Origin of the sequence: Vibrio sp. 1457, from assembly GCF_033340195.1 — a bacterium.
GTDB classification, from domain to species: domain Bacteria; phylum Pseudomonadota; class Gammaproteobacteria; order Enterobacterales; family Vibrionaceae; genus Vibrio; species Vibrio alginolyticus.
The window spans coordinates 164,218-221,888 of record NZ_JAWOWA010000005.1; the positions used below are offsets into that span (position 1 = coordinate 164,218).

The following is a 57,671-nucleotide window of genomic DNA, read 5'->3' on the forward strand; positions in this document are numbered from 1 at the left end:
CTCGCTTCTCGCTTCTCGCTTCTCGCTTCTCGCTTCTCGCTTCTCGCTTCTCGCTTCTCGCTTCTCGCTTCTCGCTTCTCGCTTAACCCGCTGCAGAAATATCGTATTTCTTCATCTTATGGTTGAGAGTGCTCATTGGCAGCGCCAATTGCTCAGCGGCTTTCTTGGTGTGCCAATTGCAGGCATTTAAGCAATCGATGATCACTGTACGCTCGTATTGGCTAACGACGTCCTTAAGGCTCTTTGAAACGTCTTCTAAATCCGCCTGTGCTTGCTGCTCGTAAGCAGGTTGCTCTGGGGTAGGTGAAGCTGCTTTCATGTCGATACTTTGTACATCTTCTGGGATTTGTTCGCCAAACTCAATGTGAGTAATGGTTTCAAAATCGGACAGTAGCACCGAGCGCTCAATGATGTTCTTAAGCTCACGCACGTTACCTGGGTATTGATAGGCAAGGAGCTGTTTACGAACGTTGGCACTTAACCCTGGCGCTTGCGGCAAACCTAGCGTGTTGGTGGTGTGTTGCACGAAATGTTCAGCAAGGGGAATAATGTCCGACTTACGGGCTCTCAGGGGCGGCAATGTAATAGGGAACACATTCAAGCGATAGAACAAGTCGGCACGGAATCCGCCATCTTTGATTTGCTGCATAAGATTACAGTGGGTTGCAGCGATTACGCGAACGTCGACTTCAATCTCTTTGCTGGTACCGATAGGGCGAACTTTACGTTCTTGCAGTACACGCAGTAACTTCGCTTGCAGTAGCATTGGCATATCGCCAATTTCATCTAGGAAAAGCGTGCCGCCGTTGGCTGCTTCAAACAAACCGACTTTGTCTTTGTCCGCGCCAGTGAATGAGCCTTTCTTATGGCCAAAGAGTTCTGACTCTAATAACTGCTCTGGGATGGCGGCACAGTTCTGTACGATCAAAGGTTGTTCTGAACGATTAGAGTTTTCGTGAATGTATTTCGCGATCACCTCTTTACCAGCGCCCGTTTCACCACGCAACAAAACGTCGACAGGAAGAGATAGCACCTTATCAAGACGATTCAAGACATTGAGCATTTCTTCGCTCTCTGCAATAGGACCTTGATAGGCTTTCTGGGTACGCTTTTTGAGTTGAGTGTTCTCACGCATTAGGGCGTGATTGTCGGCATTGAGATTTTTAATCACTTGCCCGTATTGCTCTAACCACACAGCTTGGCGAATATTACTCGCGGCCATACGACAAAACTCAGTCAATGCAGCTTCATTGTCGATAACACTTAAATCGAGTAAGACTAACAGTCCAATGGTTTTGCTTTCGCTATCAATCAAAGGCCAAGCCAATAAGTTCTCGCTTTTTAATCCCAGTGTCTGCTCAGTTTGATAGATGCTTTCGCAGTCATAGCCGTTGTACTTATACAACTCGTTAATCAACACCACTTCACCATTACGAATGGCAAAGTTGAATGGATCGTTCTCACTGGCTGAGTCTAACTGTAATGCTTCCCAAGGGTGGGAAACGATAGTTTTATCGTTATGGTGAGCGGTACTTGGAATCAACGCCTGCCCAGTCTGGTCCAAAACATAAATGATGCCGTGCTTTGCGAGGGTCATTTGTCTCGCAGCGGTCAACACGGCATCCAAGGTTTGGGTAAGCTGGCTGCGATCAGCCAAAGACTGACTGATCGCAAGTAGGGCGTTACTAAGTTCGCTATGGTTAGCTGAACGCATAGGTTAGTGTTCCTTGCTCATCGACAGACACTTCGATTTGCGTATGTGAATCATCCTTGTCATGCACTAATAGCTGAGTCGATAGTTGCGGCAGCAACTGACGGTTGATGACCGCGTCGATGTTACGCGCGCCCGTTTCAGCAAGGCGACAGTTACCTAGTACGAACTCAACCAAGCTGTCTTCGTAGCTTAGCGACAACTTGTGATGGCTCTGTAGACGCTGAGAAACTTTGTTCAGCTTGTGGTGAATAATTTCTGTCATTGCTTCATCAGACAGCGGAACAAATGGTAGTACTGACATACGTGCCAACAGCGCCGGCTTGAAGTGTTGGTTCAAAGTAGGGCGAATAGCTTCTGCGATGATGTTCGCATCGATGTCTTTGGATTGATGAACCAAAGATTCAATCTCGTGCGTCGCAAGGTTACTGGTCATGATGATCAGCGTGTTCTTGAAGTCGATTGTGCGGCCTTCGCCGTCGTTCAGCGTGCCTTTGTCGAACACTTGGTAGAACAGGTTCAACACTTCAGGGTCGGCTTTTTCCACTTCATCAAGAAGAACAACAGAATATGGACGTTGACGAACCGCTTCTGTCAGCATGCCGCCTTCGCCGTAACCTACGTAACCCGGAGGTGAACCGATTAGGCGAGATACCGTGTGCTTCTCTTGGAACTCAGACATGTTGATGGTTGTCATAAAGCGCTCACCACCAAACATTTGATCTGCGATCGCTCGGGCCGTTTCGGTTTTACCCACACCACTTGGGCCAACGAGCAGGAATACGCCGGTCGGTGCGTCTGGGTTACCAAGACCAGCTTTCGTAGTTTGAATGCCTTCAGACAGGGCATCGATAGCGTATTCTTGGCCTTTGATGCTTTGTGTTAGGCTTTCTTTCAGTTTTAGCGTGGTTTCTGCTTCGTCTTGAAGCATCTTACCCATTGGAATACCAGTCCAGTCCGAGATCACATGGCTGACTTCATCTGGGCCCACTTCAAAGTGAACCAGTGGGTTGCCATTGCGGATTACATCTAGCTGTTCTTGGCAGGCCGAAATGGCAATGCGAACGGCTTCTTCATCCATTTCTGCATATGGAGAAACGTCTTGCTCTTGTTCTGAATCTTCGTCTGCAACAAGCTCTTCTTCATTGGTTTCGCCAAAGACCAATTCATGTAAGCGAGAGCGTAGAGCAATCATCTCTTGGATCTGCTCTTTTTCTTTGTGCCATTGCGCTTCTTGTTCTGCTAGCTCTTCTTTCGTTGTTTCCATTGCCAGTTTTAGGTCTGGAATGTTAGCAAGGCTGTGCTTGTCGCCAGTTTGCTGCAGAGCATCACGCTCAAGTGCTTCAAGCTCGCGCTGTTGAGCTGCAAGTTCTTGCTGCAGAGTCTCAACAGAAGCAGGAATGGCATTAAGGCTGATGTTCACTCGTGCACACGCCGTATCTAGTACATCGATCGCTTTGTCTGGCAGTTGACGGCCAGAGATGTAACGAGCAGAAAGTGCTGCCGCAGCAGTGATAGCATCGTCACGCACGTAAACGTTATGTGACTTCTCGTATGCTGGGCGCAGACCACGAATGATCAATGCTGCTTGCTCAGGAGACGGTTCGTCGAGTTTCACCAATTGGAAACGACGCGCAAGAGCAGGATCTTTCTCGAAGTACTTCTTGTATTCCGACCATGTTGTCGCAGCGATGGTTTTCACTTCACCACGCGCTAGGGCTGGTTTTAGCAAGTTTGCCGCGTCGCTGCCGCCCGCTTGGTTACCACCGCCAACAAGGGTGTGTGCTTCATCGATGAAAAGAATGATAGGGGTTGGCGAGTTTTTCACTTCATCCAATACCGCGTTTAGGCGTTTTTCGAATTCACCTTTTACGCTTGCACCTGCCTGCAAAAGACCCATGTCCAAGCCGTAAAGCTCAACACCTTTGAGGTTGTCTGGTACGTCACCTTGTACAATCTTAAGTGCCAAGCCTTCTACTACTGCGGTTTTACCAACGCCCGGTTCACCAACAGCAATAGGGTTGTTTTTACGGCGACGAGCAAGAATGTCCACGATTTGGCGGATTTCTTGGTCGCGGCAGAAAACAGGATCGATTTCGCCTTTGCGTGCTTTACCAGTGAAGTCGGTCGCGAACTTGCTCAGTGCGGAACCATCTTCACGAGCTTGTGTTTTCTCTGAAGTTGCGACTTGCGCCTCAATAGAGTGGCTTGTTAGTTCTGCAAAGTTACGCTTAAGGCTGTCAGGATTTACCGCCTCAAGGATAGAGGCGTAACCATGTTGGCCGTAACGGAGAGGGTTGCTAACAAGAGTAAGGAGTAGAGCGCCAGAGCGGATTTGTGTTTCGGATAGATCTAAAGAAGAAACCAGCCAGCTTTCTTGCAACCATTCGATTAATAAAGCAGAAAAAACAGGTTTGCTGCCATTCCCTTTGGCGTTGGTGTCGAGTGTGGATCGAACCGATTGTCTTAATAAGTTCTCAGAACAATCAAAATGACTTAATAAGACGTCAAAATCACTATTTGGCCTTTCTAATAGACTCAGTAAATAATGCTCAATTTGAACTTCGTTTGCTTTTTCAGAGACTGCAAGTGCAGCGGCGTCTTCTAATGCTACTTTTGCAATCGGGTGTAGACGCTGAATTAATGAAGAAAGGTTTATATTTATCATAGCCATTTTATTCTTTAGAGGAAAAGAGGTAGCAGCTATTATACTAAAAGTGATTGCGTTCTTTTTTTATCAAGATATTTTGACTATCGTTTGTTGGTTATTTTTAATGATTATTGTGACATTAATGTTTGTGGTTATTTTAATGGCGTTGTTATTCTAAATTAATTGATAGTAAAAGTGTCGGATTTGTTAGTTTTAATGACTTTATTTACACGGTTTTATATGGTTATTTTCACTTTTTAAAGTTAGAACAATTTATTATTATCTTAATCCAACTTTTTGGTTTTTTATCCAATAAATTGTACTCAAGATATTAGTGAATAATGTCTTAATTTGTTTAAGTTGTTGTTTTTATTGTATTTTTAAAGTTGGCACGGACTTTGATTATACCAAGTAGTCGCGGTGATAAGCGATTTGGTGATTTAAACAAAACAGATTTTAGAAAAGGAAATAGCGATGCCAACTCCAGCATATATGTCTATCCAAGGTGAGACTCAAGGCCATATTACTAAAGATACTTACTCTGCAGATTCAGTAGGTAACACATGGCAAGAAGCTCACGTTGATGAGTTCCTAGTACAAGAACTTGATCACGTGCTAACTGTTCCACGTGATCCACAAAGTGGTCAGCCAACTGGTCAACGTGTACACCGTCCACTTGTTGTAACTAAAGTTCAAGATCGCTCATCTCCACTACTATTCAACGCACTAGTATCTGGCGAAAAACTTCCTGAGTGTGTGATCCGCTTCTACCGTACTTCAGTTCAAGGTAAACAAGAGCACTACTACTCAATCAAATTGATTGATGCGCTACTTGTCGATATCCAAACTCGTATGAACCACTGTCAAGACGCAGCAACAGCTGACCGCGTGACAGAAGAAGTGCTTAAGTTCACTTACCGTGCGATCGAAGTAACTCACGAAAACTGTGGTACTGCGGGTAACGACGACTGGCGTGCTCCACGCGAAGCTTAATTGCTCGTCGCGTAAAGATTCAGGGCCAACGATTGTTGGCCCTAATTCGATTATTTGTATCAGGTAAAAGATATGGTGAATGACGTAGAATTTAAATTTGAAGTGCCTGGATGTGGGCATGAATTTCGGGTTGAGAGCTTTCATGTTCATGAAGAGTTATCTAAGCCTTTCCACATCAATCTCTCATTACTTTCACTTGATCCAGATATCTCGTTCGATGAGTTAATACGTAAAGCAGGAACATTGACACTTTACGGACAAGGTGTTGGGGCTGCGCGTGTGTTCAACGGCGTGGTGAATGAAGTTCGTTACTTAGGGACTGGACGTCGTTTTTCTCGTTATCAATTAGTCTTGGTTCCTCAAGCTTGGTTCTTATCTCAGCGCCAAGATTGTCGTATTTTCCAGCAAAAGTCAGCGCAAGACATCATCACAGAAGTACTCGATGATGGGGCAGTCACCGATTACCGATTTGAAGTGTCGGGTACTTATCCTCCAAAAGAATACGTTCTGCAATACCGTGAGTCTGACTTGCACTTCGTGCAGCGTATGATGGCTGAACACGGTATGTGGTATTACTTTGACCATAGCGATTCAAATCATACGATGGTCATTGTCGACAGTAATGACGCGATTGCACCTTTGATAAGCTCGCCACTAAATGCTTCTTACATTGGGCCGATTGTTTATCATGCCGATGGTGGCGGTGTTGCCGATCGCGAACATATCTCTGATCTCGAGTTAGTTAACCGCGTTAGAACAGGACAGGTTACGTACACAGATTACAACTACGAACACCCTAAAATTCCACAAGAGATGACACAGGCTGGCGAGCTAGACCAAGATCTCAAGCAGTTTGATTATCCTGGACGATACGTTGACCCGCTGATGGGTCAGGTGAGAACCACGGAGTGGATGTCGGAACACATAGTCGATAATCAACAAGTGGAAGCAACGAGTGACGTAATGCGCTTAGCATCTGGTTACAGCTTTAACGTCAGTGACCACCCGCGTTCTGAGATTAACCGCGATTACCTTATGTTGTCTGTAATGCACACAGGTCAAGATCCGCAAGTGCATGAAGATGAAGCGAGTGGTATGCCAACCACTTACTACAACCAGTTCTCGTGTATTCCACGTGATGTGGTGTTTAAAGCGCCTAAACTAGCAGCACCAGTAGTGGATGGCCCTCAAACGGCGGCTGTTGTAGGACCAGAAGGTGAAGAGATTTACACCGACAAGCTTGGTCGAGTGAAAGTACAGTTCCATTGGGATCGCTACGGTGATAACAACGAACATTCAAGCTGTTGGATTCGTGTAAGCCAATCCATGGCGGCGCCAACATGGGGCGCAGTTTATTTGCCGCGTATTGGCCATGAAGTCGTAGTGACTTTCCTTGAGGGGGATCCAGATCGTCCGTTAGTTACGGGCGCAGTTTACAACGGTTTGCATTTCCCACCGTACTCTTTGCCAGAAAACAAAACTCGTACCACGTTCCGCACGCAAACGCACAAAGGAACAGGTTACAACGAGTTGAGTTTTGAAGACGAAGCGAACCAAGAAGAAGTCTATATTCACGCTCAAAAAGACATGTCGACCAAGGTGCTCAACAACCGTTACCGTGATATCGGTCAAGATGAATTCTTGAAGGTTGCACGTCACCAAACGAATGAAGTTCATGGTGACCATAAAGAAACCATTCATGGACATAAAACGACACAAGTAAACAGTACGTTTACCGAGACAGTCGAGCAAGACGTTACCGTTACATACAACGCGAACGAAGCCCAGTATGTGAAAAACAATTCTGACTTAGAAATTGGTGATAACCGTACGACTAAGATCGGTAAAAATGATGACTTAGATATTGGCGAAAACAGTAACCTTACTATCGGTGCGTCTAAGAGTTCAGATATTGGTGCGGATGATAACCAGACGGTTGGTGGCAACTTAACGGTATCAGTGAAAGGGAACACCGCTTATAAAGCTGATGGTGCAACGCAAATTATCAGTGGCGACAAGATTGTATTGAAAACGGGTGGTTCCTCTTTAGTGATGAACAGTGATGGTTCAATAAAGTTATCAGGCTCGGCTATTACGATCGAAGGCAGTGACAAAGTCGTCGTGAAAGGTGGCAACGTAGTGGTTAACTAACAATGGAAAAACAACCTCTTACAACAGAAGTAATATCAGAGCAGCAAGCCGAATCAACGGCTTGCTTTTCGCGTTTTGGAAGAATAGTGGCTATCAATGAGTCTACGGGCAGTGTGCGAGTTGATTTTGATGGTAACCCATTTAAGCAGCCACTCACTGCGAGACTAGGACGTGGCTTTCGTCGTTCTGAGCTGCAAATGGCTATCGATAATCGATTAAGTTGTCGAGTTGAATTTTTGAACGACGACTTAAGCTTGCCTCTTGTGACGGACATTTTCTTCTCCATTCTGGATGACTCTGACGAGTTTGTATTGCGAGCGAAGAAGATGGTTATCGAGACAGAACAAGAGTTGGTAGTCAAAAGTGGTGAGACAGAAACTCGCTATAGCGGGCGCGATGGACGAATTACCACTAAAGCGAAGTACGTCACTTCTCAAGCAGAAAAAGCACAAAAAATTCAAGGCGGAACGATCGCAATTAACTAATTACCTAGCATTAGCTAATTTACGTCGAGTTAGCTAATTACTTTGTATTAACTAATTGCAATCGCGTTATGGCACGCTAATAACGGATAACTAGATGCGACAAAGAATCGGTGTCGAGCACCTAAAGGCACCCATAACCAATCAAGAAGTCGAAGGCGCGTTAGCAAAAGCTGATCGCGCTGTGAATGACCTTTCCCAGTTGCCAGTAACATGGCTGGATTTCTGTAATGAAAAGCTGTCCATTGCTTCTGAAAGTATCGGGTTTTTAATCAGGCAGCGAGTTCAAATTCACAAAAGGGGTTATCCAAGTCGTGAGTTGGCGTATCTCAAGCTGATCGAACGCCAAATTGAAGAACTGAAGCAGGTGTACTTGTCGTTTTATCGGCTAGCACCGGGGGTGATTCATCAGTTAAGAGGCCAGGAGCCAGAAATCTACAGCTGGCTGATGCTACAGGGCGAGTTGGGCTCAGAGTTGGATAACCTTTTGTGCGGATTGAGTTTACTCGAAGATATTGACGCTAAAACCGCAATGGTCATTGCCGTACAATCTCCGGTTGAATCTATGGATAGCACGCTTTCGGAGCTTATTGAGGGCAATGCGACATCCAGTGCGTTTTACTTTGAATGCTTACGTGTACGTCAAACATTAAGTGTTTCTCTCATCAAGCGCTGGCACAAAGCCAGCATCATTAGCTCTCAAGTTGCTTTGCCACTGCTCGTTTTACAAGACGTAAAAGAGGGGATTGATTGGCTTAATGACAATGCAGGCAGCGAACAATATCTATTTGAACGTTTGATTACCAAACGTGACAGAGGCACTTGGTTCCGTCAGTGCTTTGGCATCGAACCAAATAGATTACCATCAGCGCAAGTGCTCACTTACGCCAAGTTGCTTGAGTTAAAAGAGTTTGAGGCGTTTGATATCTCTTCTTCATTAGCACCTGTTGATTTTGCGCTGGGTGGTAATTGGAAACTGGTGCCCCAAATCATCGAGCACTTGGAAAGTCTGGAGGAAGCTGAAGGTGAAATTTGGCTTCAAGCCTTGTATGTCGTCTACGGAAAGCTTCTTCCTCTGACTCCGCAAGATGTTGGTGTCGAGTATGAATGGGAAGAGATCGTCGATCTGCTCAATGAGTGGGTGGAAGATGAAAAATACATCCAAAATCTACCAAGCCGCTTGGGTTACGCATTGAGCTTCGAGTCTACGTTAGCTGCGATGCAAGATGCTAACGTTGATGTGCTGTTCCGAGATTGGCTATGGCGTCAACTCTGTATTCAATCCAGAGCCTACGTGCCTTGGGATATGGCAATGCCGATTCATCAACAAGACTGGAACTTCAACAATTTAAAGGCCGCACCTTCTGCGAGCGAACGATTCAACTTAAGGAATAGCAATGCAGTTATGGGATATTGAGGCGCACCCTGAGCTATCACTTAAAGGTCGTTTTCAACGTGACGAAAACGGCGATGAAGTCTGGGTTGTAGTCGCCAAACGCACATGGCAATTCGATGGTGTGGTTTGGCACGAATTAGGTGAAAGTGAAATCTTCGATGATCCCCAATATTTGGGCGAAGAAGGCTTCTCTGCGATGAAAGTTGACCACGAGTTCGCGTATACCAAAAACAACACAGATGTACTTGTTTACGGCAAAGCGCGCAGTTACGCGAAAAAGCCAGTGACATACCAAGAGTGTCGCGTGTTGATTGATGGTCATATCGATAAGATTCTCGCTATTCACGGGGAACGCGTATGGGTTGAGCATGCTGGCAGTATCACGCTGAGCAATCCAGTCCCATTTATTGAAAAAGACATTGATTACACTTGCGCGGTAGGCGGTGATTTACGTAACCGAATAGGTGGTGGGGTTGCCGACTCCAACAAAGAATTGCTTGAACAGAAAGTACCCTCGATTTTTTATCCCCGAGAGGACTGGAGTGCCGCCGCGAAAAAGCTACGCGTTGCGGGGTTCGGGCCTGTGCCTCCGTTCTTTGAGTCGCGCCAGAAGCTGGCCGGCACGTTCGATGACGATTGGATTGAGAATCGCAAGCCAATGTTGCCACTCGATTTTGATAAGCGGTTCTTCCAAAGCGCGCCTATTGATCAACAGTGCAAAGGCTTCCTTCGTGGGGGGGAGCGTTTGATGATGAGTGGTTTTTGTCATGATGACACGCTTTCATTTCGAATTCCTAAAGAAAAATACCGTGCGATCGCGACGTTCAAAGATCAAAGTTATCAAGCTGATATGGCGATGTACACCTTATTCGTTGATGCGGAAAAGAAAACTATATCAATCAGTTACACCGCTGCGTTTCCTTGTCAGGGCAAGGAGCATTTGTTGGTGTCGACATCCATCACTAAGTTGGAAGAGGTAAGCGAGCATGCATAATTCAACAGGCCGTTACGTGCTAGGGATGGAAGTGATGACGCCAACCGGTATGAATTTAGATATTGCTAGTGCAGTTTCGTATGCTGATTTAGGAAGATTCGACCAATGTGTAGGGGATGATGGTATCGAGCGTTTTACTTACGCCAAAATCGAATACACCAAAGAAAGTGAGCAGTTTGAAAAAACGTGTGAGTTAATCACCCACTTGCTTGATTCATTATTAGCACAGTTACCACGTTCATTGAGACCAATACCTTTGCTTATAGCGGTGCCTGTGTCTGTTTCTCTAGTAAAGGTGCAAGAATGGCTTGGTGAAAGTAACTATGCTGAATTTCTCTCTGTGGTGAATGCTGTTCATGCCAGTGGGCCTAGTTTCGTTCTCCAGGCCATGAAATCATTGGATAAATATGATGCTATGATGTGTATCAGTGTCGATTCCTTGGTGAGTTCGATGCAAACACTCATCGACGATGCGATGGTAATTAGTACCAATAATCCATGGGGCGTTATTCCGAGCGAGGGTGGGGCGGGTTTAATTCTTTGTCGAAAAAACACCGTAGAAACATTGAAACTTAAGCCTCAAGCGCAGCTTGGCTACATTGATACGGAATTAAACACTTCAGACCGAAGAGGCATGTTTCGACTTGTTCAACGTGCGAGTAAAAAGCTCGATTCATTTGGTGAAGTGTATTCCGATATGACGAACCTGCGCATGCATTCGGAAGATTACGGCTTTGCTCTGGGGGCGAAAGCAGAACGATTCACGAACCCAGAACAACCGCAGCTTATCAATGAGTTGTGGGGCACAATGGGTAGTTGTTCTTCTCTCGCTTTAATTGCCTTTGCGGTCAGAGAGCACCACTTTAAGCAACCAACTACATTGTTAATGTTCGACTTTCATGGTGACAAAGGAGTTCTCCAATTACTGCAATGTTAGTGGGCACTCATCGATCAAATGGCAATGAAAATATACTCATATTATTAGGTTGAAGTTTGTAACACGAAAAAGCGTATAACTCATGCAGTGAAAGCGTAAGTAAAAAGGTCTAATAAGTTAGTAATAATAACTAAAATAATAGGCTTACTGTTTGTTTTAAATACCAACCTTGATACAAGTACGTTCAAGAAAATATTATTCAACTCTAATAATATTTATTCTATGAAAGAGTACTAAGTGTCTAATAATCAGAGTACAGCCAAAGGATATATCGATCAGTTGGTTGTTAAAGCTATTGAGAAAAAGAAACTGAATGAGCAAAGGCTAGCAGAAAAAAATAAGCCGAAGCTTGAGTACGTGCTTTTTTCACAGTTTGATGTATTAGACAAGCTTCCTTCTAAAAATGGTAAGACAACGGTTTACCATCTTGCAAAAAAAGGGCAGCCAGAGAAGCAAATCTGTTGCAAAGTTATCAATGATGACTCGCCAGAATTTGCGAGCAAAATGTTGATTAACGAAGCGAGCAGGCTGGAGCTTTCTCAACACCCTAGCGTGGCTAACTTTGTAAAAATCGGCAACGAATTCGAACGCCCATATTTGATGTACGAGTGGATCCAAGGTGAATCACTGGCAGAAAAAATGGAGCGTCATTCTTCTAAAGGCTTCCGCCACGACCACATCGCTTGGTTGGTGTATCAACTCGCTGGCGCTCTAGAGTTTATGCATACAAGAGGTATCTGCCATCTTGATATTAAACCATCTAACGTATTAGTGAGTGAAGGCGATTACGTTAAGCTCATTGATTTCGGCGCTGCTCGTTACATTGGAGAGACAGAACCTTACGCAGAAGCAAGCTTGAGCTACGCTTCCCCTCTTTATATAGAAACTGGCATCGCGGAACCGCAAGATGATGTTTACTCTCTCGCTTTGCTCGCTGGACACCTATTTTTAGGATCAATATTTGGTGATGCTTGGAATAAGCAGTTAAAAGATCGAAAGCGTCCGGCTTTGATCCCGGCTCATATTTGGAAATTGCTGAAAGAAGTCATCAACAAACCAAGAGGGCATGGCTATACCGCTATTTCTTTTGCTCAACAGTTAGCGCGAATCGATACGCAATCAATTAGCTCAAATTCTAACGCACCAATTTTCAGTAGCTTGCGTAACGCGGACTTGCTGCTTACACACTGTAAGCCAAATGATAAAACGGCGTATGGTCGCTTTAAAATATTAGAGGCGAGCTTAGTGTTGAGTGTGCTGGCAACAGCAGGAAGTTATTTGTATCAACAGAATAAAGATCAATTGGATGCCATTTTTTCCCGAGGTGTCACTACTGTAACTCACGTTATTACGCCCTCTGAAACGGCTTCTTTTTTGGCTCAGCCTCCATGGAAAATCAAAGAAGAATTGTCTCAAGCTACTCAGAGTATTGATATGACAGTAGCTTATCGAACAGCATATCAAGCTCAGCAGTTAAGCCTCTCGAATTTATATGAAGAAAAACAGGCTCAGTTAACGTCGTATCAATCGTTAGCGGATGGCTTACCAATGGCATTAGTCGAATTACGTAAGGAGCTTGTCACCTTGCGAGAAACCCTTGTTCGTGACGGTGCCCTGTTTCCATATGCGGATGAGGCGTTGACTAAAGTGATGTCTGGATTAAATGTCGCGTCTATCGATTCCATGAAAGTATCTGCCATAGCTGGCAGTCGAGATAAGCAGATTGCTCGCTTAATTTTAGATGGTGAAGCTAAGCTCGCAGAAAATGAAATGAAAGAGGCATGGTTATTAAACCAGTCACAAGCCTATTTCTACAACCAAATCTTACCAAAGGCTGTGATGGAAAATATTAATGACTCCATCGATAAACATGCAGAGGCGCACTTTTACACCAAAGCAATTGAAGAAGCTGAATTAGCCAAAGCCTACTTCGGTAATACGCCAGAACTAGACAAAAAAATAAAGGATTTAATCGTCGCAAGAAGCGAATTTATTTTGTTTAGCACCGTGATGGAGCAATCCGTTTACGACAAACAAAAGCTACATGAATCCCTTGCCGATTTAGAACGGAATGCACCAAGCAAATTTACAGAAATCACGAAAATTCTAGATAGCATGGCGTCGGATGCGATAGAGCAGAGCCATCGGTTATCTAAGCCAGCAAATGGCGCAATTGCGGTAGCGCGTGCGTTGAGAGATTACTTGACTGAAGGAGACGTGAATTTTGTCCAACATTGATATCGATCGTCTGCTTAATCCTATTTCTGATGAATCTCCAGTGGGAAACGATGCCCGTTACGAGTTTTGCTACGAAATGATGGAGTCCGAAGTGAAGAAATTCGGTTCCTTGTTTGGCGAAACAGTAGATTGGAGCGTGGTAAAAACGCACGCGACTGAAGTTCTAGAGCACCACAGTAAAGACTTAAAAGCCATTTGTTACCTCGTTCGCGCGCTAACAGAAGAGTTTGGTCTGCAAGGCTTTGAACAAGGTCTAAAGCTGCTTAGTGAGGCGTTAAGTCGCTTTGGCGTTGAATTGTATCCTTCGCGAAAGCGGGGTCGAGATGGCGCGGTTGAATGGTTGAACCATCAGTTTAAACTGGTCAGCAGCAAGTTAGCGGAAAGCGCTCAGTCATGGGATTTGGTATCAAACTGCATTTCGACTATTGAAGAAGTGCAGCGCCAGTACGACGAGGTTTACCAAGACTCAGAAGCGGATTTCTTTGAGATTCGCACTCAACTCAATGTTTTATCTCAACAAGCGGCGGCTGATGAGCAGAGCGATGATGCAGTCGTTAACGTTGAACAAGCGGCGCCTGCACCAGCTACGCAGTCTGCTGCCGAAGAAACGCCAGCGCAGAATGAAGTGCAAACCGCACCGGTGAAGGCGGTTCCGCCGGCCCCTAAACCTGCGCCAGTTAAGAAAGCGGTAGCAAAAGAAGTCGATGTCGATACGGACTTCTCTTCGCCTACGGCTTCTAAGCGCACCTTGAAGAAGGTTGCGGAAGTCATGCTTCATGCGAACCCAAGTGATCCGCTGGCTTACCGGATTTATCGTCATCTGACTTGGGATGACATTGATGGTCTACCCGACCACCAAAATAATCAAACGCCTTTGAGCTTGGCAGTGTCGTCCGATCAACAAGCGGAATACCGAGATAAAGCTGACCAAGAAAGCGACATCGACACCATTAAGCGTTTGGAGCGCACATTAACGGATGCGCCGTTTTGGCTGACGGGCCATTACTTCGTGTATTCGATGCTTAATAACTTGGGCTTTGATGATGCAGCGCTTGCTGTGAAACAAGAAGTGACGCGTTTTGTTGAATCGCTAGAGGGCATCGAGCACCTCTCATTTAAGAATTCTATACCATTTGCAGATGAAGCGACCTTGAGCTGGTTATCGACTCAAGATACTACTTCTTCGACTTCTCAACCCGTTGTTCAAACGGTTGTGATTTCGCAGGAAGACTCGCTGCCAATGGAGGATATCACTCTAGAAAATCTAGGGGAATGTGCCGCAGAGCTTGCCCACAAACTTGAGCTGGATAGCTCGGGACGAGGGCAGTTCATGCTGTATTTACAATTGATAGCAGCTTACCAGTCTGTTGGATTATACCCGTTGTGTTTGCCGTATCTTGAGAAGGGGTGGGAAGTACAAAAAGCGTTTAATCTCGCGAGCTGGGAACCCCACTTATCGTCACAGTTAGAAGACCTAATTCGAAAAACACTCCATCGGTTATTTGGAAGCAAGGATCTTCTACCTGAGAAGTATGAAGAGTGGAAAGCAATTTACGACTAATTAAAGAGTTAGATAAGGAACGAATTATGTCACGTGACGGCTCGGTGGCTCCTAAAGAGCGAATTAATATCCGTTATGTTCCAGCAACTGGCGATACGCAAGAAGACGTAGAGCTGCCGCTAAGCATGATGGTAGTTGGCGACTTTACTGCGCGTGCAGATGAGACACCAATTGAAGAACGTACTCCAATTAACATCGACAAAGACAACTTTAACGAAGTGCTAGAGGGCATGTCTCCAAACGTTAAAGTCAACGTTGAAAACCGTCTTTCTGATGAAGAAGGCGGCCAGATTGGTGTTGATCTGACCTTCCAAAACATGAAGGACTTCTCTCCTGAAGCGATCGCGAAAAGTGTACCTGAACTAAACAGCCTACTTGAGCTTCGCGAAGCCTTGGTTGCACTTAAAGGTCCTCTAGGAAACGTGCCTGCGTTCCGTAAGAAGATCGCATCGGTTCTTCAAGATGAAGAAGCGAGAAAGAAACTGTTGGATGAACTAAGCATTGGCAACGACCAAGACGCGAAAGAAGAGTAAGGGATATCATGTCTGCAGAAGCACAAGCGCCAGAACAAGAAGCAGCCTTAGTTGAATCAGGCTCACTTCTGGATAGCATTCTTAACGAAACACGTTTAAAGCCAAGTGATGAAGGTTTTGACGTTGCAAAACGCGGCGTAGAAGCATTCATCAGTGAGCTACTAAGCAGTTCGAACACAGAGAAAGTCGACCAATCTCTGGTTGATCTGATGATCTCTGAAATCGACCAAAAATTGTCTAAGCAAGTTGATGCAATTCTTCACAACGAAGAAGTTCAAGCGATTGAATCAACGTGGCGTGGCCTTAAGTACCTGGTTGATCACACTGACTTCCGCGAGAACATTCAAATTGAACTGATCTCTGCGAAGAAAGACGAAGTTCTTGATGACTTCGAAGACGCTCCAGAGGTGGTGAAGTCTGGCCTGTACAAGCAAATCTACACACGTGAATACGGCCAGTTCGGTGGTAAACCTGTTGGCGCCGTCATTTGTGATTACGCTATGTCAGCTTCGTCGCCTGACATCAAATTGATGGAATACATGGCTAACGTAGGTGCAATGTCTCACGCACCATTCATCACGTCGGCATCGGCTAAATTCTTTGGTCTAGACAGCTACGAAGAGCTGCCAAACCTAAAAGATCTGAAGTCTGTATTCGAAGGTCCACAGTACGCGAAATGGCGTGGTCTGCGTGAGCACGAAGATGCGCGCTACCTAGGTCTATGTACGTCTCGCTTTATGCTACGTACACCTTACTCTGTTGAAGATAACCCAATCAAGGCGTTTGACTACGATGAGCAAGTAACAGACAGCCATGATAACTACCTATGGGGCAACTCAGCGTACGCGATGGCGTCTAAGATCAGTGAATCATTTGCTAAGTACCGTTGGTGTCCGAATATTATTGGTCCTCAAAGCGGTGGTACTGTACAAGATCTACCGGTTTACAACTTTGAAGCTATGGGTCAAATCGAGACTAAGATCCCAACCGAGATCCTGGTTTCTGACCGTCGTGAGTATGAGCTAGCAGAAGAAGGTTTCATTGCGCTAACCATGCGTAAAGGTTCTGACAATGCGGCGTTCTTCTCTGCAAACTCTGTTCAAAAACCAAAAGTGTTTGCGAACACGCCGGAAGGCAAACAAGCCGAGATGAACTACAAGCTAGGTACTCAGCTTCCTTACATGTTCATTATCAACCGTTTAGCGCACTACATAAAAGTGCTACAGCGTGAGCAAATTGGTTCTTGGAAAGAGCGTTCTGACCTAGAAATCGAACTGAACAAGTGGATTCGTCAATACGTTTCTGACCAAGAGAACCCGCCAGCGGAAGTTCGTGGTCGCCGCCCACTTCGCGCTGCGAAGGTTGAAGTATCAGACGTAGAAGGCGATCCAGGCTGGTACAAAGTATCGATGTCTGTACGTCCTCACTTCAAGTACATGGGCGCAAGCTTCGACTTGTCTCTAGTTGGTAAGCTAGACCAATAACCCATTACTGAAACCATCAAGCAGCCAGTGAAGACTGGCTGCTTTTTTCGTAGGATCGCATATGGAAAAAGGTTACCGTCTTTTAGAGCGGATCGAGCTAGGAGAACCCAAAAACTGCTACGAGAAAGTGGTGTCTCATAAGCATTTGATTGAATCCATTCACTCGCATCTCGCTGACTTGTTGAATACGCATTCCGGCAACGCAATGATCGACAATGAGTATGGTCTGCCAGATTTTAACGACGTACTTTCTAACAACACAAACCTCGTTCGCCATATTCAAAAAAACATCACGTCAACCATAGAACGCTTTGAGCCCCGACTGTTTAATGTCGAGGTTCATTACCGTGAAGACCACCATAATCCATTACAACTCGGCTTTGGTATTCGCGGCGAAGTTTCCCATAACGGCGGTAAAGTCCCAATGTCGATCGATGTCTACATGGGAACCGACGGCCAATTTAACGTTTAGTAGGTGCCACTTGAGTAACAGTAAATACTTTCAAGATGAACTCACGTATTTACGCGAGTCGGGTAGTGAGTTTGCCAAATATCATCCGAAGTTAACTCACTTTCTCTCTGAAGGAACTTTTGATCCAGATGTCGAACGACTGCTGGAAGGTTTTGCTTTTTTGACCGGACGCATCCGCGAAAAGATTGACGATGAACTTCCTGAGCTAACGCAATCTCTGATGACTTTGCTGTGGCCACATTACATGCGTTCGATTCCGTCTTTGTGTATTAGCGAACTAAAACCGCATACCGGAAGTGTTACTGAGAAAACCGTGGTGAAACGTGGTGCGGAAATGGCCAGCGAGCAGGTAGAAGGCACGCAGTGTTTGTTCCGTACTTGTTATGACGTCAATCTATACCCAATTACGATTACTAACATCGAACAAACTAACAGCCGCACCAGCTCGATGATTGATGTGACGTTATCGACGGAGCATGGCCTTGAGCTGTCTCGGATAGGTTTAGACACGCTGCGATTGCACCTGCATGGTGAGATTCATATTACTCGCACTGTCTTCTTATGGCTGTTCCGCTATCTAGATCACGTCGAGTTGGATGTTGGTGGCGGCTACAAACATCGTTTAGGGCCAGAATACGTTAAGCCAGTCGGGCATGAAGAGGACGAGGCGCTGTTGCCTTACAGCAAAAATTCCTTTGCAGGCTACCGTTTGCTGCAAGAATTCTTCTCTTTGCCAGATAAGTTCATGTTCTTCGACATTAAAGGCTTAGAGTGGCTAAAAGGCATTCCACAGCGCAGTACGGTCAAAATCAAATTCCACTTTAAGCGTGCTTTGCCTTCAGAGGTGGTGCTTAAAGATAAACACTTAAGGTTGCACTGCACACCTGCCGTTAACTTGTTTGAAAAAGACGGCGATCCAATCCGTTTAGAGCATCGACGAAACGAGTACAAGGTGCGTCCACAAAGTAACACTCAAGAGCATTACGAGGTTTATTCCATTGAGCAAGTGGAGAGCTGGAGTAAAGACGAGCGTCGCCGAAAACCACTGATTGAATTTGAATCGTTTGAGCACCAAATCAACCAGCGTGATAAGCGAGAGTTCTACAAATCCAAAGTGGGCGAGCGAGTAAGCGGAAGAGGGTTAGAGCGCTATATCTCATTCCATACTCACAATGGCGACATCGCGGATTTAGGGACTGAAACAGTATTGATGAAACTGCAATGCAGTAACGCGGACTTAGCGGAGCGCCTGTCAGTAGGAGATATCACGTACGCGACGCACAAGTCGCCAACGTATGCGACGTTTAAAAACATTACTAAGCCAACACAGTCAGTAAGTCCTCAGGTTAATGGTGAACTTCAATGGCAGCTGATTGCCAATATGTCGCTTAACTACTTGTCTTTAGCGAATATCGATGTGTTGAAAGTGTTGCTCTCGACTTACGACTTCCATTCTCGTGTTGATAGACAAGCCCACCGCGCGTCGATTCATCGACTTGATGGCATTATTTCTTCAGAGATGAAACCAATCGATCGCGTATTTCGTGGTGTATCTGTGCGTGGTAACCAATTCAAGCTCGTGACGGACTCTAAGTTCTTCGTAAATGAAGGCGATATGTTCCTTATGGCCACGGTATTGAATGAATTTATCCGTTTGTATTCGAGTGTGAACTCCTTTACCGAACTAGAGGTGTTCGATGAAGCGACGGGCGAGGTTTACAACTGGGCAAGCCTAATCGGGCAGCAGACGATACTATGATTAACACACTTTCTGATAAGTCGAATGAGTTTAGTTTCTACCAAGCGGTGTTGCTGTTAGAGAAACACTACCAGCTGGAGCCAAACTCAAATTTTGTTGCCGTGGGCGAGAACAAATACTTCCATCAAGAGCGAATTGAGTTCAGCGTGTCGCCAAACCTGTGCTTTCCAAAGAGTGATATGGACTTTATTACTCATATGGAAAGAAACGGAAAGCAATATTCACGTATTGAGACGAACTTTCTTGGCTTGCATGGTTCAAGCTCGCCCCTGCCAGCGTCTTACACTGAGAAACTCGTCGGTCGTGATCCCGATGATAACCCAGTGAAGGATTTCTTCGACTTTTTCCACAACCGCTATACAAGCTTACTGTATCGTGTTTGGAAGAAATACCGATATCACGTGCAGTACAAAAGCGGGGCGAGCGATGCGTTTTCTGGGCGCATACTGCATTTGGCTGGTCTGTCAAGCGTTATGCAAGATTGTGAAGTAGCGGAGTTAGATCGAGCGAAAGTTCTGTCTTACGTGAACCAGTTATCTACGCGTACGCGCTCACCCAAGCTTATTTCCGGTATTGTTTCGCACTACTTTTCACTGCCGAATGTGCGAATCGAAGAATGGGTTTATCGGCGGGTCGAGATTGCAGAAAGCCAACGTAACAAACTCAACCGCTCCAATTGTGTATTGGGGCAAAGCTTACACTTGGGACAAAGCATTGCGGATTTGAACGGCAAGTTTAACTTGTGTATCGACAACATTGATTTTGAAACGTTTAAGCAGTTTTCCTACGATGGTGAGTTACATAAGACGCTGGTGGGCTTGATGCGTTTTATTCTGCGTGACCCAATGTCGTGGGACCTAAAGTTGACAGTTAACCTAGGCAGTATTCCAGAAAACAAACTGGGTAATGGAGAAGGGAACCAACTAGGTCAAACGTTCTGGCTAGGAAACCCAGGTGATAAAGACGCCAAAATTCGACTTATCGGAAGTATATAAGAAAGCCGCTCAACGAGCGGCCCTTTATGTTTTCCTCAAAGAGGTCAGAAAAGCTTAACGACTGATCGGCTGATGCAGTACAACGGTAGTATCAAGCCTTTGAATGCCGTTAAATGATTCAATTTCATTACAAAGATGATGAATAGACTGCAGGTCGGGCGCTTCAATTAGGGCAATAATATCAAAGTTGCCACCAACAACGCTCGTTAAGCGAACCTCAGGGATTTCTTTAAGTGCATTCGTTACATCATTCTTCTTACCCTTTTCACAAGAGATCAGTAGATAACTAGCGGCTTTTCGCCCTTCATTTTCTACACGAATCTGTGCGGTATAGCCTTTGATAATACCGGTCTTTTCTAAACGATTAATTCTTTCTGCTACTGCTGTTCGAGACAAACCAATGTTTCGGGATAGATTCGCAATCGACTCTCGCCCATTCGACAATAGACTTGAAAGTATTTTTCGATCTAATTTATCTAAACCTTGTAAAGTCATGTTTGAAATCATGTGTTCTGCCTATTTTGTTTTTATATTGTTATTAAATCGACTCTGGGAGCGTAAAGTTATACAGCTCAGCAAGAGTGAATGGGTTTTTCTGTGTCAACGGAGTGATGCGTAAGCTCAAGTCCCTCCCTGACACTTTTATGTCACTGACAAAGCTGCCGTTATGAGTGTTTGTCAAGGTCGAGTCACCTAGCAATCTGTATATCGCCCATTGACCACTCTTATTTAAAACGTGCTGTCTGCCTTCATCGGTTACATCCTGGAGTGTGATACTAATATTGAAGTCACCATTTTGCGGTGGCCATGCCATTTCACGAATGCGGCTTGGACCGTGGTAGTAACTTATATTGGTATCTGCAATTTTTAAGCTCGCTCTAATCGCACTAGAATCAAGATCGAGTACTCTTGCACTAAACGGAATATGAACGCGGTTAGTGCTTTTATTAATTAATGTGTCTCGAATAACGTTATAGTTACGCAGTTGCACTAACAGAGCCGGAGAGATTGGCATCGTCTCGCCATCCACCTGTTTTGGCGTCCACAAATTGGTATCGTAGAACGGTGCAAAATTTTTCTGAATAAATGTGTCTAACAAGCCACCTGAAGCAAACAGTAATTCAAAATCTTCAATTGAGATTTCCTCGGTCGCTGTTAGATCAAATGGGTATCGTCCTAGCCCTATCTCTTTAAACTTGGTGTAAATCTCGCTGTACCATTGGGTTTGAATGCCTTTAGCGGACTCTTTAATCATGACTGACCAGCTTTGTTGAACCACATCTAACAACCAGCTACGAACGGGTTCCGGTGATTTTTGGGCAATCTGTTTAAGTTTGATTAATGGGTCAGCTTCACTGCTGTTCATTCGATGCTGAGCTGCCGCTAGCGCCGCCATTTGCGGGTCAGGTGCATCAGCGATGTCTTTCATATACGTGCGAACACGGCTTAGCGCAGTTACGGTCTCATCCCAAGGAGTAGGGGAGTTTGGTGTTTCACTGACCTGAAGTTGGTTTAATAAGTGAAAAGCTTGTTCAACACGTTTCATCAACAAGTAATCAGGCTTAACTACTTCCTCTACTGCGTCTGATGCGGAGTCTGCCGCTGCCACGAGTTTCGGGTCTAGCTTTGAAATCAGAGCATTTTTTTCACCAACGGGTGAAAATTGTGTGTTGGCATAGACCTGCTTCAGTACGGTTGTCATTGGTGAAGAAGGGCCCGAGATTAAGTCTATCGCGTTCGTTAGGTCGCCGACATTGTCATAGTTCTGGACTTTTAGTTCACTCAGCGCATTGCGCCAATTACTGATGTAGTCGTCAGTATATTTTTTACGTACTTCCTCTTTGAAGGCTTCTTGTTCTTCACTAGTAGGAATAACGTGTTGTGACAGACCTAAAACCCAGTTGTCACTGATGACTTGTTGTGACATTAGGTCCACGCGTGGTCGATAAAAAGTGCTAAAACCAGTGGAGGTATAGATCTTATCTACGATCAAGCGTTCACTATCGATTGGTGTGTTGAATACATTGCTAAACTCAAAACCCACAGCTCGTTGCAGATCTAGGGTTCCTAAATCAATCGAATTTGCTTCGTTTAAAATGCCTGCATAAACGAGATCAACATTCGAATTTGCTAGCAATGAGCGACGTGTTGCACGAACAAGATCCATATTGATATCAATTGGATCAAACTGTGTGCGAAAGTAAGCGTCCAAATAGCGCATCGTCTGATTGACGACGTCACTTTGGTTGCTCAAATCGTTCATCATTTGGAGAGTTTGATGACGCAAAAAACGGATATCACGCTTTGTTGGATCGTTTAGCATTAGATACCCCTTCAATAGAGGTAAAGCGCGTGTAAAAGTGTTTTGATTTTGTGTCAGTTGTAGACGGTAACCTTTCTCAATGAGAGGTATCAACTGTTGAGCAACGTCCTTAAGTAATGCTTCGTAAGCGATGCGAGTGCTTTGATCCAAACGGCTAATGTTGAGTGGTAATATCTCTTCATCCAAAGCCTTAGAACCTTTAAGCCACGCCCCATAAGAAGGCTCTATTGCTTTCGTCGCCTTCGCTAAAAGCTCATCGAATCTTGCATCTTGCTCTATTTGTGATTTGTCATCGATACTCAAGAGTTGATTCATCACATGTAAGTTACTGTCTAATGTCGTGAAAAAGAAGTAACTGCCCCCAGTAAGCAGGATAATAGAGCCGAGTATTGCCAAACGGCTTTGTCTCTGAATTAGACGAAGATAGGTCTTGTTTTCGCCCGCAAAGTCGCTTTCCGGCAATATTTGTGAATCAATCAGAAAGCGAGAGAAATAAGGCGTTTCTGTTAACTGAGTATGCTCTGACGCGATAATAGGTAAGTTGAAGTAATTACTACAACTTTTTGCAAGTAAATTGTACTTGCGACCGCCTTGCAGACTCGAACTAAAGAAAATCTCACGGATGTCTAGTGAATAGACACCGTTGTTAACATCACATAGACGCTCAAGCACATAGCTGACTTCAGACTGACATAGTTCAAACTGCTTAGGGAAAGCGAGTATTGCTTGTTTCTCATCAATGTCCGTTGAATTAGCGGATGCATCTAGCGCATTACTTTCAAGCACTCTCACTAGATTTCGATAGCTATCGCGGTAGTACTCTGCAAACACACCTTTGGCTTCTTTTAGTGGGATAGAGAGGAACTCAACACGTGTCTTGAGAGAGCTAAAGTGCATGTATTCTTTAAAGCCATCTAACTTGTCTAGCTTTGACATAATCAAATAGATTGGCAATGCTGAAGACGTTTTAGAGTTGATGGTACTCAAGCGCGCCAATAACGACGAAATGGTGTACTCTTTTTGCTCTGGCTCAGAGACGATCATGAACTCGAAATCGGTGAAGAATAGACAGCCTGAAAATGGCTTTCGAGGTCGATGATGAATAACTTCTTCAATGAACGTATTCCATAAAGAAGCATCACTGCTTGATACTTCCTGGAACACTAAGCGTTGGTCTGGTTTGATGTATACAGCGCTGTCAGATTCGTACCATTCAAAAAAGTCATTCTTTGCGGTTCTAGTGCGATCCATCGGTTTAATTGCACTAGAATTAAATAAAAATTGACGTCGCCCTGACCCTTTATTACCAAGCATCAGGTAAATTGGTTTCTTGCCTGAGTTAGCAAGAAGAGGCTGGATAACCATAGAAAGTGCTTCTTCCTCGGTTTCCAAATGTTGAGCTTTAGCGTTGTTCTTTTTCTTCAACCATAATGTGAATTGAAAAGTGACGTAAACAATGGCGATAGCACCAAGGGTCAGCCAAAGATAAAGTTGGTCGATTTCGTCAAGAAAAAGCAGATAAATAGTGGTGATAATTGCAGCCACTAAAAACATCAATATAGTAGAAATCACCACTGGATTTCTAAACAGTTTTTGTTTGAACATAAGCCTAAAACTTCTTTAATTGTATTGTTATTTATTGTCAGTTTTTTCAGCTTGTAGCTGACTCAATTTATATAGGTAGATGTTCAGTAAAAGGGTTGCGCGGTCAATTTCCTTTTGCTGTGAATACTTTTCAGCGTATTCAATACGACCTAAAAGCGGGAATAACGAGTTACTGTATTCGTACGCCTTTTCAGAGTTCTTATCTACATTCTGTCTAGCTACGTTGGCAAACACCGTTCTTGCGTCTGAGAATCGCTTATAAACATCCATAAACTGGTCTTCTAAATGGGCGCTCTGTGTCAAAAAGTTTTGACGTAGCTGCTGTGCAGAAGACGAATCTGGATAGATTGCGATTAATTCATTGGTCAAGCTATCGAGCTCGCTGACGTTACTTACTTTTGCCGAGTCTAAAAACCAGTTATTCATCATAATATCGACACGATTAATGGCCTGCGTTTTCAATGACTGAGCATATTTTTTATTTTCGTAATCTAACGAGGCGACCAAATTTACAAGTTCATTAAGTGAAGCTTGATTAATTTTTTGTTCCAATGTTCGATAACGTTGTTGCTCGTACATGAAATGTGAACATATCGCAGTAACAATCAAACCAATAACGAAGTAGATCATAAATCGACCAGACTTTGCCGGTGATGCTTTCTCTTGGCTATTTAGGTTGGGTGATGGCACCGGTGCCGGAGAGGGAGACACATTCACTTTAATTTCAGGTGCCTTCTGCGTTGCTGCAGGAGCGCTAGTGTTGGCTTGTTTTTCCTCGCGTAACTCAGCCGCAATTTGTTGTTCTTTTATCTGCTCAATCCATTGATTCAAAATACGGCGAATGCGACCTAATGACGGCGCTTCAATACCGTAATGAAGACGAAGCTCTTCCTCAATCCTCAAGCATAATTGATGTGCTGCCTCTATCAATGGAAGCTCTTCTGGTAACGCCCGATGCTTATTAATTCGTTTTTCAGTATGCTCTACCATCCATTCAATAGCGCTCATTCGTGCCTTTGACTTTGAATGCTCTGGATACGCGTTGAACCAATATACGACACACACATCAAGTATTGAGTTTAACCCTTCAACAAGGCCTCTTAAGCCGTCGTTATAGGTTGACGCAACGGTAAAGTAACAGCAACAACGTAGGTCTTTCGCTTGGGTACTCAAGATCTTTTTTGAGAGTGTTTGAACCGTTTTCCACGAGACTCTCCCTGTGACTTTATTCAGGTTGTTTATTTGACGTTTAATTTCGTCAAAATCCTCAGAACCATTAGGATTAGAGCCGCTTGGGTTATTTTCATCGATTGGTCTTCGAGCGAAGTCGGTAAAAAACATAAGGAAAGTTCCAACTGATCATATAGAAGTATTAAGTTATATAGGATTTCACTACTGTTATATTAAATTATAAGCAGTGCACATCTGCCGCAATTCTATAGACAAAATAAGCGGATTAGATAATAAAAATTCATTAAAAGAAATTAAATTACTTTTAGTGTGATCTTTGTTCATAATATTAATATCAATAGTTAAGTCTATTTATAAGAAGAAACTTATATATGAAGATGAGAACGTTGATTAAAAAGTAACTAAATTGTTATCGGAGATTACGTTTTGTTCAATTAGCAATCAAATTCTGCTACTTCTATTTAAATAGAAATATTTACTGTCTCGTCACTTAATCTGTAGTCGGTTCTTTAGTTTTTGTTTGTAGGTAAAACAACCAACCTGATAGTTGAAATGTATTAAATTATAGGTGTTTTTTTAGGCTTATTGAAAAAGAGAATATAATTGATATCTTTCGCCTCTAAGTAGAATATCGGTTTTCCTAGAGGGACGAAATGCTAAAACCAAGTCAAATTGGGCTGATTTCAGCCATGTGTCTATTTTCTTCTGTTGCAATGGCAAAAGGGGAGCGATATGGACTCTCTACCAGTATGTTGACTATCGATAGCATTAAATACGATGAAGGTAAAAGTGGTGAGCAGGATACGCTTAGGTTCGGCTTGGTTCATACTCGTCCTATTGATGAAAACAATAACCGTTGGCGTTGGTGGTTAGGGCTAAACTATCTAGCAGAAGATATTGAAGCGCCAGCAAACGGCTTATATCAAGAAGCGACGAACTATGAACTTCGTGTTGTTCCTCAATATGCGTTGACTTCTTGGAGTGTTTTCACGCCATATGTTGGTGCGGGCTTGTCTGTCAGTTACTCGCAATATTCTAATCGTTGGCAAGTAGACCAAGAGGGCTATCGTTATGAGAGTGTTGAAGATATCGACCAGTTTGAGTTAGGTGCGGTTGTGACCCTTGGTACTGCTATAAAGTTAGGCAGTAATCCTGACGCCCATATACAAATTATCCCGCAGGCCTCTTATATCCTTCCGGTTGTAAATGATGGAATTGGTGGGCTTGAACTATCAGTTTCTTTGCTCTTTTGAGGTTCGTAAATGTACTCAAATCAGCTAGTTTTATTTATCTCAAAATGTCCAGAGGAATACACCGGTGCAAAGCATATTGAAATGCCTGAGAGTGGTGGTTCGATAGGTCGTTCCCCAAGCTGTAGCGTGTCTTTAGCCGATCACAACCGCTTTATATCGGGCACTCATTGTTTGCTCAGCGTGTATGGAGATACCTACTATATAAGTGACGTATCAACTAACGGCACAATGGTAAATGGGAATAAAATACTAAAAAATCAACCCGTTGCGATAGTTGATGGCGACATCATTTCTTTAGGGCAATATGAGATTGGTGTTTCTCTTGAGCACGTTACCTCAACACTAGACATCGCCGCTGATATTGCTCCTGAGCGAGTATCTAGCGATCCTCTGGTTAGTCTAGGAGATGCGGTTGTCGAAGAGGAAGAAAAAGTCGGTGCCTTAGAAGATTTGTTTATGGAGACTAAACAGGATGACATTGATTGTCATGATCCTGTTGCTCACCTTAACTTTTCGATGCAGCGAGATGACGATTACTTAATTCGTGATAATGAGCGTACAGAATCTGAACAACCTAGAACCGTGGAAAACACGCGTCAGGTGGTCGATGACAGTTTCAGCATATATTCCGAATTCGATCAGCCAAGCCTAATCCCTGAAGACTGGATGGCTGCGGAAACCAAGAGTAACGCATCAGTCAATGATGCATTAGCGCCAGAAAGCGGTAAGGCACATAGAGCCGATATTGCCTCAGCTGAGGTGATGCAACCTGGCACGGTAGCCCCAGATAGCACGATTCAAAGACAACATCGTACGCATAATGTTACTGAGATGGTCGTAGAACAGGCTAACACAGGGTCAAAATGGGAAGAGATGACCCAATCTTTTACGCCTTCTCCTAACACTAATCAGCAACTTCAAATACCTACGGCAGAGCACGCGATAAACAGTACGACGAAAGCACAAGTCGATACTGATGCGGCCGTTTGCTCTCAAGATATAGCGCAAGCGTTTTTTGATGGTTTGGGTATTCGAAACCCAGAGTTGATGACAAACGAGGCGCAGTTATTCAAGCAAATGGGCACTTGCTTGCGTTTATGTATTGATAACCTACAGAAAGAGTTGCACGAAGTGGAATCGTTAAAAGATGAGCAGAGTGCGAGTGAGGCTAACTCGAACATTGCAGAGCTAATGCTTACTTTGAATAGTCAGCAATTACTGGCTCCAAATGAACTGGTTGAACAAATGCTCGATGAGCTGAACGACCACCAAGTTATGTTTAACAAAGCACTGAATGAGCTCATTTTAGAACAGTCAGAAACGAACGATCCCGTAGCATTTGCTAACAGGGTCGCTAGCCAGTCTTTGTTCTCAACTAAGTCAAAGCTGTGGGCCGAATACCTAGATTTCTACACTAATAATCGTCGCCTGCTTAATGAAACATCCTTAAAAGGGCTGATTAAGAAAAACTATAACAAAGTGATTAAGGGAAACCATGCGTAGTATCGCCGTATTACTCGGATTTGCCATGTTGTCCGGTTGTTCCATGTGGGATCAATTTAAAGAGTCCACTGGTATCACACCAGAAACTTCGTCGATTGAATTGGTTATTGAGGCATCACCTGTACTCAATGTGAGAAATGGGGGCCAGTCATCTCCAGTTATTCTCCGTCTTCACGAATTAAGTTCGCCAGTATTGTTCCGAAGCTTAGATTTCTTTGCCTTGTTTGAGAGCGATAAAGCGTCGTTGGGTGATGAGTACATCAAACGTTACGAATATCAAATACAGCCAGGTGGAAAAGTTCATGAAATGCTAACTCTAGACCCTGACACTCGTGCCGTCGGTTTTTCAGTGGCTTTTCGTGATATTGATGGTTCGTCTTGGCGAAAAGTGGAAGTTATTGAAGAGAAGAGCGAGTACTACATCAAGCTCAAGTTAGAGGGCAGTGAGTTAATCTCTGATAACACTCGCGGCATTGAACAGGTTTACTTTTAAGGGATAGAAACATGTCTTTATACAATCCAGTTGTTTGGCAAGATGGAATGTTCATGAAGCCGCAGCATTTTCAACAACTCGATCGTTCGCAAAGTAAACTATCGAGCCTACTGAGTGCCAATGCATCGCCTTTGCATTGGGGAATTAAACGTTTAGAAATCAACTCTCAGTTACTAGCACTGGGTAAAATCGGTATTACTCGTGCTGAAGGTATTTTACAAGACCGGACACCATTTGAGCTTCCGTTGCTTGCTGAGCTGCCTGAAGTGAAAGATGTAGATCCTTCGATTGCCGATAAAGTCGTTTATTTGTGCTGTCCGTTACCATCGGAACGTTCTGAGTTATTTGGTACCAAAAAAGACGGTGCGCGCTATACGATGGAATCTCAAGAAGCGGTTGACGCTTGTTATGATTCGGAAGACATGGCAAATATCGTCGTCGGTAAGCTTAACTTTTGCTTAATGTACGATCATGAAGATAAGAGTGCTTACACGTCTATTCCGATCTTAAAGATCTCAGAAGTGAAGCCTGATGGCAGCGTGATCTTAGATGATAGTTTCATTCCTACCTGCATCGATATTCATGCGTCGACAGTACTGAGTAAATTTGCGACCGAGTTTGCTTCTATGTTGAAGCATCGCGCGGAATCGATAGTTCAGCGATTAGGGGTGGTGGATCAACAAGGCGTATCATCGGTTTCTGACTTTATGCTATTGCAAGCGCTCAACCGATACGAACCCTTGTTTTGGCATTTCGCAAGCACAGAAGCTGTGCATCCTGAGTCTTTGTATCGAATTCTTCTTCAGGCAGAGGGTGAGCTTTCGACGCTGTGCTCAACGACACGCCGACCTATTGAGTTTACGAAGTACAATCATGGTGATCTTACTAGCTGTCTTTCTCGCGTCCTAGACAGTGCGAAAATGACATTGAGCGTGATGTCTGAGCAAAGAGCAATTCCACTGACCTTAAAAGATCAGAACTATGGCATCAGAACGGCAGCAATCCCTGACAATAAGATCATTGATACGACAACCTTTATCCTCGCAGTTAAAGCCGACGTGACCTTGGATGTTCTGCATACCCAGTTTGTCAGCCAAACGAAGATCGGTTCTATCGATAACATACGTGACTTGATTAACCTTCAACTGCCTGGGATTGAGATCAAACCAATGCCAGTTGTGCCACGCGCGCTGCCGTATCACGCTGGCTACACCTATTTCGAGCTCGATAAAACGGGCGAAGAGTGGATGGCATTGAAGAACACTGCTGCGATTGCGATTCACGTTGCGGGCGATTTCGCTAACTTATCATTGCAACTTTGGGCCGTTCGTCTATGAGTTACGCAGAAACCGACGTCACCGTAGTCTTATTCCAACCAGAGCCTGGCAAACCAATGGAGGTAATGCCAGCGCCTGACTTGTCGAGAAACATCGCAGTACAAGATCTATCTATCGACAACATGGGTATTAACCCGCTAGTGGACCAGTTCTCATGGTTGATAGCCAGTCTGTCTTGTATGTCTTCGATCCCTTGGCTTGATGACCCGATGCCATTTCGTGAACAAGTGGCACGTGAGATTCGAAAAGGTGAACGAAAACTTAATGAAATGGAGCTCGATCGTGCTTCGGTTCTTGTTATTCGTTACTGCTTGTGTGCGGCGATTGATGAATCTGTTTGTCGACAAGAGTGGGGGGCAAATAGTCACTGGAGCCAGAACAGCTTACTGTCTGAATTCCACAACGAAACATCTGGTGGTGACAAGTTTTTCGTTATTCTCGACCGCTTAAAAGCCGACCCTCGCAAATACCGTCACGTTATAGAGTTTCTCTATTTATTGCTTCAACTTGGTTTCCAAGGCAAGTACGGCCGTGAAGAGCGTGGCAACGAAAAGTTAGCGGAAATTGGCAGCACCATTTATCGATTAGTGCGAGATGACCGCCTAGCAGAACAAGAAAAAGTTTCTTTAATCAACCTTAAAGCTAAATACCTAAAGAAGCCGTTGAAAAGGGTAATTTCACCCAAGCTGATCTTGAGTCTTAGTGCGATGACGTTTGCGCTTATGTATGCGGCAACCTACATCGTCATAGACTTAAAATTCCAGCAACTGCTTGAAATGTATAGATAACCAGAGATCTAAAATGAGATCTTCTGCCAGTTTTAGGGTTTATTGTGAATATCACTGGTCTTTTAGTGAAATTCACTAGTTATTTAGAGAGATTGCAGTTTGCGATCTCTTTTATCATTCAATCAATAAAATTCAAATGGATTGGTTATGGGCGTAACAGTTGGTGCGAATGGACTTTCGATAGTTCATAAAGGCTCAGGTGGTGAAGCGAATGCAACGCTCCCAGATGTTTGTTTAACTAAGGTCGGCAAGCCAGTCGTCCCTATCCCTTATGGCAACAATGCTAAATCAGCAGACCTTGCTGGTGGGACTACGACAGTCTCTATGGATGGCGGTAACAGTGTCGCTATCAAGGGCAGTACGTTCTCAAAAAGTACCGGCGATGCGGGCGGTGACAGAAAAGGCGTTTCCTCTGGCACGATAGAAGCTGAAGCAAAATTCATTTCAGCCTCACCAACGGTTAAATTTGAAGGTAAGGGCGTATGTCGCCTGTCCGATCAAATGACCATGAACAAAGCCAACACTGTGTGTCTTGGCGGCGCACAAAACCCATCGGTTTCTGTGAGTGAAGAGCAGGAAGGGACGTATACGCTGGATATAGAATGCAAATATCCAAATGGGCTCCCTTACTCTAATGCACAATTTTCTTTAGTCGAACCTTCAGGTGCTGTCATTGGGAGTGGAGTGCTGGATTCTAGCGGAAAAGCATCTGTTAATGGTCTCGCTCTAAAAGAATGCAGGTTAGTGCTCAGCGAAACTCAAGACTCTTACACCCCGAACCAATCTTTAGCTGAAAATATTGTTACGGAAACTTACCCTGATCCGAATGATTTTTGTACGTTTGTAGCAGGTCGCCGCTCGCCATTTTGGGAAGATCGTGTTGGGGTTGCTAATGACTGGGGCATATTGATGTCCCCATCCTTCAGTGATGATGACTTTAAAGATATTGTGTTAGAGCAAAGCCGTATATCGTCTCCTTATGCGATTAGTCAAAATCACTCTAAAGATTTTTCTGATGCTTATGTTTCGGCACTTTATCACATCCAAACTGATACTACTGCGCTAGAGAAATACGAACCTTTAGTTGAACTGCTCTTGGAGCAAGTGCACGAAAATGGCGATATATTGAGAGTCTTATATCAAGCTGATGTGTTTGAGCCTCCCTATGAATTATTAGCGAAGCTTCGCTTTTTAGGGACTGGGAATACTGTGAAGTATTTGCAGTTTGTTTTATGGACGTTGATAAACAATCAAATCTGTTCATACATCGATGAGCTAAACAGTGAAATCATCGGTCGTTTAGATTTCATACAAAGCCAAGCTTCTGCAAGGTCGTTGAGTTCTGTTGAAGAGGGTATAAACGGTTATAAAAAAGCACTTAACCACTTCAAACAAGCACTTCCTGACGTCATTAGCCAAATTTTCGAAACCAAAAATGACACCCTAATTTCTATATCGGCAATGGCCCTTGGGAGTACCGTTAACATAGCGAGCCAATCTAGCTTTGCTACTAATTTAGGTAGGGTTAATGCGGTGGTGTACACGAAGTCAAACAACTTGAACCGCCCATCATTTGTCACTTTTGACGATAACTTTTCTGACTAGGACATTTAAATCATGGATGCAGTTTTTCCGATAGCGCAACGAGAAGGTGACGCTTACTACACGCTCAGTGATTTTACGAAATTGTTTGATCAAGCTAAGAGCGGTCGTTATTTAATAGGACAAGGGTACGGTTGGCATAGTGGCATTCACTTAACATCAAAAATGTTACCGTGGGGGAAAGGGCTCAGACCTATTCAAGCGATGCTTGATGGAAAAATAGTGGCATTTCGCATAAATCCTGATTACCTAACATCAACGTACCAAGAGCAAGAGTTTAAGTATAGTAATAACTTTGTGCTTATCGAGCATGAGGCTGTAAACCCCGAAGATAATGAATATGTATTTAAGTTCTATACACTTTATATGCACCTTGCGCCACCTTCAGATATTGGCGCCAATTCATCTATAACCACGCGTTACCGTTTACAAGAAGCGAGAAATGTACGCACTTTCAAACATAGTGATGTGCCTACTAATTCTGGTGAAAAAAAACAGTCGATGTCTAAAGGAACATTACTTGAATACCTGTATGCAGAAGAGAAGGAGACCCATCCATACCAGATCGACAAAAATACCTACAAAATGATAAAGTGCCGTGTGGTAGAGAATGGTAAATCGGCAAGTGGTAGCGAAAAAGCACTGTTAAACAAGATTGTTTGGTTTGCTTCGGGTCTCAATAGTGACTTTGACATTTTAGAAGATTCCTCTGCTGTCCTATCAGAACCAGTTTCAGAACCTAAATGGATGTCGGACAAGGCGGCAATGATTAGGGACGGTAGTGTGGTTTCTTTACTCCCACTCCTATTTAGAGAGGGGATAAAGGTTTCAGCTGGGGAAGATATCGGTTACATGGGACTGCATGAGTACAGTAACGATGCAATTGGAACTAAGAAAGAAGATAATCGTGTGCATATCGAGATGTTCTCTTTTGAGGAGCCGCCCGAATTTTTCAAAAAACAGATTTCTCCCAAAAATGCGGAAGAAAATCCACTTGTTGTTCTCGATGGGGCCGATAGTAGCGGTGCCGTTGATATGAGTAATTCGTTTATTCAGCAATTACTTGAATCTGTGACAGAAGATCAAGTAACGGACTTCTCCTCGTTCACTGCTCGCGATGCCAAAGTATACTTAGACGGTAAGCGTAAACACTTTGAGCGATTTATTGTGAAACATCCTACAGATTGGCATACAGAGTCGTCACAAAGTCTTTATGAATCAATCCATCAGACCGCAAAGGAAGCTCTAGATATTAAGTGCTCCGCTGGTTTTGTGACTATAGAGGACTACCGTAACTCCCCATGGCGCGATCAAGTGATGGATAGCTTTGATCTTTTCTCGCAATTCGAACTGGAAAGAGCAGATAAGTTCTCATGGATGCAAGATTTACAAGGTGATTTGCAACTAAGCGATGATAAGAGCCTTTGGCATTATTGGCCTTTTGTTAATTCTTTTGTTTCGGGTTACTACGTGACTCAAAAGCAAATGAACCTGATGTTTCCAGCTTCTTCCCTCAGTAAAAGAGAAGAAGTGCGTGACTTATTTAATAAATATGCTAGTAGCTTTGAAATAAATACCAATGAACGAGCAGCACAATTTTTTGCTCAGATAAGAGCTGAAGTTGGTTCGAAACTAGAAGGTAATGAAGAGGACTTATGGTATTCTGTCGATAGGTTAAAAGAAATGTTTAAGCGTTACTTCAATAAATACCCTGAAGAAGCAGTTAGTCTTGGCTATATACGAATTGATGAAAGTGAATACAAAGCACTTTCACAGGCGGATAAGAAAAAGTATGTGAGAAGAAGAAGCTATTATTATAGCCAGCTTCCTCAGGAAGATGAGATAGCGAAACGTGTTTATTCTTGTGACTCACCAGATGGCCATTTTGTACTCGTCAAGGGAGGGGACGTTTCTGGATTGAGGTATAAGGGGAAGGGGTTTATACAGTTAACTTGGAAATATAACTATGACGCTGTTCAAACTAGATTGGAAAATAAAATTCAAGACTTGGGTTTTAATATTTCAGATGACCCTTACTCGGTTTTGAAAACCAAAGAAGGTTTTTTAGCTGCTCTTGGCTTTTGGGATGTTAATAATTTGAATGAGAAAGTGTCCGGAACTATAGCTAGTACAAATAGTATCACTAATGTTGTTAACTCACGCCTTCCACGTTCTGACAAAGAAAAAAGAACAAAGTATTTTTTGGATATATATGAGGTTTTATGTAATGAATAAATTTTTAGTAAGGTTGATCGTATTTATATCCTCAGCTTTATTTAGCTTTAGTTCTTTTTCTCAAGTTGAAGATTTATTTTTAATAGATCTTAAAAATAAAAAAGTTGAAATTGAGGTAAATAAAATTGATGGAGATTATTACTTTTCAAAATCTGAGCAACGTTTTTTAGGTCAAGATATATTGCTTGGTGATAATCAAATATCAACGATTTCAGGCAATGAGAGTAATTATCCTGATATTTTAGAAGATGATATTAATTATAAATTGATTATATCAAATACTCTAGTAAAGAAACTGGGTTATTCAGTCGACCAAAATGTTGGAAACAATATTATATTAACAACAACACAGGAAGATAATTCTAATTATAGTTTTGTTTTGGTTTATTCTTACAAAAATAATAAAATTGTTCTAACCGATGTTTTATATCTCGAAGAGAGTTTTGATAAAAGAGAAGGAAAAAAAACGATATATAAAGTCAATGTGCAATCTCCAGAGAGTATTATTAATTTGGAAAGTTATGATAGAAGAGCACTCTCTGATTTTATAGTTAACAATTTATATAAATCTGTACAAGATATGACGATCGACATTAACTTATGAACAGTATAGAAGACTAGAGTAGTTGTTGATGAATGTTTCATTTTTTGGAATGTCCGATGTATGTTCGCGTTCTCTATTTTGACAAGGCTCAGTATTGTTTTTATTTTTAAATTCAGTCGATAAACTTAAGTTTAATATGGTTTGTAAATTTATTAAGGTAGTGGGGTTTTTATTTATTTTTCCGTTACCATTTTTTGTAAATGCAGACTGCGAACAAGACCCTGTTGTATTTACATGTAATTTGGAAAATAAAGACGGTGGCTTGAAAGCTTGTTTTAATCAAGCCGAGAATTCGATGTACTTCGTTGTTGACGAAAATGGGTTGAAAACAGTTTATGCCCCACGAAAGGGGAAGAGTTTAGATAACTATAAATGGATAGATATTTCTCTTGAAGAACCTGAATTCATTCCTTTGAAATTTGAAGTAAATGAAAACAAGAATGCGTACTTTTCATTGACTAGAGGTGGTGGACGGTTGAGTGTCGTTGCTAGCTTCGTTGACATGATTGAAGATGAAAATGCTGTTGAGTACTACTGTGAATTGGGAACTGAAACAGCTCTGGATCCCAACGTTAGATTAAAAATAAAACACGTAAAGCCTAATGAGTTTGAAGCTTGGGGTTAAATAGCAATAGATTCCGGTGAGAGCCTAAATAAAATTCATTGTAATAAAAAGTTAGCTTTTCTAGAAAATCTACTCGAGACGTTTGGATAAGAAATGTTCAGATAAAAAGCGCCGAAAGGCGCTTTTTATTTTCTTTAAAATAAAGTATGGTCTCCCTCCTTTTAAAATGGTAAGTGTTGAATAATTATACAGTGGTTAGGTAAATGAATAAAATAACTAAACTCGCTTTGGCTTTGTCCGTATTGACATCTGTTGTTGGGTGTCAACTGGTCTCAAATACGCCGATGCAATCGACAGCAACGAAGGAAATAATTGAAAAAGCAAAGGCAGAGTTTGATGGACAACGTTTTTATAAGTTGAATGAATATGATGAAGAAATCAACGTTTCAGATGACGGGGTCATTACCTTCAAGTCTTACTTACCACGCAGCGGCGGTTATGAATGGGTACCAATTGTTATACGCGATACTAGTTTTCGTGTTTCTTGCGATTATTTCAGTGAATATGTTGAAGCTGGAATGGTTGTTCAGGTTCAGTTTGTAGGTAAACGCGGGCGCATTGAAAATTACGACAAGCAACGTTGTGAAGAGTACGGTGAGCCAACATGGCAATAAGAGCTGTAGACAATTAAAGCGCCGAAAGGCGCTTTTTATTTACGTTTTAGTTAACTGTTAGAAAAGATGTAGACCAATCTTCGGAAGATTAGGCAAGCAATGTGTAGTATCTGGTCACAAGTTGGTATGAACTTGCCTTTTAGAAAACGCTAATAAAATCGCTAAACAGCTACATGATAATAGAACGACACCTAAGTTTTGTACTGTTCCAGCCATCGCTAATCCCGTCCCGATCATGATGTAGTACATGAGCCCAAATAAAGCGCCTGCGCTACCTACCTGTTGTTTATAATCAACGAGTGCGTCACTGAGTGTATTGGGTATCGCAATCCCATAAGACATGACGACTAACACCATTGGAGCAACAAACCAGATTGATTGGCTCAGAATCAACACACCGACTGATCCCAAACTAAGCAATACTGCTGAGAGCCAAAGTGGTTGGCTTTTTCGAACATTTTTAGACACTAGGGATTTGTTTAAATAACTCCCAAGCAGAGTGCCTAACCCCAGTACCATGCCACTGTATCCAAATTGTTCGGAGTTATACCCAAGTGCTGAGAAAGTAAATGCGCCAAGCTGGTAATAAGAAAATAGAGCAATGTTATACAAAGCAACCAATAATCCTGAGCGCCAAATTCGCGCGTCTCTTACCATTTTCCAGCTAAGTTGATGCAACCGTACTGGTGTCTGTTCCTTCTGTGTTTCAGGAAGCTTAATAACGTTATAAGCGAGCAATACTAACGCGATTAAAAACAAGGCAAAAAACACATAACGGTATCCACCAAGCGCTGTAAGCTGCCCGCCTAATAGCATGCCAACTACCGGGCTGATTGATATACCCATCCCCATTAAGCTAAAGACTTTACTCAGTTCTTGACCGTCAAACGCGTCACGAAGCATGGTCTGTGTGACAACGGATCCTACCGCGATACCAAATGCGCTTAGGGCTCGCGCGGCCATGACAACAGCAAAGCTTTCGGTTTGAGTTGCGAGTAAAGATGCGCAACCATAGATAAAGAGCCCAATAAGCATGGTGGGCCTTCTTCCCAGTTTATCTGCGAGAACTCCCCAAACTACAACGCCAATGGCAAAAGCTAGGAAGTAGATCGACAATGTTTGGGCTGCTTGTGCGTGGTTTACATCAAATGATAGAGCGATTGAGCTCAACGCTGGGCTATAGATGGTTTCTACAATTTGCGGAAACATCAACATAACCAGCATGAGCCATAAAGAGGGCTTAGTATTCATATTGTTACCCATCGTTAATGAAGTTGGCGGGCAGTATAAATGAGGCTATGATTGATCTAATAACAACATAAAAACCAAATACATCAATATTCGGACAAAATGGCGCTTATTAACGAAAGAACACAATTTGATGCAGACAAGATTACTAATTATGTAGTGGGAATTGCTGCGGATATTGGCAAGCACGACTCAGGTATGCATATGCACAAGAAAGGGCAGTTATTGTACGCACCTCAAGGTTGTATGAGTTTTGCTCTGGAAGACTCGATTTGTATTTTGCCACCGACAAAGGCGGTTTGGATCCCACCTAATACGCCGCATCGCGCACTAATGACGAATGTGGTGGCGTATCGATCTTTGTATTTTGATTGTGAGGAGTTTGCCTGTCCAAGTAAGATCACGATGATAGAAGTGAATAATTTACTCCAAGCTCTTATTGATAAAATGTCATTTTGGGAGTGGGATAAGCCTAGCAGCGAGATGGTAAATACGACGGCGCTTTTTTGGGAGGAGTTTTATGCTGCGAAACGTTATTCGTTTCAGTTGCCTTTGCCATCGCATCGGCGCTTAACAACGTTTCGTCGAGAGTTGGTTGAACCTTCATTTCTAGCTCCTTCGCTTATTACTCTTGCAAACAAAGTAGGGGCGAGCACCAAGACGGTAACACGATTATTTAAGTCGGAAACGGGCATGAATTATCAAGATTGGCGGCAACAGTGGAGGCTTTTAAAAGCATTTGAATTGTTATCAACGGGCATGCCAGTCAGCGCAGTTGCCGATTGGCTGGAGTTTTCGTCAGACAGTGCTTTTATTGCATTTTTCAAAAAGCAAACTGGACAAACACCTCTGACGTTTATGAAAACCAAGCCTTAAGCGTCAAAATGCTCACACTCTTTCTAGAACAAACCCCAGGTTCACAGGCTCAGCCTATAAAGCATACATAGACAGGTACCAACGTGCAGGTTACTTGTCTTTACTCTGCAGTTTGCGAAAGTATTGCGTAGTAAAATCAACAAAGGCTCGGATGCGTTTTGGTTGATGTCGGTCGTGATGATAAAGGAGTGAAAATTCCACACTCGGAATGCTCCAATTGGTAAACACTTCTTTTAGCTTGCCTGTCTGGAGTTCTTGTTGACAATAAAGTGCTGGCACACGGATGATGCCATTTCCCGCCAAGGCTGCTTTTATCATTACTCTGCCACTCTTACATCGTAACTGTCCACGTATCTGGTGTTCCGTTGACTGCTTTGTATTCGTGTTCTCAAATGCCCACCGTGTCACACTACCTGTCAAACAAACGTGTTTTTCTAAGTCCTTTGGATGAGAAGGATAGCCATATGTTTCTAAATAGTTTGGGCTTGCGTATGTCCCCATTTCCACATCGATCAGTTTGCGAGCGATAAAGTTGGAGTCGTCTAACTTTCCCATTCGAAAAGCGATATCGAATTCATCCGCGATTAAATCGACACGATGGCTACTAAAATCTAAGTTAATGCTCACTTGTGGGTGTTGGATTAGAAATTGAGCAACGATATCTGCGACAACGTCTTCTCCTAAATAGCCCCCCACACAGTTGATACGAATGTCACCTCTTAAGTCTTCTACATCATCAACCACTGCCATAACAGCTTGATCAATATTGTGAAGGGCAGTTTCACACTGTTTATACAGAACCTTGCCTGCTTCGGTGAGGTTCAGTGTTCGAGTGGTCCTTTGTAGCAAAGTGACACCAATCTGTTGCTCCAGATTTGTTATTTGACGTGAAACGTGTGAGCGAGAAACGCCAAGTTGCTCTGCTGCTTTCGTGAAGTTTCCTAGTTGAGCGATTAGGACGAAAGAGCGAATATCCGCAAGGTTGATGTGTGTTTGCATGATGACTTCTTCATAATTCAAAAAAGTATTGTTGCAGTATAACAACAGTGTTTCAACTAGGCCGGTATATATCAACAAACAAAGTTTTCTTAAACTTACCGCCACTGATGTAAACCGTTCGATTAAGGATTCAAAATGAAAAAGTTAATTGTTATTACAGGCGCTAGTTCAGGCATTGGTGAAGCGATTGCACGTCACTTCAGTGAACAGGGCCATGCTCTTCTTTTGTTAGCAAGACGTGTAGAACGTTTGGAAGCATTAAACTTACCAAATACGCTTTGTGAAAAGGTAGATGTGACCGACAAAGCTTCTTTTGAGGCTGCAATTGAGAAAGCTGAAGCGTTGTATGGTCCGGTAGATGCACTTGTAAATAACGCAGGCGTTATGCTTCTCGGTCAGATAGATACTCAGGAAGCATCGGAGTGGAAGCGCATGTTTGATGTGAACGTAATTGGTTTGCTCAATGGCATGCAGTCCGTCCTAGCACCTATGAAAGCACGTAACAGTGGTACGATCATTAACATCAGCTCTATCGCGGGCAAGAAAACATTCCCTGATCATGCTGCTTATTGCGGTACCAAATTTGCGGTTCATGCTATTTCTGAAAACGTACGTGAAGAAGTTGCGTCATCGAATGTTCGCGTTACGACGATTGCACCTGGTGCAGTGGAAACGGAATTACTTTCACATACAACGTCTCAAGATATTAAAGATGGCTATGACGCTTGGAAGGTGGATATGGGCGGCGTGTTGGCAGCAGACGACATTGCACGAGCAGTGCTGTTTGCTTATCAGCAACCGCAAGGTGTATGTGTTCGTGAAATTGCTTTGGCACCGACAAAACAACAACCTTAACATTGAGTTACGGCGATTTTAGGTCACTAAAGCCGTAAAACTTTGCATATCGATTCGTGATTGAGATGGCATCTTTAAACTAAGTTGCGTGAAAATTTAGGTCATCCATTTAAATCCGGACACTAAGTGTGTTATTGCTTATACCCAAGTTACTCAAGGTGAGAAAAAACTTTGAGTAATTTGGGTTTTTATTTGGTCTCAATTTTAGGTAGCGGAATTTATTTAGGTCGAAGGCGATAGTTGTGAAGAAAGGAGAGTGTGACGTAAAACAAAATGAAGCAATATCCGTCTCTTAATGAGAATTGATTTCATCAACGTCACAAGCCGTTACAATTATCCGTTAGGTATTATACTTTGTGGGTGGTTAATATTTAACCAAACAAGGAGGTGTGTATGAAACGATTCGCAAACATACTTTTTGCAACACAAGGATTGCCAGGCCATAGTGACGCCCTCGAACAAGCGATGAGGATTGCATCTAGCAACAAAGTGCCTGTCTCAGGGCTAATAGCGTGTCCTGATTTCCCAACAGACATGATCCAGTATCAGCAAAGTTATGAGCAATCGCTGCAAGACTCCCTCAAACAAAGTATTCACGAATACAGACAGAAGCTGGGACTCTCTGAAGAGGATCTCGCATTTCCTCTTACTGTGAAAAGCAGTGAAAAGCCCGCTGTCTGTATTATTCAAGAAGCATTAGCTGATAACAAAGATCTCATCATCAAAGACGCTGAACCGCTCGGTGAAGGTGCTGAGGGTTTCAAAGCTATTGATATGACTCTGTTACGAAAATGCCCTTGTCCGCTTTGGTTGCACCGACCAATTGATAAGCCAAGAGATAAACGCCGTGTTGCTGTGGCTATCGACCCATTAACGGCAAGCGATGAACAGCACTCATTAGCCGTGCGTTTACTCGAATTATCGCGTTCGATAGCCGACACCTGCGATAGTCGTTTACACGTGATTTCTTGCTGGGAGTATTACTTAGAAAACTACCTTAATGGTAACGCTTGGATTCAAGTCGATGATGCTGAGTTGAAACATGAACTCGATAAGGCAAAAGCCGATCATAAACAAGCTCTACAACAGCTGTTGGAGGAGTCTGGGATTACAGGTGAAATTGTGATTCACCACCTGCATGGAAAACCCGACGAAAAGATTCCAGATTACGTAGAGAGTATTGAGGTAGACGTGCTGGTAATGGGAACCTTAGCGAGAACTGGTATATCTGGCTATGTCATTGGTAATACGGCTGAAAATATTTTGCAATCGATTAACTGTAGTTTGGTCGCTCTTAAGCCCGATGGTTTTGTCTCACCGATTCAGTAATTGGGGTGTAACAAAGTTGGGTTTAAGTGATGTTTTAGGTAAAGGAGGGAGATGGATCTCTAGAACATGGAATTATCAATGTATCAATAAGTTATCAGAGGAGAGTGACATGAAAAACCTATGTCCGAAATGCCACACAGAAATGATAGAACGTTCGAATGTTTATGTTTGTCCGAGAAATGATATCGGTGACTGCACCTACGATGCATTCGAGTTAGCTGATGACGATAATCCATATACATTCAGCCAAGAACACGTAAGTAGTGACCTACGTTCTTATGCCGTAGCAGACAGCAAATAGCGGTTTGTATCGGCGTTCCTCTAAGTAGCACTCAGTGATTACTGTTTGCTACTTTTCCCTTGGTTTCATGATCGTTTTTGAAGCGCTTGGGCTAAAACAATACAGTGGAGTTTGTCATTTGCGCCGGATAGGGCGTATCTTCTTATAATAACGAATGGGCTGCGATGTTGAATAACATAACGGGTAAAGAAAACCTACCGAAAAACCTAGATAATCAGTTGGTCTTACTGATTTTCCCTGCGCTGCCAGTTTTAATCTTCTCTTTTCTCTTCTATATCTATACTCCTGCAGGCGTGAGCTGGAATGCGGAATGGATACCAAGCCTCGATATCAACCTTAGCTTTAGATTAGATGGTCTTTCATTTCTTTTTGCGGGACTGATCAGTGGGATTGGCGCACTGATTCAAATCTACGCTTTGGCTTATTTACGAGAAAGTGATAGCCGGTTTTCCTTTCATTTGTATCTAACCCTATTCATGCTTGCCATGCTAGGGATTGTGATGAGCGATAACATTCTGTTGTTATTTGTTTTCTGGGAACTCACCACCATCACTTCTTACTTACTGATCGGGTTTAATCACGAAAATAAAACGTCTCGGAAAAACGCCTTGCAGTCGCTGATTGTTACCGGTGCTGGTGGACTAGCGTTGCTAGCTGGTCTTATCTTGCTGGGAGCAATGGCTGGGAGTTATGAGCTAAATACCATTATCGAGCAGGCAGACACTATTGCGCAGCATGAATGGTTTATCCCATCTCTAGTGCTCATACTACTCGGTGCATTTACTAAATCTGCGCAATTCCCGTTTCATTTTTGGCTACCTAACGCGATGGCAGCTCCCACTCCGGTCAGTGCGTATTTACACTCGGCAACAATGGTAAAGGCAGGCATTTACCTATTAGCACGTTTATCGCCAGTTTATGCCCACAGCGAGATCTGGTTTTATGCTTTAGTCATCACTGGGAGTATCACGGCCATTTGGTGCACATTTGTCGCATTAAAACAAACTGACTTGAAGCTGATGCTAGCCTACAGCACGAATGTTGCTTTGGGTAAATTAACATTATTACTAGGTATGGGCACAGATTTGGCCGTTAGTGCGGTATTGATGTTTATTCTCGCTCACTCTTTCTATAAAGCTGCGCTGTTTATGGTGGTGGGTAATATCGACAAAGCGACAGGAACACGAGATATTGATCAATTGTACGGTCTGAAGTCAGTTCTCGTCATCAGCATGGTTGCGGGGAGTTTGGCTGCATTGTCTAAAGCGGGGTTCCCGCCGTTGTTAGGCTTTTTGAGCAAAGAATACATGTACAAGTCCGCAGTAGAGCTCAATAACTGGATCGCCTTTGTACTTTTAATCGTGAATATACTGATGGTCGCGCTAACCATTATGCTTATTGCGAGACCATTCTTTGCTCGCCGTGATCTCGTGCCGATTGAAACTAAGCCAGTTGAGACAAAAAAAGCCATGTGGATCTCGCCTTTGCTCTTGGCAGTTGGCAGCCTCCTAGTTCCGTTATTCGGTTTGAATTGGTTAGATCGCAATATTATTTTTCCGGGCTCTGCTGACATTCTGCCCACAGCAACTCTTAAAGAAACATCACTATGGCATGGCGTGAATGTACCGTTAGTGTTAAGCGTTATTACGCTAGCGTTGGGGTATGTGGTGTACCGTGTTTATCCAGCTGTGTTTGCATTTTTTCAGCGGTTACATCTATTCGTCCCCAAAGCGGAGAATATTTTTGAACGACTATTAGATGGCATGATGACAGTGGCGAAGTGGCAAACGGCGCGGTTACAGCAAAAGAAATTGAGTCGCTATGTCCTATTATTTTTCACGGTACTTGCCGTTGCGTTACTGAGTCAGGTAGCGCTTATTCCTCTGCCTTTGGTTGGCGAACTTTCAAGTGTCACTTTCTATGAGATTGGTATTGCCTTATTGTTGATTGGTGCTGCGCTCGTATGTACGTTGTCCCACGCAAGACTTCTTGCGATTTCTGCGCTTGGTATGATTGGCTTCATGACCACGCTTGTTTTTATGATTTATAGCGCCCCGGACGTTGCGAAGACTTTACTGTTAGTGGAAACATTAATGGTGGTCTTTCTTGCATTGTTAATGCGTCATATGCCACGTCTAACCACCGTGCCCAAGCATTCAATAAAACGTAAAGTAGCGAATATTTGCATAGCAGGTGTGATAGGTGTTTCGGTTACTTTACTTTTGTTAGGAATCACGTCTCAGCCGATGGACTCTTCGGTGTCAGATTTCTTTGCAGAAAACAGTGTCCCGGGTGGACATGGGCGAAACATTGTTAACGTTATTCTGGTCGACTTTCGCGCATTTGATACATTGGGAGAAGTTGTTGTCGTTGTTATTGCAGGGATTGCGGCAGTGAGTTTGCTTAAGACAAGAGCGAAAAAGCAAAATCGTATCCAATCATTAATTTTTGCAACCACGGCACACATTGTTTCGGCACTCATGCTCGTATTTTCAGTGTATCTGTTGTTACGTGGTCATAATGAACCGGGTGGTGGCTTTATTGGTGCGTTGATTGCCGTTATTGGTTTATCACTTCTCATGTTCGCGGAATCACCGAAATACGTTCGTTCTAGGTTGTATTTCAAGCCGTTTCTCATTGCGTTATCTGGCATCGCATTGAGCTTAGTTTCTGGTGCTTTGAGCTTTGCGTTTGATAAACCGTTTTTGACCGGACTGTGGTGGAAAGATGTGATACCACTAGGGACGCCATTGGTTTTTGATGTTGGTGTTTACCTTGCCGTTATAGGTGGCGTGATGGGTATGCTGCTTCGTATTAATGAGGAGCTAGAGTGATGGAAATAGTCTGGAGTGTTGTCGTTGGAGTATTTGTCGCAGCAGGTGTTTATTTAATGCTTGAAAAGCATATCTTGCGTCTTTTGTTCGGCATCATGTTACTCAGTAGTGCGGTTAACCTTGCTATTTTTACCGCTGGGAGGCTGACGCCCGGAGAACCGCCATTGATTGGCGATAATGCTCTTTTACCACCAGATAGCGCGGCAAATCCTTTACCTCAAGCGCTTATCTTAACTGCGATAGTCATCGGTTTTGGACTGCTTATTTTTGCTTTAATGCTGTTCTATCGAGCTTATAAAGACACTGGAACTGCAAACGTCGATGAAATGCAACGTTCTGAGGAGGGTCAATGAGTTCGATTTTGCTTACGTTACCGGTTGTTCTCTCGCTGAGTACGGCGTTGACTATCTTCTTCGTCCGTCGCTCAACAAAAAGTGTTGAGTGGTTGAGCGGAGTAAGTGCGATTTCGAACCTTTTCGTAGCGGGCTTTCTCACAGAAAACATCATAAATAATGGTATTCAAGCCGTTGCTTTTGGTCAGTGGAGTGCGCCATTTGGTATCGTGTTTGTCGCAGATTACCTCAGCGTTGCTATGGTGATGATAACGGCGGTGATTGGTGCGATATGTGTTTTCTACGCGATGGCGGACCTTCACCGAAAGCCCTCCTATAGCAATTACCATGCGTTAATGCACATGTTGCTTGCTGGCGTTTATGGCGCTTTCCTGACTGGAGATATTTTTAATCTGTATGTTTGGTTTGAGGTCATGCTCATTTCATCATTTGGTTTAATGGTGTTAGATGCAACGAAAACTCAAGTTGATGGTGCAGTAAAGTACGTCATGTTGAACCTGATTTCGACGCTGGTATTTTTGCTTGCTATCGGCTTGTTGTATGGCGCAACGGGCACCTTGAACCTGGCCGATCTCTACACCAAAGTAGGGGAAAATGAATTGAGCATCAACATGATGCTGTCCGCGCTGTTTTTGTTTGCCTTCTCTATTAAAGCGGCACTCTTTCCTTTATTTGCTTGGTTGCCAGCTTCTTATCACACGTTACCAAGCGGTGTGGTTGCACTGTTTGCCGCGTTGCTTACTAAAGTCGGTGTATACGCGTTGATAAGAGTCTTCACCTTAGTATTTCCGCTCTCCGAGAGTGGCTGGCAACCGACGTTAATTTGGGTCGCAGGGCTAACCATGTTAACGGGCGTTTTAGGAGCGGCTAGCCAATTCGACATTAAGAAAATTCTTTCTTTTCATATTATTAGCCAAATAGGCTATATGATCATGGGGTTGGCTATTTACACTCCCTTAGCTTTAGCCGGTGCCATTTTCTACATTGTTCATCACATCATTGTAAAAGCGAATTTGTTCTTAATAGGTGGATTCATCGAGCGCAAATATGGCTCTAGTCAACTTGAACATTTGGGTGGGGTATACAAAGCTATGCCTTGGTTAGCGTTCTTGTTTCTTGTCCCTGCGTTTTCTCTGGCCGGTTTCCCACCGCTATCGGGTTTCTGGGGAAAGCTATTGGTCATCAAGTCGAGCATACAGGCTGAGTATTACTGGTTAGCAGGTACCGCGTTATTGGTGGGGTTGCTTACTGTCTACTCGATGACGAAAATTTGGAGTGAGGCATTTTGGAAAAAGCCATTTAGAGAGAAGCCAGAACAGACTCTGCAGGCCAAAGTACATTGGTTGTACTGCGTTCCAATTATTGTATTGACAACGTTGACGCTAATCATTGGCTTAGTGGCGGAGCCTTTTTATCAATTTTCCGTTCAAGCTGCAGAACAACTGTTAAATCCGACTGAATACATCAGAGTGGTGTTAGGAGGAAATGCATGATCTATCTATTCCTCAATTTTTTCTTAGCGTTAGCGTGGATGATGCTTAATGGCAGCTATTCGAGTCTGAATTTTGTTGTCGGATTTACGGTCGGCTTTTTTGCTTTAAGGTTGAGTCAACCATTTGGATTGAAAACGAGCTATTTTCAACGTTTTGCATCTGCATTGAAGTTATTGGTGTACTTCGCTTATGAAATGGTTATATCGGTTGCGAAAGTGGTGTGGGACGTCGTGACACCTACTCATTTGAGTCAGCCTGATATCGTTTATGTCCCTCTGGAGGTCGATTCTGACCTAGAAATCACATTACTGGCGAACATGGTTTCTTTAACACCGGGTACGCTTAGTTTGGATGTTACGGCTGATAAAAAGTATCTTATCGTTCATGCCATGTTTGCACCTGAACATGAAGAGGTTATTCGCGGAATTAAAGATGGGTTAGAGCATCGAATTTTGGAGGTGACGCGTGGATAGTTGGCTGCAAATAACGGTCACTTTTGCCTATTCTGGGCTACTACTCAGCTTTGTTATGGCTTTTGCTCGTTTAATTCTAGGACCAACGCTAGCTGATCGAGTTGTGGCGTTAGATCTGATTTCATTTATCACTATCGGATTTATTACGGTTTACACCTTAGACAGCGGTGAGGACGCTCTGTTAGACATCGCCATTACATTAGGTTTGGTCGCATTTCTCGGCACGATCGCATTTGCACGTTTGATCGTTAAAAGAAAGGAGAAAGAATAATGGACGTGTTGATTGGACTATTTTTATGCTTAGGAACATTGTTGACCTTGGTTGCAAGTCTAGGTGTCCTGAGGCTTCCTGATTTGTATACCCGAATGCATGCAGCGACCAAAGCTGGAACTGTCGGAGTGAGCTGCTTGTTATTAGCGGTCGCTTTCTCACTCCCTGAAGTTACCGTGATCTCTCGGGTTATCGGTACGATGTTGTTTATCGTTCTCACTGCGCCAGTCGCCTCCCACCTGCTCGGCAGAGCAATGCGAGAGGTCGGATATAAGATTTGGCGTAATGATTAACCATTAGCGTCGAATAGTACTACGCCCTAGTTGAAATAAACTCGAAGCTGTATTGATGAAGTCGGAAGTAATTGACGGTATATTCAAATGCACGACCATCTTCTAGGTAACCAGTGGACTCAACTTTTAGAATAGGGGAAGCTTCTGATTCATTCAGGTATGAGGCCGTCTCTGCATCTAACAAGTACGGTTTGACAGACTGACTGCTTTTCGCAATTTTCAATCCTTTGCTATTTTCAATGTACTCATATTTAGAACCATTCATTATGGCTATGCTCAAGTCTGGAAATAACATTGCTGGCATATGAGTGACTTCGTAAATTTCAGGCTCATCATTAATACATCTGAGTCTATGTATTTCATATGTATCATCATTGGGCGAGAGATTTAACTGCTTAGCAACCTGCTCATTCGGCTTTTTAAGTTCGAACTTTATGACTTGAGAGCTAGGCGTTTTCCCCTGTTTACTGACTTCCTCGATAAAACCCAGCAAATGTAAGGCATCATGTTGGGCTTTTAGATCGTTTACATAAGTTCCACTACCTCTTGTCCGACTAATTAAATTATTGTCGACCAGAATTTGTAAGCTTTTTCTGATGGTTACGCGGCTTACGGAAAACTCTTCTTGCAAATCACTCTCTTTTGGAAGCATCGATTTCGGTTGTAGTTCCCCATCTTTGATCTTTTTTTCTAATCGTTCCGCAATGTCTATGTATTTGGGTTTCATAATACCTCGCTAAGTCTTGGACCATGATAGCAAGAATGTGATCTGAGATGTAGTTAATACTTTTCCTTAGGATCTTTGTGTGATTTTTATCTCGTATCTTTGTGCTTATACTTTAAATGTATCATAAAAGTATTAATACTTACTTTATACATTTTCAGGATAAACATTTGAGGTAGCGAAATGAAACGTCAAAAATTAACGATTGTTGGTGCTGGCAGTACATACACACTTGGTATGATGAACAGCCTTATTGCCGAAAAAGATAACTTTCCACTCGCAAAAGTCGTGTTTTACGACATAGATGAGAAACGCCAAGAGTCGAATGCATTAGCTACTGAAATTCTATTGCGAGAACACTATCCAGAAGTTGAAGAGTTTGTTTATACAACGGATAAATCTGTCGCATTCGCAGATTCGGACTTTTTCTTTATACAGATCCGCACTGGTGGGTTGGCCATGCGCGAGCGCGATGAACAAATCCCGCTATCCAACTCTTGTGTTGGGCAAGAGACATGTGGCGCGGGAGGAATGGCATATGGACTTCGCTCTATCGGCGATATGATCCAGCTAGTGAACGAGATCCGACAAACGTGTCCAGATGCGTGGATTCTTAATTACACCAACCCAGCGGCAATTGTCGCTGAAGCTTTAAATCGTGAATTTCCGCATGATAAGCGAATTCTAAATATTTGTGATATGCCAGCAGCGATTATGGTCAGCTATGCGCAATTGTTAGGGTGTGAAATTTGGGACTTTGTTCCTGAATATTTTGGGCTTAATCACTATGGCTGGTTTACCAAAATTCGTAACAAACAGGGTGAAGACTTAACGGATAAAATTAAAAATATCATCCTAAAAGAAGGGATCAGTGCGGTTGATGCGGAAATAGCGGATGACCCATCGTGGCAAGCCACATTCAAAAACATGAGAACAATGCTTGCTGATAATCCAGAGTTTTTGCCGAATACGTATCTTCAATACTATTTGTACCCTGAAAAAATGGTGGCGAAAGAGGATATCAATAATACTCGCGCAAGGCAGGTAATTAACGGCCGTGAGAAACGAGTGTTCGAATTGAACGCAAGAATAATTGAAGCGGGCACCACGAAGCACGAAACACTGCATGCCGATATCCATGGTCGATACATGGTGAGAGTTGCGGCTTCGCTTGCCTACAACTTGAGCGATGTGTATCTCGTCATCGTACCGAATAATGGTGCTATTACAAATTTACAAAATGACGCCATGGTAGAAGTTCCAGCTGCGCTAACTAGTGATGGACCGAAAGCTTTTACTGTAGGAAAAATCCCAACCTTCCAAAAAGCCATGATTGAAAGCCAACTTGGTTACGAGAAATTAGTCGTGGATGCTTGGTACGAAGGAAGTCAGCAAAAGCTGATTAATGCACTCACACTTAACCGTACCGTGGTTAATGTGCCAAAAGCTAAAGAAATAACAAAACAATTACTAGAAGAAAATAAAGCCTACCTTCCTCAATTTTTTCAATAACAACTGGACGTTCGGGGCCTACTTGTAGGCTCCGTGAATGAAACAAGAGGTTTATATGAAAGACATTATTCAAAGGTTCGGAGCCGCGATGTTTGTTCCCGTTCTATTATTTCCAGCAGCGGGCATGTTATTGGGTTTCTCTGTTGTGCTGTTAAATCAAGAAGTGTTTCCTTGGGCACTAGAGGGGAGTGCTTGGGTTAAAGTCTCGACGATCATTTTACAGGCATCTCTCGCTGTATTTAAAAATATGGCACTTATTTTTGCCGTTGGGTTACCTATCGCTTTAGCTAAAAAAGCATCTGGTCGCGCTGTACTTGCAACACTCGTTTCCTACATTACGTTTAACTACGTTATTGGTGGAATCCTTCAATTTTGGGGACCAGAACTGGGCGTGAACTATACGGAAGGTGAGCGAGGTTTGACTGAAGTTGGTGGCATTCTAACGCTTGATACCAACTTGCTAGGTGCCATTTTAATTGCAAGTCTCTCTGTTTGGGTTCACAACCGATTCTTTGATAAAAAGCTACCGGATTGGGCGGCTGTATTTGGCGGAACGCCATTGGTTGTGATCATTAGTTTCCCCATTATGGTCGTGATGGCAATTCTAACTTGTTTGACTTGGCCAAGTATTCAGCATGGTATTAACAATCTGCAATCATTTTTGGTTTCTGCTGGATCGTTAGGGGTATGGCTATTTACGTTTTTAGAGCGAATCATGATACCAACGGGGTTGCATCATTTCGTATATGGTCCCGTTTTTTATGGGCCAGTTGCAGTCGATGGCGGAACGGTTGCCTATTGGATTCAAAATATACAGACATTCGCCCAGAGCTCGGAAAGTTTAACGACACAATTTCCTCAGGGTGGTTTGATGTTGACGGGAATGGGTAAAGTGTTTGGTTGTACGGGTATCGCACTAGCACTCTATTCAGTTGCGAAAAAAGAAAATAAAAAGATGGTGATGGGGTTAGTGCTCGGAGCCGCAATCACAGCAATTCTTACAGGGATCACCGAACCAATAGAGTTTACATTCTTATTTATCGCACCTGCGCTGTTTGCTTTGCATGCGTTGTTATCTGCGACAATGGCAACGATCGCCTTTATGTTTGGTGTTTCCGGTAACTTTCAGACTGGCTTGATAGACTTCATTTTCCAAAACTGGTTGCCTTTGGCTGGTAACCATGCAGGAACATACGTGATTCAGATTATTATTGGTCTCATGTTTACTGGTGTCTACTTTGTTACGTTTCGCGCGCTTATTTTAAAATACAACATACTTACTCCGGGACGTGAAGGTGCAGATAGTAAGTTGTATTCCAAAGCTGACTACAAAGAAGCGAAAGCGGTCCATAACAGTAGCGCAAGTCCGTCACAAGCTAGTGCCTTTATTGAAGGTTTGGGTGGAAAAGAAAACATTGAATTGTTAACTAATTGCGCGACGCGTCTGCGTGTTAAAGTTAAAGATGTCTCTCTGGTAAAGGAGAACGCATTTTTCACACAGCACGGAGCGGTGAATATTGTTAGAAATCAAGAGAGCCTTCAAATCATCGTTGGTTTAACGGTGCCACAAGTTCGCGAAGATATGAGCCAACTGATAAAAGCTTAACCCCCAAACTAATGCTCCAGCTCATATGGCTCAAAGGTGAGATAGAATTATCTCACCTTTTTTGTGTACATGAAGCATATTTCGCTCAGTTTCCACGAAAGTGGGGAGGAGTTATCGAGCGAGCTAAAATATAGTTAGGTTATACCCGTCTGTATTGTGGGAAGACTTGTTGGGTCTCTAAGTGACGGTGGCGCCTTCTATGTTGAAAAGCGTTTTAATTTCTTCCAGCACTTCTGGGTTAGCAATAGCACCAATGTTTTTTACAGCTTGTCCGTTTACCAATTGTTTCACTGCTAGCTCAACCAATTTGCCTGAGCGCGTTTTAGGAATATCACTGATAGCAAAAATTTGTCGTGGGACATGGCGCGGTGAACATTTTGTTTTCAATGTTTGGCGAATTGAATCGGTGAGTTGTTGGGTTAACTCGACGTTGTGAGCGAGTTTTACTAGTAACCAGATTTCTTCAGACTGCTGGTTTAACTTGCCGACAGCGATGGAGTCTTCAACCTCGGGTAACGCGTTCACTTGCTGATAGATTTCAGCGGTACCGATGCGTACGCCGCCTGGATTTAAGGTTGCGTCACTACGGCCATAAAAAATAAAGCCGCCATGTTCGGTTTGCATCACATCGTCGCCATGGTGCCAGATATCGGTAAACTTGCTCCAATAAGCGTTGTGATAACGTTCGCCGTTGTCGTGCCAGAAGCCAATAGGGAAGTTAGGTAGCGAGTTATTACAAGTCAGTTCGCCGCGTTTTTGCGTAATAGTATGTCCATCATCCTCTAGAACACGTGCGTCGATTCCCAGCCCTGAGCCTTGGCATTCACCTTTGTAAACTGGTGAAATAGGGTTTCCAAGTACAAAGCATCCGCAAATATCTGTGCCGCCAGCGATAGAAGCGAGATGCAAGTCCTGCTTGATGTGCTGATAGACATAATTAAATTGTTCTGGGTAAAGCACCGAACCAGTTGAGCACAGAGTTTTGAGTGACTTCAGGTTATGTTCTAGTTTTGGAGAGCAGTTCGCCTGCTCCAGTGCCTCTAAGTATTTCGCTGAAGTACCAAACAGCGACACGTTATGTTCTTCAGCTAATCGCCATAAGACGGAGTGATCAGGGTAAACCGGACTACCGTCGTAAATCACTAAGGCTGCACCACTCGCAAGAGCGGAAACATGCCAGTTCCACATCATCCAACCACATGTTGTGTAGTAGAAAACCTTGTCTTGCGATTTGATGTCGCAATGCAGTTGATGTTCTTTGAGGTGATTGAGCAAGGTACCGCCTGCGGAATGGACAATACACTTAGGTTGACCTGTTGTACCAGAAGAATACAAAATGAATAACGGGTCATTAAACAGCGTTGGTTGATATTGAATTGATTGTGGAGAAAAGTGGTGAGTAATATCGGACCAAGAAACAAACTCAGAAGTGCTAGCACTCTCAGCGTTTTGTAAATATTCGATTTGGCATACGCTAATAGTAGTCTCTTCGGAGGCACTGCTTAACTTACTACTAAGAGTGGTGTTCTTGTTCGTCATATCGAAAGCTTTGCCTCCGAACTGGTAGCCATCACAGCAAAAAAGAACTTTCGGTTTGACCTGACCAAAACGCTCTACGACGCTATCGATACCAAAATCAGGAGAGGTTGAAGTCCAAATGGCACCAAGACTGGTGGCCAGCATGGCAATAACGGTTTCAGGAAGGTAGGGCAAATAACCCGCAACGACATCGCCTTTACCGACACCACAATTGAGTAGCCATTGTTGAATGGCAGAAACTTGTTCAAGCAACTGTTTACCGGTGAGTTGTCGGTGTTCACCGCTTTCATTGCTAAAAACAATAAACTCACGCTCTGGTGATTGTTCAGCCTGAGATAGGAGGTTCTCTGCGTAGTTCAGCGTGGCGTCAGCAAACCATACTGTGTCTCTATTTACATGATGATGATTAGAACCTGTTGGTGTCCATTTGGGACTGCCAAGGCTCTTGACTTGCGAACCCATATCTCCGATTACGTTGCAATACTGCCAAGTATGTCGCCAAAATTCATCATTGTGCTCAATGGACCACTGGTGTAGAGACGTGTAATTGTTGAGTACGGCACCTTCGGCTTTGTCTTTATTAACCTTTTCAATGAACCGTAATAAGTTGCTATTGCTGACGCGCTCAGCAGATGGTGACCAAATAGGTGCAGAATTTGGCATAGGTCCCTCTAATTTCAATTCTTTTGAATATGACCAAAACAAAATAAAGGGGCGAACATAGCAGTGTTCGCCCCTTATCTGATCGTTTAAAGTTGTTCGGCAAGCTGAGGTAGTACCTCAAATAAATCACCAACCAATCCATAGTCAGCAACTTCAAAGATAGGAGATTCTGGATCTTTGTTGATCGCGACAATCACTTTGGATTCCTTCATTCCTGCAAGATGCTGGATGGCACCGGAAATCCCAACCGCTATATAAAGCTTAGGTGCAACGATTTTACCGGTTTGACCGACTTGTAAGTCGTTGGCAACAAACCCGGCATCAACTGCCGCACGAGAAGCGCCAATGGCAGCACCTAGTTTATCGGCAACTTGTTCGATCAACGCGAAGTTCTCTTTGCTACCGACTCCGCGTCCACCTGACACAACCACCTCTGCCGCGCTTAATTCAGGGCGCTCTGACACGGTTTTATCGGCAGAAACCAATTCAACCATTGGAGCTGAGATAGTGACCTGCTGATGCTTAATATCAGCTTGGTTGTGACAAGTAACCGGCTCAAACGCAGACGCGCGCACGGTGATGACGCGAACCTTGTCGCTGGTGGTCACTTTGGCAAATGCGTTTCCTGCATAAATAGGGCGGATAAAAGTGTTTTCATCGATAACTTGGACAATATCGGAAATTTGCCCAACGCCGAACTTCGCTGCTACTCGCGGTGCAAGGTCTTTCCCTTTTGATGATGAGCTAGCCCAGATTGCGTCAAAGCCTTCAGCAATACTCACTACAATAGGTGCGATACTCTCGGCAAATTGATGCTTAAGTTGTTCATAATCGACACAAATTACGTTTGATATACCATCAACGCGACAAGCTTGCTGAGCGACTTCTTCACACTGGTGGCCCACTACGATCAAAACATTGTCTTGGCTGACTTGTTTTGCTGCATTAACCACTTTGAGTGTGTCCGCATGCAATTGGTTATTGTCATGTTCTGCTATGATTAAGTTCTTCATGAAATCACCTTCGCTTCGTTACGCAGCTTATCGAGAAGCTCTGAGACAGATTCAACCTTGATGCCACCTTTTCTTTGCGCTGGCGGTGTGACTTCTTGAATGGTTTGGCTAAATACCACTTCAACACCCAGACTGTCAGGTGTGATGGTATCTAACGGCTTGCGCTTAGCTTTCATGATATTAGGCAAAGAGGCAAAACGCGGTTCATTCAGGCGTAAGTCAGTACTGATCACCGCAGGTAAGTTCATCGCGACCGTCATCAAGCCGCCGTCCACTTCTCTCACGACCTGAACTTTTTGATCTTCAATCTTCACGTCGGAAGCGAAAGTTGCTTGAGGCCAGTCAAGTAGGGCGGCCAGCATCTGAGCCACTTGGTTGTTGTCCGTATCAATGGATTGTTTACCCGTAATCACAAGCTGTGCTTGTTCTTGCTCAACTAGAGCTTTGAGCAGCTTAGCAACAACTAATGGCTCTATTTTGTCTTCAGTATCGACATGAATAGCGCGATCGGCGCCTAATGCAAGCGCGGTACGTAGTTGCTCCTGACACTGGCTACCGCCGGCACTGACAACGATGACTTCATCTGCAATACCTTGCTCCTTTAGTCGTACGGCTTCTTCAACGGCTATTTCGCAAAATGGATTAATCGTCATCTTGACGTTATTGGTTTCAACATCGCTATGGTCCGCTTTCACGCGAACTTTAACGTAGGGATCAATGACCCTTTTGATTGGCACTAGTATTTTCACGTTAGATTCCTTTTTACAGTGAAGACTATGTGTTTACAGTGAAGACGATGTGATGACGTCTTTAAAATGATGTTAATTTACCTTTACGTTTGCGTCAACTTTAAATATATTGTCGCTTAACAAGTTGGCAACATGCAAAGAAAAAGGAATGCAATCATGGAAAGAGACTGCATGGAATTTGATGTTCTGATTGTAGGCGCTGGTCCCGCAGGTTTGTCTGCGGCATGCCGAATCAAACAATTAGCAGCAGAAAAAAAACAAGACCTCTCTGTTTGCGTGGTAGAAAAAGGTTCTGAAGTTGGAGCGCATATTTTATCGGGTGCGGTGTTTGAAACGCGGAGTTTGGATGAGCTTTTTCCCGACTGGGAAGAGAAAGGCGCTCCGCTCAATACCAAAGTAAACCAAGATAAAACCTACTATCTAGGCAATGAGATCAATGGTCATGAACTGCCTTCTTGGGCGGTGCCTAATACGTTACATAACAAAGGTAATTACATCATAAGTTTGGGCAGTCTATGCCGATGGATGGCGTTGCAGGCTGAGAACTTGGGGGTGGAGGTCTACCCAGGTTTTACCGCCAGTCAAGCGATCATCGATGAAGATAGTCGTGTTTGTGGCGTGATCACGGGCGATATGGGATTAGATAAAAATGGTGAACAAAAAGGAAATTTCGAACCTGGTATTGAACTGCGAGCGAAGTTTACTTTATTTGCTGAAGGCGCACGGGGGCATATTGGTAAGCAGTTGATTAACCGATTTAATCTTGCTGAAGAGAAAACGCCTCAACACTACGCTATCGGTTTTAAAGAGCTGTGGGAAATCCCATCAGAGCAGCATCAGCAAGGTTTAGTAGTGCACGGATTAGGTTGGCCGTTATCAAATGAAGCTACAGGTGGCAGTTATCTCTACCATTTAGAGGGAAACCAAGTTGCCGTCGGGTTGATTGTTGACTTGAATTATAAGAATCCGCACTTGATTCCATTTGATGAGTTTCAACGTTTTAAACACCACCCGTTGATTGAGCAATACCTCAAAAATGGGAAGCGTATTAGCTATGGCGCGAGAGCGATTACCAAGGGCGGCTTTCATTCGCTTCCCACGCAGCAGTTTGCTGGTGGCTTGTTAATTGGCTGTGATGCAGGAACACTTAACGGCGCTAAAATCAAAGGCACACACACCGCAATAAAATCTGGAATGCTTGCCGCTGAAGCAGTATGTGAAGCCCTTGAGAGTCAGTCAGTTACTGCTGATTATCAAAAGCATTTCAAACAGTCTTGGCTGTATGAAGAGCTTTATCAAGCACGTAACTTCTCAAGTGGAATCCACCGCTTTGGATCGTGGCTGGGCGGTGGTTTAGCGCTGCTGGAACATAACGTGTTAAAAGGTAAAGCTAAGTGGCATATCCGCTGTGATAAGCCTGATCATCAGTCTCTGTTATTGGCGGAAAACAGCAATGAAATTGTCTATCCGAAGCCTGATGGCGTGTTAAGTTTCGATCGCCTCTCTTCCGTTTATCTATCCAATATCTTCCATGAGGAAGATCAACCATGCCACTTACGACTGGAGAACCAGCGGATCCCTATTGAGCAGAACCTTGAATTATATGCAGAGCCAGCACAGCGCTATTGTCCGGCTGGCGTGTATGAAATCGTACAGGGGGAGCAGCAGCCAGAGCTGCAAATAAATGCGGCCAACTGTATCCACTGTAAGACCTGCGACATCAAAGATCCAAGTCAAAATATTACCTGGACTCCGCCAGAAGGTGGTGGTGGTCCGAACTATCCAAATATGTAAGCGTTTGAGAATAATTTTTATTAACAATTTATTTACTTAAAGTTTGCGTTAGTTCAAATCTTTCTCGATGAACTCGATTGCAACTTAATCTTTCAGGCACTATTCTGATTTTAAATTGACGTTTACGTAAACTGAATACAAAGTTGATGCATAGGTGTAAAAGCGGTTACCAGTATCAAAGTTAGGTTTGATCAAATAGTGCTCAATGGAACGCACT

Annotated in this window: 46 protein-coding genes and 1 pseudogene; 36 read left to right on the top strand and 11 right to left on the bottom strand. The window is 43.4% G+C overall.

The features are described 5' to 3' along the window. Nucleotides 1-82: 82 nt before the first annotated feature. Together R7Z41_RS07455 and tssH are read right to left on the bottom strand one after the other, a co-directional pair. Nucleotides 83-1,714 carry a sigma-54-dependent Fis family transcriptional regulator gene (locus tag R7Z41_RS07455; RefSeq protein ID WP_206970261.1) on the bottom strand — a complete coding sequence of 544 codons (1,632 nt, stop codon included), beginning with the start codon at nt 1,712-1,714 and terminating at the stop codon, nt 83-85. Further along, a complete protein-coding gene (gene tssH, locus R7Z41_RS07460; protein ID WP_206970461.1) occupies nt 1,701-4,379 on the bottom strand; it encodes a type VI secretion system ATPase TssH in 2,679 nt (892 codons plus the stop codon). The genes R7Z41_RS07455 and tssH overlap by 14 nt, the downstream gene beginning before the upstream one ends. 456 nt (nt 4,380-4,835) lie before the next feature. Here tssH and R7Z41_RS07465 point away from each other — a divergent pair, with 456 nt between their 5' ends. The 13 genes from R7Z41_RS07465 to tssG all read left to right on the top strand — a co-directional run bounded on the left by R7Z41_RS07465 (nt 4,836) and on the right by tssG (nt 20,356). After that, nucleotides 4,836-5,354 (top strand): Hcp family type VI secretion system effector, encoded by a 519-nt coding sequence (locus R7Z41_RS07465; protein WP_005373415.1) that lies wholly within the window; start codon nt 4,836-4,838, stop codon nt 5,352-5,354. 72 nt (nt 5,355-5,426) lie between these two features. Continuing rightward, complete coding sequence (gene tssI, locus R7Z41_RS07470) at nt 5,427-7,505, top strand: type VI secretion system tip protein VgrG (RefSeq protein ID WP_225477466.1); 2,079 nt, start codon at nt 5,427-5,429, stop codon at nt 7,503-7,505. 2 nt (nt 7,506-7,507) lie between these two features. Continuing rightward, the gene (locus R7Z41_RS07475) at nt 7,508-7,990 is read left to right on the top strand and encodes a hypothetical protein (RefSeq protein WP_025767908.1); all 483 of its coding nucleotides are present in this window, start codon (nt 7,508-7,510) and stop codon (nt 7,988-7,990) included. A 94-nt stretch (nt 7,991-8,084) separates the two neighbouring features. Further along, nucleotides 8,085-9,404: a hypothetical protein gene (locus R7Z41_RS07480; protein ID WP_225477464.1), complete on the top strand. Its 1,320-nt coding sequence runs from the start codon at nt 8,085-8,087 to the stop codon at nt 9,402-9,404. After that, on the top strand, nt 9,385-10,377 hold the full coding sequence (locus R7Z41_RS07485) for a DUF2169 domain-containing protein (protein ID WP_170893152.1): 993 nt from the start codon (nt 9,385-9,387) through the stop codon (nt 10,375-10,377). The genes R7Z41_RS07480 and R7Z41_RS07485 overlap by 20 nt, the downstream gene beginning before the upstream one ends. Beyond that, complete coding sequence (locus tag R7Z41_RS07490; protein WP_225477462.1) at nt 10,370-11,314, top strand: hypothetical protein; 945 nt, start codon at nt 10,370-10,372, stop codon at nt 11,312-11,314. The genes R7Z41_RS07485 and R7Z41_RS07490 overlap by 8 nt, the downstream gene beginning before the upstream one ends. A gap of 237 nt (nt 11,315-11,551) precedes the next feature. Beyond that, a complete protein-coding gene (locus R7Z41_RS07495) occupies nt 11,552-13,552 on the top strand; it encodes a serine/threonine protein kinase (protein ID WP_017633758.1) in 2,001 nt (666 codons plus the stop codon). Next, nucleotides 13,539-15,113 (top strand): type VI secretion system protein TssA, encoded by a 1,575-nt coding sequence (tssA, locus tag R7Z41_RS07500; protein WP_225477460.1) that lies wholly within the window; start codon nt 13,539-13,541, stop codon nt 15,111-15,113. The genes R7Z41_RS07495 and tssA overlap by 14 nt, the downstream gene beginning before the upstream one ends. Before the next feature lie 26 nt (nt 15,114-15,139). Then, nucleotides 15,140-15,646 carry a type VI secretion system contractile sheath small subunit gene (gene tssB / locus R7Z41_RS07505; RefSeq protein WP_005373381.1) on the top strand — a complete coding sequence of 169 codons (507 nt, stop codon included), beginning with the start codon at nt 15,140-15,142 and terminating at the stop codon, nt 15,644-15,646. A gap of 8 nt (nt 15,647-15,654) precedes the next feature. Beyond that, nucleotides 15,655-17,130, top strand: coding sequence for a type VI secretion system contractile sheath large subunit (gene tssC, locus R7Z41_RS07510; RefSeq protein WP_005373378.1), 1,476 nt, complete (start codon nt 15,655-15,657; stop codon nt 17,128-17,130). A 61-nt stretch (nt 17,131-17,191) separates the two neighbouring features. Next, nucleotides 17,192-17,602: a type VI secretion system baseplate subunit TssE gene (tssE, locus tag R7Z41_RS07515; protein ID WP_033906409.1), complete on the top strand. Its 411-nt coding sequence runs from the start codon at nt 17,192-17,194 to the stop codon at nt 17,600-17,602. A 10-nt stretch (nt 17,603-17,612) separates the two neighbouring features. Continuing rightward, nucleotides 17,613-19,361 carry a type VI secretion system baseplate subunit TssF gene (gene tssF, locus R7Z41_RS07520; protein WP_017820373.1) on the top strand — a complete coding sequence of 583 codons (1,749 nt, stop codon included), beginning with the start codon at nt 17,613-17,615 and terminating at the stop codon, nt 19,359-19,361. After that, nucleotides 19,358-20,356: a type VI secretion system baseplate subunit TssG gene (gene tssG, locus R7Z41_RS07525; protein WP_225477458.1), complete on the top strand. Its 999-nt coding sequence runs from the start codon at nt 19,358-19,360 to the stop codon at nt 20,354-20,356. Before tssF ends, tssG begins: the two co-directional genes overlap by 4 nt. A gap of 54 nt (nt 20,357-20,410) precedes the next feature. On the opposite strand, the gene R7Z41_RS07530 is transcribed toward tssG, so the two are convergent. Genes R7Z41_RS07530 through R7Z41_RS07540 form a run of 3 tightly spaced genes read right to left on the bottom strand, consistent with a single transcriptional unit; the run spans nt 20,411 to nt 25,625 of the window. Beyond that, nucleotides 20,411-20,863 carry an Lrp/AsnC family transcriptional regulator gene (locus R7Z41_RS07530; RefSeq protein WP_005373369.1) on the bottom strand — a complete coding sequence of 151 codons (453 nt, stop codon included), beginning with the start codon at nt 20,861-20,863 and terminating at the stop codon, nt 20,411-20,413. Nucleotides 20,864-20,894: 31 nt separating this feature from the next. Further along, the gene (gene tssM, locus R7Z41_RS07535; protein ID WP_206970238.1) at nt 20,895-24,284 is read right to left on the bottom strand and encodes a type VI secretion system membrane subunit TssM; all 3,390 of its coding nucleotides are present in this window, start codon (nt 24,282-24,284) and stop codon (nt 20,895-20,897) included. A 27-nt stretch (nt 24,285-24,311) separates the two neighbouring features. After that, nucleotides 24,312-25,625 carry a type VI secretion system ImpA family N-terminal domain-containing protein gene (locus R7Z41_RS07540; protein ID WP_137282736.1) on the bottom strand — a complete coding sequence of 438 codons (1,314 nt, stop codon included), beginning with the start codon at nt 25,623-25,625 and terminating at the stop codon, nt 24,312-24,314. A 503-nt stretch (nt 25,626-26,128) separates the two neighbouring features. On the opposite strand from R7Z41_RS07540, the gene R7Z41_RS07545 reads away from it, so the two are divergent. From R7Z41_RS07545 to R7Z41_RS07590, 10 genes and pseudogenes are all read left to right on the top strand, one after another. Beyond that, nucleotides 26,129-26,728 carry a hypothetical protein gene (locus R7Z41_RS07545; protein ID WP_206970225.1) on the top strand — a complete coding sequence of 200 codons (600 nt, stop codon included), beginning with the start codon at nt 26,129-26,131 and terminating at the stop codon, nt 26,726-26,728. A gap of 9 nt (nt 26,729-26,737) precedes the next feature. Further along, nucleotides 26,738-28,231 carry a type VI secretion system-associated FHA domain protein gene (locus R7Z41_RS07550; RefSeq protein ID WP_225477456.1) on the top strand — a complete coding sequence of 498 codons (1,494 nt, stop codon included), beginning with the start codon at nt 26,738-26,740 and terminating at the stop codon, nt 28,229-28,231. Beyond that, complete coding sequence (gene tssJ, locus R7Z41_RS07555; protein WP_005386118.1) at nt 28,224-28,724, top strand: type VI secretion system lipoprotein TssJ; 501 nt, start codon at nt 28,224-28,226, stop codon at nt 28,722-28,724. Before R7Z41_RS07550 ends, tssJ begins: the two co-directional genes overlap by 8 nt. Before the next feature lie 11 nt (nt 28,725-28,735). Beyond that, the gene (gene tssK, locus R7Z41_RS07560) at nt 28,736-30,061 is read left to right on the top strand and encodes a type VI secretion system baseplate subunit TssK (RefSeq protein WP_005373357.1); all 1,326 of its coding nucleotides are present in this window, start codon (nt 28,736-28,738) and stop codon (nt 30,059-30,061) included. Continuing rightward, nucleotides 30,058-30,849, top strand: coding sequence for a type IVB secretion system protein IcmH/DotU (gene icmH, locus R7Z41_RS07565; RefSeq protein ID WP_005373354.1), 792 nt, complete (start codon nt 30,058-30,060; stop codon nt 30,847-30,849). The genes tssK and icmH overlap by 4 nt, the downstream gene beginning before the upstream one ends. 147 nt (nt 30,850-30,996) lie before the next feature. Further along, nucleotides 30,997-31,573: pseudogene (locus R7Z41_RS24660) on the top strand (DUF4150 domain-containing protein); the annotation flags it as partial. A gap of 893 nt (nt 31,574-32,466) precedes the next feature. Further along, nucleotides 32,467-34,686 carry a hypothetical protein gene (locus R7Z41_RS07575; protein WP_225477454.1) on the top strand — a complete coding sequence of 740 codons (2,220 nt, stop codon included), beginning with the start codon at nt 32,467-32,469 and terminating at the stop codon, nt 34,684-34,686. Then, a complete protein-coding gene (locus R7Z41_RS07580; protein WP_065275211.1) occupies nt 34,679-35,290 on the top strand; it encodes a hypothetical protein in 612 nt (203 codons plus the stop codon). The genes R7Z41_RS07575 and R7Z41_RS07580 overlap by 8 nt, the downstream gene beginning before the upstream one ends. Before the next feature lie 94 nt (nt 35,291-35,384). Then, the gene (locus R7Z41_RS07585) at nt 35,385-35,915 is read left to right on the top strand and encodes a hypothetical protein (protein ID WP_225477451.1); all 531 of its coding nucleotides are present in this window, start codon (nt 35,385-35,387) and stop codon (nt 35,913-35,915) included. 203 nt (nt 35,916-36,118) lie between these two features. After that, nucleotides 36,119-36,529 (top strand): hypothetical protein, encoded by a 411-nt coding sequence (locus R7Z41_RS07590; protein ID WP_054577796.1) that lies wholly within the window; start codon nt 36,119-36,121, stop codon nt 36,527-36,529. Nucleotides 36,530-36,643: 114 nt separating this feature from the next. On the opposite strand, the gene R7Z41_RS07595 is transcribed toward R7Z41_RS07590, so the two are convergent. Continuing rightward, on the bottom strand, nt 36,644-37,780 hold the full coding sequence (locus R7Z41_RS07595) for a multidrug effflux MFS transporter (protein WP_225477450.1): 1,137 nt from the start codon (nt 37,778-37,780) through the stop codon (nt 36,644-36,646). A 99-nt stretch (nt 37,781-37,879) separates the two neighbouring features. Between R7Z41_RS07595 and R7Z41_RS07600 the strand changes: the two genes are divergently transcribed. Further along, a complete protein-coding gene (locus R7Z41_RS07600; RefSeq protein WP_065275213.1) occupies nt 37,880-38,653 on the top strand; it encodes an AraC family transcriptional regulator in 774 nt (257 codons plus the stop codon). 90 nt (nt 38,654-38,743) lie between these two features. On the opposite strand, the gene R7Z41_RS07605 is transcribed toward R7Z41_RS07600, so the two are convergent. After that, nucleotides 38,744-39,652, bottom strand: a complete 909-nt coding sequence (locus tag R7Z41_RS07605) for a LysR family transcriptional regulator (RefSeq protein WP_005373334.1) — start codon at nt 39,650-39,652, stop codon at nt 38,744-38,746. A gap of 135 nt (nt 39,653-39,787) precedes the next feature. Between R7Z41_RS07605 and R7Z41_RS07610 the strand changes: the two genes are divergently transcribed. The 9 genes from R7Z41_RS07610 (at nt 39,788) to mnhG (ending at nt 47,854) form a co-directional block, all read left to right on the top strand. Then, nucleotides 39,788-40,507 carry an SDR family oxidoreductase gene (locus tag R7Z41_RS07610; protein WP_005373333.1) on the top strand — a complete coding sequence of 240 codons (720 nt, stop codon included), beginning with the start codon at nt 39,788-39,790 and terminating at the stop codon, nt 40,505-40,507. Between the two features lie 393 nt (nt 40,508-40,900). Then, nucleotides 40,901-41,836 carry a universal stress protein gene (locus R7Z41_RS07615; RefSeq protein WP_318136345.1) on the top strand — a complete coding sequence of 312 codons (936 nt, stop codon included), beginning with the start codon at nt 40,901-40,903 and terminating at the stop codon, nt 41,834-41,836. 109 nt (nt 41,837-41,945) lie between these two features. Then, the gene (locus tag R7Z41_RS07620) at nt 41,946-42,137 is read left to right on the top strand and encodes a hypothetical protein (RefSeq protein WP_005373328.1); all 192 of its coding nucleotides are present in this window, start codon (nt 41,946-41,948) and stop codon (nt 42,135-42,137) included. A 164-nt stretch (nt 42,138-42,301) separates the two neighbouring features. Further along, nucleotides 42,302-44,971: a hydrogen gas-evolving membrane-bound hydrogenase subunit E gene (mbhE, locus tag R7Z41_RS07625; protein WP_206970217.1), complete on the top strand. Its 2,670-nt coding sequence runs from the start codon at nt 42,302-42,304 to the stop codon at nt 44,969-44,971. Further along, nucleotides 44,971-45,324: a Na+/H+ antiporter subunit C gene (locus tag R7Z41_RS07630; protein WP_017633704.1), complete on the top strand. Its 354-nt coding sequence runs from the start codon at nt 44,971-44,973 to the stop codon at nt 45,322-45,324. The genes mbhE and R7Z41_RS07630 overlap by 1 nt, the downstream gene beginning before the upstream one ends. Then, nucleotides 45,321-46,817 (top strand): Na+/H+ antiporter subunit D, encoded by a 1,497-nt coding sequence (locus R7Z41_RS07635; RefSeq protein WP_186585403.1) that lies wholly within the window; start codon nt 45,321-45,323, stop codon nt 46,815-46,817. Before R7Z41_RS07630 ends, R7Z41_RS07635 begins: the two co-directional genes overlap by 4 nt. After that, entirely contained in the window at nt 46,814-47,290 is a 477-nt protein-coding gene (locus R7Z41_RS07640; protein ID WP_005373320.1) for a Na+/H+ antiporter subunit E, read from the top strand. The genes R7Z41_RS07635 and R7Z41_RS07640 overlap by 4 nt, the downstream gene beginning before the upstream one ends. Beyond that, nucleotides 47,283-47,561, top strand: a complete 279-nt coding sequence (locus R7Z41_RS07645; protein WP_005373317.1) for a cation:proton antiporter — start codon at nt 47,283-47,285, stop codon at nt 47,559-47,561. The genes R7Z41_RS07640 and R7Z41_RS07645 overlap by 8 nt, the downstream gene beginning before the upstream one ends. Next, complete coding sequence (gene mnhG, locus R7Z41_RS07650) at nt 47,561-47,854, top strand: monovalent cation/H(+) antiporter subunit G (RefSeq protein WP_005373314.1); 294 nt, start codon at nt 47,561-47,563, stop codon at nt 47,852-47,854. Before R7Z41_RS07645 ends, mnhG begins: the two co-directional genes overlap by 1 nt. Before the next feature lie 19 nt (nt 47,855-47,873). Here mnhG and R7Z41_RS07655 read toward each other — a convergent pair whose 3' ends face one another. Then, nucleotides 47,874-48,581: a GntR family transcriptional regulator gene (locus R7Z41_RS07655; protein ID WP_054730587.1), complete on the bottom strand. Its 708-nt coding sequence runs from the start codon at nt 48,579-48,581 to the stop codon at nt 47,874-47,876. 180 nt (nt 48,582-48,761) lie between these two features. On the opposite strand from R7Z41_RS07655, the gene R7Z41_RS07660 reads away from it, so the two are divergent. Then, on the top strand, nt 48,762-50,090 hold the full coding sequence (locus R7Z41_RS07660) for a 6-phospho-alpha-glucosidase (protein WP_005373308.1): 1,329 nt from the start codon (nt 48,762-48,764) through the stop codon (nt 50,088-50,090). 55 nt (nt 50,091-50,145) lie between these two features. Beyond that, nucleotides 50,146-51,696: an alpha-glucoside-specific PTS transporter subunit IIBC gene (locus R7Z41_RS07665; protein ID WP_017633701.1), complete on the top strand. Its 1,551-nt coding sequence runs from the start codon at nt 50,146-50,148 to the stop codon at nt 51,694-51,696. 177 nt (nt 51,697-51,873) lie between these two features. Here R7Z41_RS07665 and R7Z41_RS07670 read toward each other — a convergent pair whose 3' ends face one another. From R7Z41_RS07670 to R7Z41_RS07680, 3 genes are all read right to left on the bottom strand, one after another. Next, the gene (locus R7Z41_RS07670; protein ID WP_225477446.1) at nt 51,874-53,898 is read right to left on the bottom strand and encodes an acetoacetate--CoA ligase; all 2,025 of its coding nucleotides are present in this window, start codon (nt 53,896-53,898) and stop codon (nt 51,874-51,876) included. Between the two features lie 86 nt (nt 53,899-53,984). Further along, entirely contained in the window at nt 53,985-54,911 is a 927-nt protein-coding gene (locus R7Z41_RS07675) for an electron transfer flavoprotein subunit alpha/FixB family protein (RefSeq protein ID WP_054574671.1), read from the bottom strand. Beyond that, entirely contained in the window at nt 54,908-55,660 is a 753-nt protein-coding gene (locus R7Z41_RS07680) for an electron transfer flavoprotein subunit beta/FixA family protein (protein WP_005386149.1), read from the bottom strand. Before R7Z41_RS07680 ends, R7Z41_RS07675 begins: the two co-directional genes overlap by 4 nt. A gap of 156 nt (nt 55,661-55,816) precedes the next feature. Here R7Z41_RS07680 and R7Z41_RS07685 point away from each other — a divergent pair, with 156 nt between their 5' ends. Further along, nucleotides 55,817-57,454: an electron transfer flavoprotein-ubiquinone oxidoreductase gene (locus R7Z41_RS07685; RefSeq protein WP_206970201.1), complete on the top strand. Its 1,638-nt coding sequence runs from the start codon at nt 55,817-55,819 to the stop codon at nt 57,452-57,454. Nucleotides 57,455-57,671 lie beyond the last annotated feature (217 nt).

Bases quoted from the DNA above. Each gene is read 5' to 3' on its own strand.
- R7Z41_RS07455 (WP_206970261.1), bottom strand. From the start codon at position 1,714: ATGCGTTCAGCTAACCATAGCGAACTTAGTAACGCCCTACTTGCGATC.
- tssH (WP_206970461.1), bottom strand. From the start codon at position 4,379: ATGATAAATATAAACCTTTCTTCATTAATTCAGCGTCTACACCCGATT.
- R7Z41_RS07465 (WP_005373415.1), top strand. From the start codon at position 4,836: ATGCCAACTCCAGCATATATGTCTATCCAAGGTGAGACTCAAGGCCAT.
- tssI (WP_225477466.1), top strand. From the start codon at position 5,427: ATGGTGAATGACGTAGAATTTAAATTTGAAGTGCCTGGATGTGGGCAT.
- R7Z41_RS07475 (WP_025767908.1), top strand. From the start codon at position 7,508: ATGGAAAAACAACCTCTTACAACAGAAGTAATATCAGAGCAGCAAGCC.
- R7Z41_RS07480 (WP_225477464.1), top strand. From the start codon at position 8,085: ATGCGACAAAGAATCGGTGTCGAGCACCTAAAGGCACCCATAACCAAT.
- R7Z41_RS07485 (WP_170893152.1), top strand. From the start codon at position 9,385: ATGCAGTTATGGGATATTGAGGCGCACCCTGAGCTATCACTTAAAGGT.
- R7Z41_RS07490 (WP_225477462.1), top strand. From the start codon at position 10,370: ATGCATAATTCAACAGGCCGTTACGTGCTAGGGATGGAAGTGATGACG.
- tssB (WP_005373381.1), top strand. From the start codon at position 15,140: ATGTCACGTGACGGCTCGGTGGCTCCTAAAGAGCGAATTAATATCCGT.
- tssC (WP_005373378.1), top strand. From the start codon at position 15,655: ATGTCTGCAGAAGCACAAGCGCCAGAACAAGAAGCAGCCTTAGTTGAA.
- tssE (WP_033906409.1), top strand. From the start codon at position 17,192: ATGGAAAAAGGTTACCGTCTTTTAGAGCGGATCGAGCTAGGAGAACCC.
- tssG (WP_225477458.1), top strand. From the start codon at position 19,358: ATGATTAACACACTTTCTGATAAGTCGAATGAGTTTAGTTTCTACCAA.
- R7Z41_RS07530 (WP_005373369.1), bottom strand. From the start codon at position 20,863: ATGATTTCAAACATGACTTTACAAGGTTTAGATAAATTAGATCGAAAA.
- tssM (WP_206970238.1), bottom strand. From the start codon at position 24,284: ATGTTCAAACAAAAACTGTTTAGAAATCCAGTGGTGATTTCTACTATA.
- R7Z41_RS07540 (WP_137282736.1), bottom strand. From the start codon at position 25,625: ATGTTTTTTACCGACTTCGCTCGAAGACCAATCGATGAAAATAACCCA.
- R7Z41_RS07545 (WP_206970225.1), top strand. From the start codon at position 26,129: ATGCTAAAACCAAGTCAAATTGGGCTGATTTCAGCCATGTGTCTATTT.
- R7Z41_RS07550 (WP_225477456.1), top strand. From the start codon at position 26,738: ATGTACTCAAATCAGCTAGTTTTATTTATCTCAAAATGTCCAGAGGAA.
- tssJ (WP_005386118.1), top strand. From the start codon at position 28,224: ATGCGTAGTATCGCCGTATTACTCGGATTTGCCATGTTGTCCGGTTGT.
- tssK (WP_005373357.1), top strand. From the start codon at position 28,736: ATGTCTTTATACAATCCAGTTGTTTGGCAAGATGGAATGTTCATGAAG.
- icmH (WP_005373354.1), top strand. From the start codon at position 30,058: ATGAGTTACGCAGAAACCGACGTCACCGTAGTCTTATTCCAACCAGAG.
- R7Z41_RS07575 (WP_225477454.1), top strand. From the start codon at position 32,467: ATGGATGCAGTTTTTCCGATAGCGCAACGAGAAGGTGACGCTTACTAC.
- R7Z41_RS07580 (WP_065275211.1), top strand. From the start codon at position 34,679: ATGAATAAATTTTTAGTAAGGTTGATCGTATTTATATCCTCAGCTTTA.
- R7Z41_RS07590 (WP_054577796.1), top strand. From the start codon at position 36,119: ATGAATAAAATAACTAAACTCGCTTTGGCTTTGTCCGTATTGACATCT.
- R7Z41_RS07595 (WP_225477450.1), bottom strand. From the start codon at position 37,780: ATGAATACTAAGCCCTCTTTATGGCTCATGCTGGTTATGTTGATGTTT.
- R7Z41_RS07600 (WP_065275213.1), top strand. From the start codon at position 37,880: ATGGCGCTTATTAACGAAAGAACACAATTTGATGCAGACAAGATTACT.
- R7Z41_RS07605 (WP_005373334.1), bottom strand. From the start codon at position 39,652: ATGCAAACACACATCAACCTTGCGGATATTCGCTCTTTCGTCCTAATC.
- R7Z41_RS07610 (WP_005373333.1), top strand. From the start codon at position 39,788: ATGAAAAAGTTAATTGTTATTACAGGCGCTAGTTCAGGCATTGGTGAA.
- R7Z41_RS07615 (WP_318136345.1), top strand. From the start codon at position 40,901: ATGAAACGATTCGCAAACATACTTTTTGCAACACAAGGATTGCCAGGC.
- R7Z41_RS07620 (WP_005373328.1), top strand. From the start codon at position 41,946: ATGAAAAACCTATGTCCGAAATGCCACACAGAAATGATAGAACGTTCG.
- mbhE (WP_206970217.1), top strand. From the start codon at position 42,302: ATGTTGAATAACATAACGGGTAAAGAAAACCTACCGAAAAACCTAGAT.
- R7Z41_RS07630 (WP_017633704.1), top strand. From the start codon at position 44,971: ATGGAAATAGTCTGGAGTGTTGTCGTTGGAGTATTTGTCGCAGCAGGT.
- R7Z41_RS07635 (WP_186585403.1), top strand. From the start codon at position 45,321: ATGAGTTCGATTTTGCTTACGTTACCGGTTGTTCTCTCGCTGAGTACG.
- R7Z41_RS07640 (WP_005373320.1), top strand. From the start codon at position 46,814: ATGATCTATCTATTCCTCAATTTTTTCTTAGCGTTAGCGTGGATGATG.
- mnhG (WP_005373314.1), top strand. From the start codon at position 47,561: ATGGACGTGTTGATTGGACTATTTTTATGCTTAGGAACATTGTTGACC.
- R7Z41_RS07655 (WP_054730587.1), bottom strand. From the start codon at position 48,581: ATGAAACCCAAATACATAGACATTGCGGAACGATTAGAAAAAAAGATC.
- R7Z41_RS07660 (WP_005373308.1), top strand. From the start codon at position 48,762: ATGAAACGTCAAAAATTAACGATTGTTGGTGCTGGCAGTACATACACA.
- R7Z41_RS07665 (WP_017633701.1), top strand. From the start codon at position 50,146: ATGAAAGACATTATTCAAAGGTTCGGAGCCGCGATGTTTGTTCCCGTT.
- R7Z41_RS07670 (WP_225477446.1), bottom strand. From the start codon at position 53,898: ATGCCAAATTCTGCACCTATTTGGTCACCATCTGCTGAGCGCGTCAGC.
- R7Z41_RS07675 (WP_054574671.1), bottom strand. From the start codon at position 54,911: ATGAAGAACTTAATCATAGCAGAACATGACAATAACCAATTGCATGCG.
- R7Z41_RS07685 (WP_206970201.1), top strand. From the start codon at position 55,817: ATGGAAAGAGACTGCATGGAATTTGATGTTCTGATTGTAGGCGCTGGT.